This window comes from Candidatus Mycoplasma haematominutum 'Birmingham 1' (genome assembly GCF_000319365.1).
GTDB classification, from domain to species: Bacteria; Bacillota_I; Bacilli_A; order Mycoplasmatales; family Mycoplasmoidaceae; genus Eperythrozoon_A; species Eperythrozoon_A haematominutum.
In genome coordinates this window covers 461373-513880 of sequence record NC_021007.1, presented here as the reverse complement: position 1 = coordinate 513880, position 52508 = coordinate 461373, and the positions used below count along the sequence as shown (strand labels likewise).

Genomic DNA, 52508 nt, shown 5'->3' with positions numbered 1-52508 from the left:
AACCTTTACAACCTATAACGAAAATAGAATGGAACCTATTATTGATGAAGGATTTAAAAACTTTAGTAAATTTCTCATAATCTTGATTTTTTAAAAAAAAGTCAATTTTGTTATTGTTTAAAAAATTTTCATGTTCTTGATTTAATATCTTTTCTAATTTCCTATTAAATTTATCTGTATTTTTTTTGTAATTATTTTTTAACACTTTCTCTTCAAATGAACTCATTTTTGAAGTTTTAAGATTTTTTATGTGTTCTTCAATTTTGTTTAAATTCAGTTAATATAAGTAATTAAATGAAGAGGACTTATCAACCAAAAAAAAGAAAAAGAGCTAAGACGCATAGTTTTTTAATTAGAATGTCTACTAAATCAGGTAGAGAAATTATTAATTCCAGGCGTAGAAAGGGGAGGAAAAAATTGACAATTTCTGATAGATAATTAATAAATTTTTAATGTATTTTTTAGAAAAATTTAAAGTTTGCAAAAAAAATATAGATTACTAAAGAAAGGTGATTTCGATAAAGTTTTTAAGTCAAGGAATAGGATTAAGACTACTAATTTAGTCTTTTATTATCTTCCTAATTGTTTAGGAAGAGAAAATTTAAATAATGTAAAGATAGGGATTGTAATCCCTAAAAAAAAATGAAAAAAAGCTAAAGATAGAAATTATTTAAAAAGAATTTTTTGAGCAGCTAATGCTCATAATAACTTAGATAATTTACCTAAGACATTATCAGTATTTTTATATACAGATTTTTTTTACTCTCAATATAAATTCAAAAAAGTAAATTTTGAAAAATTAAACAGAGAAATTAAACAAATTTATTCAATTTTTTCTAAAAGATGTTTTTAAATTTTAGGTTTGGCTGAATTGTTCAACAACAACAAAAAAGATTTGGATTACTTTCATTTCATCCAGATGACCCATTTTATGATCCTATTAAGTTTTATTTCAAAAAGGGATTTAAAATATTCAAGATTGTTTTATATTCTTTCTGCAGTTTGATGATTGCATGATCTTTTTTTCAAAATTTCACTGTATATGCAAAGAGTAGAGCAAAACCAGGAGAAGGTTTAGAAGCAGCTTATACTCCTTCCGGAGACGGAAGAACAGGAGATTATAGGTATGATGCTTTTCCCTGAACTCCAAACCCTTGAGCATATTGACCATTAATTAGTTCAGAAAATGGTTTTGGTCCTTTTATACAGTGATTTGTATATCCATTTTCTAGATTATTTTTATATTTGATTTGAACATTTAAGGGTACAACGGGAGGTACAATTGATAACTCAGGATTTAATGTAATTTTTGCAATATGAATAATTCTTATATTTATGAAATTTGTAACTTTCTTTACCACCTTTAGGGCTCAATTTTATTCAGATAAACAGCAGAGACATAAAAAAAATATTGCCTTAATTAATGAAAAATATGAAGGAGGTACTGAAAAAACAATGGAATGAAGGCAAATGGCAGCTTTAAGGCAAAGAGAGGTTTCAGAATACAACAAACGACAGGGATTAAAGCCAATGGCACCTTTAGAGAATTTTTTCATAAATTCTCCAATTTTTTTAATAGTTTATAGGCTAATGACAATCACCAGACCCGTAAAGTATGCCAGATTATTTGGAAAAATGCCTTTTTCAGAATCCCCCTTTTATCAAATTTTTTCTTCAAATTTTTCTTCAACAGGTTGAATGTTTTTAATTTTTTGCATGATTGTAATTCCTGTTAATATTTTCAGTCAAAAATTGCCAACTTTTTTAATGAAGAAAAGATTTCCTGATTACTCTGTAGATAGCAATTTAGGTTTTAGAAATATAAATATTACAAACGGTAAGACTTTGCAAAATGTTATGACAATAATTTTTATTTGTTTCTCTCTATTTTGATCAATTAGTCTTGCTATATATTATTTTTTTAATGCTTTATTAAATATACTTTCTAACTATACAATTCATGTGATTCTTAAAAGATTTAAAGAGCAAGAAAGTGTTCTTTCAAGAAAACTTAAGACATTGGGCATTTAGGTAATTAAAAATAATAGGAAATTATCACAAGTTTTTTTAAAAAATAAAAATGTTCAAAAAAGAATTGCAAAAAAAATTAATGATTCTAATTATGGAATTATTCTAGAAATTGGACCCGGTTGTGGCCAAATAACCCAATATCTAACACTTAGTAAGAAGGAGTATATTGGAGTCGAAATTGACTCCAATCTTTGCTCCTTTCTTTCTTCTAAATTATCTTATTTAAAACCCAAAATTATTAATAAAAATTTTCTAGAGATACAGGAGCAGGAAATTTTGGAATTGATTACAACTAAAAAGCCTGCACTTTTATTTGGAAACATTCCATACCATATTAGTACTAATATATTATTTAAATTTTTAGAACTTCAATTATTTCAAGAAGCCTATTTTACAATACAAAAAGAATTTTTTGAGGTAATAATAGCTCCCTTTAATAGTAAAAAATATTCTTCAATTTCAGTTTTATTTCAAACATTTTGCGAAATTCATAAATTTTTTTGAATTGATAGATTAAATTTTTATCCTAAACCCCAAGTAGACTCTGTTTTTATTTCACTAAAAAAAACATTTTCCCCCAATAAAGAAATATTAGAGAATTATCTAAATTTTGTAAGAAAATGCTTTTTAAAGCCCAGAAAAATATTGTGAAATAACTTAATTTCTGAAAAATTTGACGTAATGAGATTGAGTTTTATTTTTGAGAAAAATAATTTACACAGGAATATAAGAGCACATCAATTAAAACCTTCTGATATTTTTAAATTATTCTCTAATTTAAGTTAATTTATTTGTTTAATTCCTCTATTATTACACCCATTCTGTTTTTATTTTGAATTTCATATTTAAGTACTTCTTTTAAGTGAGATAAAAATTGATTTGTAGTATTAATTCCATCATTCAAGATAGTTTCACTCATTTTTTTTAGATAATTTACAGGAATTTTCTTTAATAGAGAAAAAACAAAAGAGAGAATTCCATTAATTATAGATTGATCTATGTTTTTTTGGATACATTCTGTAATTCATGACTCTAGAGTTGTAGGGGCCTGCTTTTTCCTTGTAAGTTTTAGATAGAAGGAAACAGCCGAACAATTAGAGAAAAGTTTATTGAATTGTCGTTTAAGTTCTTTTTTATCTCTAGAAATATGTAATTTTTTTCAGAATTGATGATATTCTTCAATCTGGAATTCAGAAGAAACAACCTTTAATTCTTCGTTTATCAGATTTGTTAATTCAACAATTGAAAGATAATATTCACCTTTTTCATTAGTTTTCATAGAAGATCTTGAAAGTTCAATAATTCTCGAAGAGCTCAGTTTTTGATTTTCTCAGTATTTTTCTAGTATCTCAACTATTTTATGAGAGAGCTCAAACTCTTTACCAAAAGATTTATAAAGTTCGTCATAAAAAGATCAGTAAAGTTTTTTATCTTTGGAATTTAGATTTGATAAATTATTAACCTTTTGAGATAACTCTTTCGAGAAGGTCAACTCATCATATTCTTTTGTCCTTCCAATACTGTAAATTAGCTCAGTTAATTTAAATTCAGGAATTAGATTTTCTAGTATTTTTTTTTTAGAAAGAAGTTCTCGAATATTTTCTGGAGAATGTAACTTCAAAATTAAATGTTCATCTAGATTTTTCTTTCCAGAAAAAATAGATATCAATTTATGTTTTTCTAGTTCTTGTATTGACTCTCTAAATTCCTGATAAGTTAACTTTTGAGATTTCAGTAAATTTTCAAAACTATATTTTGAGGAAGGATTGAGAGAATTAACCCTATTTTGGGAGTATAGATATGGAAATAAGATTAGACTCTTTTTAGAAAGTAGGAAAGAATATACCTGAAAATAAGATATCCAGTCAAATTCAACAGGGTCAATGTCTATTTGAAGTGACTCGCTCTTTTTCTCTGAATTTAGCATCTAAAAGAAAGTAGTCAATTTAACTTCTATTGCTCTTCAATTACCTTAATTATCTTAAGAATTTTTTATAAGTTTTTTTATAAACAATTTCTTCTTACTTAAACCAAAATTTTAAGAATCAAATGAGAAGTTTATTTATTTTTTTAGGGTACTAAAAAGAGGTAAATGATTTTTAATTTTCCCTTCCAGTAATGTTTTGAAAGATACTTTATTGATTAAATTTTTTACCCAAATTGATGGAAGAGGCGGGTGAAATTCCATTAGAACCAGATCATGATGATAGATCATCTGGTCGTTTTGATAAATGAAAATCAGCTCTTTACCCTGGAGGGATCAGTCCAAGGCGAAAAAGCCGAATGCTTCGACTGATTTTCCTGGGAATTGTTATTTTACTTATTTATTTTTTATTTTTTTATGATAGAGCGATACATTTAAGTGGTTTAAATCTTTGCTCTTCTAATGGAGAATGTAACGGGAAATTAAAACTAGACGAAAGTTATGAAATAAAGGATAAATATCACGAACATTCAAAAGCTGAGAAGATCATGACTAACAGCAATGATGATGTTTTCAGGGTTTATGCAAGAACTACTAATAATCAATTAGTCTCCTTTAATGTGACAAGATCGAGAAACGGAGGAGAGAGTGGTAAAGATACTCACCATTATACGCTTAATTGTAAAAATGGAGGAACTTGCAAAATTTCTATAAATTGTGGAGAGAATGGTAAATCTTGCGGTTGTTGTTGTGGTCAAAAAGATGGATGCACTTGTACAGGAAAATGTTGTAGTGGAGAGAATGGTTGTTGTTCGGACGGAAAAAAATGTTGCTGTTGCTGTTTCGCGCAACTGGTGGAAGCAGCCATTCTTAATGCGGATGCACCAGATAGAATGACAGCGGGGAGAGTTTTTTTCTCTCTATTACCCACAATACTTTATTTACTAGTATTTATGTTTTTGGCTAGAGGGGCAGCAAAAGGGCAATTAGGACTTTATGGAGGAAAAGGAGGAATTTTTGGAATAGGAAAATCTATAAGTAAAACTAATAAAGCTAAGGTAACTTTTAAAGATGTTGCTGGAATTAAAGAGGAAAAAGAGGAGCTAGAAGAAATAGTTGATTTTCTAAAAAGACCTAAGAAATATGCATCTATGGGAGCTAGAATACCGAAAGGTGTAATTTTATATGGACCTCCAGGGACTGGTAAGACGTTGCTAGCCAAGGCAGTTTCCGGAGAATCTAATGTCCCGTTTTTGGAGGCCTCCGGGGCGAGCTTCGATGATATGTTTGTGGGGGTTGGAGCTAAAAGAGTTCGAGAGCTATTTGATAAAGCCAAGAAGCTGTCTCCCTGCATTATCTTCATTGATGAAATAGATGCTCTAGCTGGAAAGCGTGGAGGAAAGTTTAATATACAGGGAAATGAACAAACAATTAATCAATTACTTAGTGAGATGGATGGTTTTAATACTCAGGCAGGAATAATAATAATTGGAGCTACTAATAGATTGGAAAGTATTGATGAAGCAGTTCTAAGACCTGGTCGTTTCGATAGACATATTCAGATAAATTTACCCGATATTGCGGAGAGAAGGGAAATATTGAAGTTACACGCAAAAAATAAAAATCTCTCTAATAAGATAGATCTTGAAGAAGTTGCTAGAAAGACTCCAGGTTTCTCTGGCGCTCAATTGGAAAATGTACTTAATGAAGCAGCATTATTAGCTGTTCGAGGAAATAAAAAATTTATTTCAACCACAGAAATTGATGAATCTATTGATAGAGTTATGGCAGGTCCAGCCAAGAAAGGTAGAAAAATATTGTTAGCTGAAAAAAAGCAGATTGCATTCCACGAAGCTGGTCATGCAATTGCAGGATTATATACAGATGATGGTGAAATTGTAGAAAAGATCACAATTATTCCCAGAGGTAAGGCAGCCGGTTACGTTCTTTCAGTTCCTAAGATCCAAGAGAGATCTATTAGCACTAAAAAACAACTACTTTCCACAATTATTACCTTGTTGTCAGGTAGAGCATCGGAAGAATTATTTTTCGGATTGGACAATATAAGTACTGGAGCATCAAATGATCTATATAAAGCTACTCAAATTGCAAGAAATATAGTACTAAAGTTTGGAATGAGCAATTCTGCAGGAATGACCCAATTCATACCTTCTGAAGAACCAGAAAATCCCTACAAAAATAATTACTCTGAAACTTATGCAAGAATCATCGATGATGAGGTAAATAAAATACTTTATTTTCAATATTTAAAGGCAAAAAAATTAATTGAAGATAATAAGTCTGAACTTCTTTTGATTGTTGAAACTTTACTACTGTTAGAAACTATAGATAGAAATCAAATTGAATTTATTCATAAGTACAGGAGAATTCCTAAAGAGGCTGAGGCAGAGAAAGAGAGAAGGCGTTCTCAGTCTAATTTCAGTGTCAATTCATTTTCATCTAACTAGTGATTTCTAAGAAATGATTTAGAGATGATTTTGAATTTTTAAAAGAAAGAATGCAAGGTAGGGATATTGATATTTCGGTATTAGAAAAAATTAGGGATTTAGATAAGGAGATGTTGGTAATTAAATCTGAACTTGATATTGTGAGGAGTGAAAAAAATTTACTTTCTAAAAAATTTGAAAATAGTAAAGTTGAGAAAATGAAAAAAATGAAAATTCACTTACAAGAATTAGAGAATAAATATGAAACAAAGAAAAGGGAATTTGATCATTTAATTTCCATTGTTCCTGCAGTACCCGATTTGGAGACACCGCCACTAGAAGATCAGGAGATTTTAGTGTGAGGCAAAATTGATCGTTTCAAAGAATATAAGTCTTATCTTGAGTTGTCTTTAAAAATTGAGTTAATTGATTTAAAGTCATCTGTTAGAAATGCAGGTTCTGGCTTTTCTACGTATACTGACAAGGGTGAAAAAATTATTAGAGCATTAATAGCTTTCACGCTTGATTGAGCAGAAAGACATGGTTTTAAACGATACTATCTACCTGTAATAGTTAATAGAGATTCTCTCTTTTGTACTTCTCAGATTAGTAAATTTCAAGATACTATTTTTCAGATAAAAAATTCTGAAGATAAATTTTTATCACCTACTGCTGAGGTACAGTTAGTGAATTTATATAGAGGTCAAATAATTGAAAAAAAAGAGTTACCAATTAAAGTCTGTGCAAATACCAATTGCTTTCGGAATGAAAAAATGGGAGCCGGAACAGAGAGTAAGGGAATTATGAGACTCTATCAATTTATTAAGACAGAATTAGTTATGTTTGTAGAAGAAGCTGAATCAGAAAATGCACTTAATTATCTTTCAGGAATAATTGAGGGCATTCTTAAAGAATTAAATCTACCATTTAGGAAACTTTTACTCTCAAGAAAAGAATTATCTTTTTCAGCAACAAAAACTTATGATTTTGAAGTTTGAATGCCATCTGAAAAAAAATATCGAGAAATATCTTCTCTTTCTAATACCAGGGATTTTCAATCCAATAGAGGTAAAATACGCTATAAACAAGAAATACTAGATCCAAAGGAGAAGAGTAAAAATGTTCATATATTAAATGGATCATGCTTAGCTATTGATAGACTATTTGCAGCCATTTTGGAAAATTATCAGTTACCTAATGGGGACATTCAAGTCCCCACTTGTTTAATTAATTATTTACATATGGAAAAAATTTCTAAATAAACTATGTCTATTAAGTACTATTCTTTAGGGGGTCAAGACGAGAGATTTAGATATAGTGGAGTATTAGAGTTACATGGAGATGTTTTTTTACTAAATGCAGGGGCTAGTTGCGTTAATGCAAATCTATATGATATTGAGGAGATTATTCCAGATTACAAAATATTATTACCCTTAAAGTCTCGACTTAAGGGAGTATTTATAGGAGTTCCTAGAGAGTTAAATATTTCTTCAATCCCCTATTTACTCCAGATGTTTCCTAATTTACCTATTTATACAAACTCTTTCGGTGCGGAAATCATTAATTCTTTTCTCGCGAGATTTGAAAGTGTTAAGGGAAAAAGAATTTCACCAAAAATTATTACTTTAGATTTAGTTAGTGAGCACTCTGTAACTACAGATGTAAAGGTAGTTCCTATAAAAGTGGCCGCAACTTTACCGAACTCTCTAGCCTGAGCTTTTAAATTTTCTCAGTCAGAGTATGTAGTATTTATTGATGAATTTGTAGTCGCTTCAGAAAATTTACCATGTAGGGATAATCAGTTAAATGTCTTATTTCAGAATTTAAAAAGTAAAGTTTCACTTTTAATTATTGGGACACAATCTTGCGCTACAGTTTCGACTTTCGCCTTAAAACCTTCAGATAATTTTGTATATCTCAAAAAATTAGTTTCCAGAATTAATACAAGATTGATTGTTGCAATCTACCTAGATGATTGATATACAATTTTTAACTTGAGCAAAATAGCATACATTTATAGATACAATTTCTCCATTTTTCCTGACGAGCTTTCAGTACAATTCAATAGTTTTTTAGAAAAAAATAAGTTAAAGGAATATATGTCTTCAGTAAATGAATTAAATTCAGATGGAAAAAAGGTACAAATTGTGGTTGTTGCAGGAACTCACAACACACTTTACAGTTACTTGAGAAAAATTCTGGAAGGAGTAGAACCTAGATTGAAGCTTATCCCAAAGGATGTGATAATTTTTATGACAAATACATTTATCGAAAAGGAATTAGAGGAAATTTCTACAATTAATGAGCTTGCTAGAAATGGAGGAGAAGTGTTAAAAGCGCCCTCTTCTTTAGTTCCATATATGGCTGGAGCTGAGGATATTATGCTACTTGTGAATTGCCTCTCTCCATACAATGTAGTTCCAGTGAATGGTTTTTACAAAGATTATGTAGAATTCAACAAATCATTGTCAAATGTAATGAATCCTAGAAAGATTCACTTTTTAGAAAATGGGAATTATATTACTTTAGATAGAAAAAATGTAACAGTAATTGAAAATGAAATTTCTGAAGTTTATGTTTCCGGTCAGGAGATGTTAGATATAAATAGAAATACTTTATTTGAGAGAAAATTATTAGCTCAAAGTGGAGTAATAATTATTGCGATTAGATGCAATAATAAAAAGAATGTAATTAGTAAACCTATAGTCAAGATGATGAGCGTGTTTGCAAAAGATTTTCAAAAACAAGATGAAGCACTAACTCAGGTAAAAAATTATCTGAGACAGGATTTATCTAAGTATCTTCAATTCAATTCAGAAATTGATAATAGATCTTTGAAGCAAACAATTAGAAAATCTGTATATCATGCGTTAGATCCTTTCTTATTTAGAAAACCATCAATATTAGCTGTGATCTCTCATTTACATTAATTTATGAGTGACTTAATGTTTGTAGAGTCTCCCACGAAAGTAAAAAGCATTGGAAAATACTTAAATGATAAAGATATGAAAATATTAGCGACTAAGGGTCATATTAGAGATTTAGCCAAAGGGTGAATAGGTTTTGGACCGGGAAAATTAGATATTAAATGAGAAGACAAAAATAGTTCAATAATTAGAGAAATTAAGAAAGCTGCCGATAAGGCAAATAAGATTTATCTCTCTACAGACCCAGATAGAGAGGGAGAAGCTATCTCCTGACATATTTTCGAGGTAATTGGAAAGGATAATCAAAAAAAATGTCTACGAGCTGTCTTTAATGAAATTTCTGAAAAAGCAGTTAAAAAAGCAATAGACAATCCAAGGGAATTAGATCAAGCTCAGGTGGATTCTTATTTAGCTAGAAGATTATTAGATCGTTGAATAGGCTTTAAATTATCTCAATATACTGGCAAGAAAATGGGAGGAGAGTCTGCGGGTCGGGTACAATCGATTGCATTGAAATTTTTAGCAGATAGAGAGGAGGAAATTAAGTCTTTTAAAAAAGAAGAATGATTTATACTGGATGTTCTACTTGAGAATGATTTAAAAATTTCTCTCTTTCAACTGTCTGGGGAATTGAAAGATCAAATAAGGATTATTGAAACCGAAGATAAAAGTAGGATTAGATTTGAGACGAGTGTTGATGCAGAAAATTTAATTCATAAGCTAGATACCTCTTATAGATTAGAAGAAATCTCTGAACCTAAATTATTTTTCGATAACCCTCCATTACCCCTTAAAACTTCAACACTTTATGAAAAGTCAATTAATATATTTGGGATGAAATCTGATATGGTGAGAGAGGTTTCTCAAAAATTATATGAGGGAATAAATTTAGGAGGAGAAATTGTTGCACTTATAACCTATCCCAGAACTGATAAAACCGAACTTTCTAGTGATTTTGTACAAGAGTTGAAGAAATATATTCTTTCTAGATACTCCACTAGTTATTGACAAGGGGATAATTTAAAACTTTCTGAAAGTTCTATGAAAAAACATGCACCGTTAGTGCAGGGAGCCCATGAAGGAATTAGACCGATTGATTTGAGCTGAACACCTTCTCGAGTGTCTAAATTTATTACAACAAATTCTCCAGAGTATAAAGTCTACAGCTTGATTTGAGCTTATACCTTAGCCGCATTTTCCAAGTCTACGAAAATTAGAACCACTAGATATTTTTTTAATAATCAGGAAAATTTATTCGTTGTTTCTGACATTGTAGAAATTTTTGATGGTTTTAAAAAGTTTTTAAGAGAACAGGGATTATTAACATTTCCAGAGTCGCCTAATACAGTATTCAAAGAATTAAGAAAAGGAGAAACTTATGAGCAAAAAAGTTTTAGTATTGAATCGCGACAGAATAAACCTCCCAGAAAGTATAGTGAAGCTAGCTTAATCAAGGCATTAGAGAAAAAAGGCATTGGGAGACCTTCTACATATCCTACGATTTCTAAGACAGTTTTGAAGAGAAATTATGCAACTATTAAAAATAAATATTTCGAAATTACTGAATTAGGTATAAAAATTTCTAAAGATTTGGATAAGAATTTCTCTAATTTCATTTCCTATGATTACACAAGAATCATGGAAGAAGAGTTGGATAATATTTCTCAGTCTAAGACAGATTGAAGAAAATTTCTCGAGAATCTTTTTGTAGAGTGGGGAGATGCTTTTAATAAGGCTGAAAAGATAGAGATAGTAGAGGGAAGGGTTTGTCCCGAATGTGGGGCCGAACTGGCTAAAAAATTTGCTAAAAAATGAAAGAATTACACCTCTAGTAGTTTAGGTCAATTTATTGGATGTACTAAATATCCTCAGTGTAAATATTTAGAAAGATCAGAAATTTCTAAAAAGGAAGCAGAGTTTGTAGACAAAAATTGTCCTGAATGTTCTTCGCAGTTAGTTAGGAGAAAAAATAGGTGAAACAGATATTTTACTGCATGTTCAGCCTATCCTAAATGTAAATATTTAGAAAAAGAAGTAGTTCAATTCGAGTTAGTAGAGAATGAATTTTGTCAGGGTTGTTCAGCACAGTTAATTTATAGAGAATCTGCTAAAAGGCCAGGAAAAAAATTTAAAGCTTGTCCAAATTTTCCCTCTTGTAGGTATATTTCTACAGGAAAAAGTTCACAATTATTAGACACAAAATGCAAGTTATGCGATAATTTTTTAAAAAAAATAGTTTCTAGATGAGGTAATCAATTTATAGCGTGTTCTTCTTACCCTAAATGTAAATATAGGGAAAATATAGTACAAGATAAAAAAAGTTAAGAAAATTTAAGTAAATTTTTAGTTTTCTCTCCCCCCCCTCTAGGGGGAGAAGGAGGGTTATTTAATTAATAATTTGTTTGAATAGTGCTTTTGAGGTTATTGTACAGCAATTTTAAGTCAAAAACAGTGTTTAAACTTTCCCTTAATCTTATTAATTTATTAACTCCTTTAATTTCTTCTATCTCTTCAATCAGGTAATCAATTAATTTTTGTAATTCTACCTTGGAGAGAGAGCTAAATTTTTTGAAATATTTATCATTTGTTACATTTTTACTTCTTCATATATCCACTAATTTTGTACTAAATGCAAATAATTCATTATCTGAAAGAAACTCTTTTTTATCAGTCACTAACTAATCTGTATTAAAGAGCCTGTTTCCAGCATCTCCAAGACCAGGAACTATATATCCATGAGAGTTAATTTGAGGATCTATAGCAGCAGCATAAATATTAATTTCAGGATATTTTCCTGTAATTAAGTCTATCGCTTGCTGCGAGAAAATAATACCCATAATAATTATCTCTTTGAAGTTGTATTTAGACAGAATATCTAGAGATTTCAAAATGGTAGAGCCGGTTGCTATTAGTGGATCGCAGAGTATTAATTTACTGTTATCTAAATTTTCTGGAAATTTTTCGTAATATTTAATGGCTCTTAAGTTTTCGTCTCTATATATTCCTAGATGAACTACTGAACAATTTTCAAAAAAAAATTGCAAAGCATCAGACATGACCAATCCAGAACGTAATATAGGGACTACAACCACCTTACCAGATAATTCTTTTATATTACAAGAACTAATGGGAGTTTGAATTTCTTTATTTTTAAAAACAAACTCCTTATGAGCTTCAAAAGCAAGAGCCCATGTTATTTTTTTGAGATTTTCTCGCAAAAGAGTTGAGCCATTTTGTTGATTTCTAGCTCGACCAATAAAATGATCTACAAAATTATTTTTTACTACAAAAACAGAAATATTGAAAAAGAATTAAAGTAGGCGAAAAGCCATCTTTTAGATTTTAGGTTATTGATTGATAAATAATTTGTATTCACTACCCATATGCAGGGAAATAACTTTTGCATCAGAAAAGGAAAGATGATCCTTGATTAACATTTTGGCATTCAAAATTTTTTTGTAGTTATTCAACTCATCCAAAACTACCGCACCCAAAAGCAAGGGATATTTATTGTACATCGAAATTGGTTTAGGATTTTTAATACCAAATGTAAAAAAATTGTCTTCATATCAGTGAGCACCCCAGATTAAATTATTAAAAGTTTTTTGTTTATTTTGTTTGAGCATTGCAGAAAGAGCAATTACAACACTTACTCTAAAAAAGTCTAATTCCTCAAATGATTGATTAGAGATATTTAAAACCTCCAACAAAATGCGATTAGCAATATCAGAGTTTATTTTTCTTAAATGTATAACTGCAGCATTAAATCTAGCTTGTAATTGTCTTTGCTTTACAGTCATTTTTCTTCTCTTTTGTTCATCTGTAATTCTTTGTCTTATTTCAACAGGATCATCACCCACATCTTCTAGTATTCAGTATTTTGAATTAATGACGTAATATAAGAGGATTAATCCCAAGGGAGAAACAAAAATCAGATTTAATCAACTTCATTTAGTAAATGCAATTCTTCCAAATTTTTGACTATTTCGCAAAAATCTCGCTCCGATTAAAAGATGACATATAGCACTAATTAATAATAGGAAACCTCCTATAGGTGGTTGTATTCAATTTAGATGCCAACAATAAAAAAAAGTAGCACCCACAATATTTGAAATGGAGTAAATGGCTGCCAATATTCTCAGTTCACCAGGGGAATAAATATTCGGAAATATTCTTTCCTGCCATTTATACAAATATTCCCTTATAAAAATCCATAAAGTACCTAATTTTAGAAGTGCTGGCATGATTCAGTAGTTACACGGTTACTATAGAAGAAAATTGTTGTTTTAGGAAGTAATCTCCAGATCTTAAGTTAAATACTTTTTTATCATTGATTCACTTACCTCTCGCTAGAAAGTTATTAATCGCTTTCATTTGTAATGCTTTATTTTGTGCCTGTTTAACTACATCTTGAATTAAAGATTCAGGAGTTAGGTGTTCTTGAACAAATTTGAAGAAAGAATCATTATTTTTTAAATCATCAGTGGTAATTTGAATTAAATATGCAATTGAAGAATTTTCATGTTTTTCGAAAACGTAGCTATTTTTAACCTCACTTTTTTCTTTTTCAAAAAAAAGTCCTCTGAATCGGGGTTGAGTTGATGGATTAGTTTTTAGAAGATTATCTTGAATGAATTTGACTAGCGATTCTTTCCTCTTCTTAAGATCAAACCAATCCATATTATCTACTACCTTAGCTTCATCAGTAGTTTCGGGTTTTTTAGTAATATCACTAAATTCAAAAGTTTTACCAATTGAAGCATTGATATGATTGATTTTTTTTACATATTCAATTAACTGATGGTTTGTTTTAAAGTTGTTGATTTGAGTTTCAATGTCATTTCAATTAATGTGTCCTTCCTTGTATAGGAAAGAAAAAATTTTGTAATAAAACTCTTCCGGTAATTTTTTGATATCTTCGGCAGAAATTAAACCCTTGAAACCCATTAGAGTTTCATTTTTTAAATTTCTATCAGTACTTATACCCTCCAACACAGAGATAACAAAATTTATCAGTAGACTGGCTGGATTGGATCCAGCATGTCTACGTTTTAAAGAGGAGACAGCAAGCCTGTCTGAAGTTTTTATGCATTGTCTTGGGTCAGTAACATGTTTATTTCATTCTTTACCATTCACTTCTGAGGTCTGATTAAAAGGAGTTCAGAAACTATCCATTTCAACTTTTCGAATAGGATCAAGTAGAAAATCATCGACTGTACAAAATTTATTTCAACTTAAGGTGAATGCATAGACTCCAAAACCTTCTTCCTTGATTGTTTTTCTAATGTTTTCAATATATTCTTCAAAAGAGTTTTCCATTAGGTATAAGGAGGTAATAAATATTCTTAATTGCTCACTTAATTGATTATTTGAATCATTTAAGTTGGTTAAATTGATAAAACTTTCTATATTATTTCAACTGTTTAATTTAGCATTTGTAGATGTAGAGGTATTTGGGGTAGTTAAATAGTGAATAGTTGTATCTGAAATATCCGAAATTTTAGATAGAATAGCTGCTTTTTTAATTTTTTCGATCAAAAAAGTTGTTACTTTAGATTGTTCTGAACTATCTTTAAGGTAGTTTCTTCATTTTTCTTCTAGTCATTTTTCTTCTCAAGAATTATTTCCCTGAGAGTGATTAGTAGAAGAAGTTTGTTGATTTTTAAATAAATCATGTGAAGATTCAAAGATAAGAGGAATTTTTAAATATCTATTAATTAATGACTGAGTAAAAATACTTTCCAATACGAATTGCAAAACTTCCCTCTTCATACATGTTTTACCTTGTGTTCGGGCATCTGCGCTAGCTGGAGAAATAGTTCAATAATTTTTTCCCTCTGTATCAGATTTTTTTTCAAATTTAAAAGACTCTTGGCGGTCTTTATTCTTTTCGCTGGAACCATTTAAGTATTGTGAAGTTTTTGAAATGTATTCTTGAATAGTTTTTTCTAGTTCTGACAGTTTAGGTAAATCTTTTTGTATTCTTAGTTTTAAAAATTCAGGAGGATTTAGGTCAGCTGTACCCATCTTGTTCAAAAAGTTATTTTTCCCAGTGGTAGATGCAGTTAATACTGTATTATTTCTCTGCCGAATATCATAGAATTTTCATATTTCATTTCAATCCTTTAGTTTTTGACTTAATTCCATTAACTCTATAAGTTTGTTAATAATTTCATGGCAGGAGCATTGTTCATTTTTATTGCCATTTTTTATGAATTTGTGATATTTTAGTAGCAGAAAAGAGAAATTATCTTCAATATATTTCTTAAATTCCGAGACTAAACCACTATTTTTGACGAGATTTTCAACTTCTCCCGGATCTTTTTTTTCCTCTCCATTTTTTTTCTTTGATTCAGCGTTATCTATGATTTGTTTATTTATTGGATATAACAAGTTAAATCCTTTATCATCTCTATAAAAAATAATTTTGGAGGAAATGATATCTTCAACTTTGTAATCATCGGGGCCGGGAGAAAACATCATGAAATCAGGTTGAGTCTTTCCTTCAGAATTTATGCAAAACATGTTTAAAGGGTTGTGAGTGATATCTCCTCATAAGGTTGAAAAGAATTGCATTGAATTACTAGGAGCAGTCGTAGTTGTAGATGAAGTTGTAGCTTGGGAATCACAATCATGTCGTTTCTTGAATCTCAAAAAAATAGGAGAAATAGCTTTTCAAAGAGATGAAAGATATTTTCTCCCCCCATTGTTAACATCCTTAGATTTTTCTGTATTTGTATCAGAACGTTCAGTTAAATATCTCAGCGCAATATTTTTGTGTGTATTATTTGAAGGAGAAATTCATTCAATTTTTGCAGCTTGTTTAATTTCTTCACTTCTATCCTTAGCCGTCAAAGAGTATCAATGTTCATAGTAACTCTTACCTTTTAATCATTCATCAATATATTCTTTGAATAGGTTTTCCGGTTTATCAGGTGTTTTTCTTTCATAATCAGGGAAGAAGTAATCCGGTTTATCAGGCAATTTGATGTCTTTATATTTTTTTTGATAAAAACTCTTAGTATCCTTAGAGAATGTTTGCGCATATGGAATCAATTTATGTACATAGTAACCAGCTTTACGACTTTCTATTCAAGTGCCCATTAAAAAACCCAATAAAGGTGCAATAGAATCGGAAGAATTATTTTGAGCAGCTGTTGGAGATGATATGTGAGTTATTTTTTTCCCTTTAAATAAGTAGCTATCTGGATCTGTCTTGAAATAATCTTGAATATTTTTTTCATCAATTCTTGACAATACATAGTCTTTTAATCCATCTAGATATCTCCTTTCGTCGTGAGTTCAACTTTTTTTAATTCTCTTTTTACTTTTGGATAAAGTTTTGATTTGATGTTCAATCATCCTTTTTTTCGCCGCTAATACTTTTGGATAAAGTTTTCCAATACCAGCTTCATATTTAGTACTTTTGTACAATTCTCCAGTAAAGATTTGTTTAGCTATCTGTGTAGATAAAGCTTTGGTTAAAGTGGGAATTGTTGTAGAAAAATTACCAGCCTGTTTGAGTAAGTCTGTTGGCTGAAATGTAGAGGTATTGACCCCCACAGATTGCAAAAAAGAGTTAATATCTTCCTTAGTTTTTCAGGTTAGAGAACCGTATTTCTGATTAGAGTTGGTGAAAAATAGAGAGCTAGTCCCCCCACCCGTAATAGATGGAATTAAAAACAATATTTCTCTTTTTCACTTCAGGAAGTTCACTAAGAGTCTATTTTTTCAGCATTAAATAAAGTTTGTAATTTAGTGAATAATTTTTCTTCCTGAGAGGATAAAGGCTTTTCTGTGAATTTTTGAAGCTTCTTTTTTTCTAGAAATGATGGAAGTTCATTTAGAGAAATACTATAAAAATTAATTGGTTTTGAAAATATGGTATATATCGTTTCCTGAATATTTCAATTTTTAAGTTTTAGATTAAAGTATTGACTATCTTTTGTAGCTGTAAAAATAACTAAACAATCTGTAACTGAGCAAATAAATTTATATTTCGGATGAATATTCTTGAAGAGTTCATGAATTAAGGGGATGGAGGCGTCCGACTCTAAATATTGTTGTAGCTGTTGATAGTATTTTTCCCCTGACGATTTCTGACATTCTTGAAGTATTTGTATAATTTTTTTCTCTTTATGTAGTATTTCCTGAAATTCAAATTGAGGTAAATCAAAGGAGGAAAATTGTAGTATTGAGTTAGAAAAAATCTCTTTGGGTTCTGGTAGGGCAGAATCATGCTCTCGATCTGAAATAGTTTCACTTAATACAGCCTTTAGGGGAACCCTACCGAATTTTTCATTTATTATTTTTTTAGCGTCTTGAGATTTAGGTTTTATGGAAATATCTCCTAACCAAAAGGTGTCAGATTGTTGGGTATCTATACTATCTTTTCCAGAAATTACAAGTAAATTTAAAAGTAAAAATTTAGAGTAAGAGAGAGAAAAATTAATATTGGGAGAATATATATTTGTAGCTAAAAAATTGATCATCGATGTTATATTTTTTTTTTTACTAACAAGTACTTTTGCTTGTTGTTTAGTTCAATAGTGCAAAAAATCTTCAGCTTCATTTCCCAATATATAGAAAGAAAGTTCCAGGAGGTGATTTAAGATGGATTCGAAAATGGGAGCAAAATTGGTTTCTATTTTTCTGAGTTTTTTTAGAGCATTTGAAGTTTGAGAGTCGAAGATAAGTTGTAGAAGTTGCACTGCATCGTCGTTGTGGCTATAAGGGTCAGTTGTTAAATTTTCTGTCTTATTGTCTAGGAAATGTTTTTCTAACATGACTAGAGCCTCTCGCACAGATCCTCCAGAGTTTTTAATAATATCCTCTAGAACATCTTCTTTAATGGATTTTTGTTCCTTTTGGGAAATAGCGGTTAAAAGAGGTAATATTTTTTCAAAATTTAAGGCAGGGAAATTTAATTTTTGGCATCGACTTAGGATTGTAGGAATAATTTTTTGTATTTCTGTTGTGATTAGAATGACTATTAGATGATCGGGTGGCTCTTCAATTAGTTTGAGGAGAGCATTCCAGGATTGAGTACTCAAACAATGAGCTTCGTCAATGATATAAAGTTTTTTAGGTAGCTTGATCGGGGGATATAGAGCATTTTTATTAATTTCTCGAACAAATTCAACACCGTTATGTGTGGCACCGTCTATCTCCACAATGTCTATACAATCTTCTTTTTCTGCAATTTGGCAGTAAGTACACATTCCACATATTTCTTCTAGTTTCTGAAATTGTTCACAATTAACTGCTCGAGCAAAAAGTCTAGCAGAAGTGGTTTTTCCTGTACCGTTAGGCCCATAAAATATAAACGAATGTACTTTTGTTTGATTTTTCAATATATTGATTAGTAAGTTTTTGGATAACTCCTGTCCTACTAATTCACTGAAATTTTTCGGTCTGTATCTGTTGTAGAGTATGAGGGTTTAAATTATTATTCCGAAGATGCTCCGGAAAAAGATTAAATAAAGAATTTTAACATTAAAATTGATTATTTTTTAGTGAAGTTAAGTCTTATAGATAATTTAGTTAAATATGTCTGCAATTCTTGTGGTACAGAATACAAGTTATTAAGTGGAGATAAATCTACCAAAACTGTGCAATTAGATATTTGTGCTTCCTGCCATCCCTTTTATCTAGGGAAATTGGCTTCAGAATCTAATTTGGGTCCTGCCGAAAAATTAAAAGACAAGTTCTCTTCAGGGAGACAAAATATTAAATAACTCCCCCAGGAGGGGCTTCGGCCCTCCGATATAGGAGGATGCTGTTAATTCTTAATTTTTAGGTGATTTACAACTCTAAATTATTTTCTTTTCTAAGTATGATTTCTGAAAAGCAAAAAATTTTAGAGGAAAAATTAAATGCAAATTTATCAAATGTAAAAGATATTGAATTACAGCGAGAAATATCTAGAAATAGGGATTTAATTGCTAAATTTGAGATTTATAAAAAATGTATCTCAGATTATGAACATTGCAAATCCTCCCTTTCTAAAGATGCAGATAGTGAATTAAAAGCCTTGTTTGAGGAAGAATGCACGTTGTTATCTCAAAAGATAGAAGAATTAGAACTTAACTTTAAAACTGAGCTTTTACCTAGTAATAAATATGATGGAAAAAACATTGTTATAGAAATGCATGCAGCAGCCGGAGGTGAAGAGTCTGCTATTTTTGTAGCCAATTTATTTGACTCTTATAAAAAATATGCACAATCTAATAAATGAAAACTAAATATAGTAGAGCTTAGAGAAAGTGAAAAAGGTTTTGCATTCATTACATTTACCTTATTTGGGGAGAAAGTTTATTCAAAAATGAAGTATGAATCTGGAGTACATAGAGTGCAGAGAGTTCCAGAAACAGAATCTAAGGGGAGGGTACATACATCTACTATTACTGTTAGCGTGTTACCAGAACCTGATGAAATTGAAATCCAATTAGATCCCAGTGAGCTGAGAATAGATGTTTATAGGGCAAGCGGAGCGGGAGGCCAACATGTAAATAAAACAGAATCTGCAGTTAGAATAGTGCACCTTCCCACAAATATTATGGTCGCATGCCAGCAAGAGAGATCTCAGATGTTGAATAAGGAAATAGCTTTTAAAATACTGAAAGCAAAATTATGAGAGAGAGAGCGTAAATTACAGAAAGATGAATTATTCTCTACCCTTAAACAGCAAATAGGAAAAGGCGAAAGATCAGAAAAAATTCGCACTTACAACTATCCCCAAAATAGAATGACCGATCATAGAATACTACTAACTATTAATAATTTGTCTTCTATTATGGAGGGAAATCTTGCAGTTATACATCAACAGCTCTCCCTGCGTGAGCAGGAAGATTGGCTGAATAGTTTAGTAGAAAATAACTAAATTGAAGGAATTGAATATTTCTTTTAGAGAATTTATTGCTCATTTTCCCAGCAATTATATGCCCAGAGCATTTGATACTTTATTTTCAATGTCTAATAGAGTTAAAAATTTCAATGATTATGTAATTTTGAAGGATAATACAATTGACTTTCTTTTCAAACCTAATAGCAAGTTCCGGTCGAAAATTATAGAGGAAAATTACCCAATTCCCAGATTAACTAAAAAAGTATTTTTCAATAATAATGAACTGCTAGTAAATCCTGGAGTTTTTATACCAAGGACTGAAACAGAATGTTTAGTGAAAATAACTCAAGAATGAATTAGCAGAATAAATTTATCCGATTTTTCATATATAGACCTTTGCTCCGGTACTGGAAATATTTTGATCTCATTACTAGATAAATATCGCGACAACATTTATAGATATTCAGCAGTTGATGCCTCTTACACAAGTTGTAAAAATGTTTTAGAAAATATTCAATTAAAAAAATATACGTCCAAAGGAGATGTTTATTGCACTAATTGAACCCAATTTTTAAAAGAGAATTCACATTGAGAACTTATCACTATGAATCCACCTTATATTGGAAAAAATGAATTTACAGCATTAAACAAATCAACTAATTTGTACAAATATGATCCCAAATGAGCTTTACAATCGGAAGAGACAGGATTTTCTCATTATAGTAAGATTATTGAATTTGCTGTAAATAATTCATATTGAAAGCTGATCATTTTAGAATGCAGTGAATTTCATGAATCAAACTGAAAAAATTTAGATTTAACCTCTAAAAATATTCAAATTAATAGATATTATGATCATCTAAATAAATTTAGGGTAGTTGTTTTAAACCGAATGTAACTTATAGTCATCAAAAAAATAACCTTCTCTCAAAATAATGGGTTTAATTTTGACAGGAGAATAATTTTCTCTGTTAAAAGAAATTAAAACAGAGCAGAATTGAGCAGCCCCTTCCTGAGGTTGAAGCATAAATTTCAGTTCAGGGTAAAAAAATTTTTGAATAATACTTGTCCTCTCGCCACCTATTATGCCGCAAGAAGGTCCAGTCATACCTACATCAGAAATATATGCAGTTTTTTCTTCCGTAATTACAGCGTCATTAGTAGGTACATGAGTATGAGTTCCTAAAACAGCAGATACCCTACCATTAAAAGCTCATAAGAATGCATTTTTTTCACTAGTAGTTTCAGAATGTAAATCGACTAGGTGAATTTCCTCCATTTTTTTCTCTCTGGACAAATTATCTAATAGCGAACTAAAGCAAAGAAAACAATTACTTTGTCGTTGTCTGAAATGAACACTATTTCCCAATAGATTAGTGACCCTGATATTAATATCTTTTACTTTTAGAGCTTTGGTGCCTACGCCCAAATTGTGGTATTTAAAATCTTCACTTAAATTAAGAGGCCTTACTATATTACTGTAATTATGGAATATGCTATCTAGGAATTCATGTTTATGCCAAGAGTGATTTCCCAGAGTGAAAAAATCTACCCCAGCCTGCATTAATTGATTAAGAATTTTAGGAGTCACTCCCTTTCCATGTGCAGCATTTTCTACATTTGCAATTACTAAATCTACTGAATATTTGGATTTAATTCTATTAAGGTATTTGTTAATCATAGCTCGTCCAGGTTTACCAAATACATCACCAATGAAGAGAATGTTAAAAGTCTGAACTATGCAGGAATAGTAATTTCTGAAAATAATTTAGATAAAACCACTCTAGCTTTCAGCTTTACTAATTGTCCAGGAGCAACCACCTGACTTAATTGAGTTTTCAACATCGTAGGAAGTTTTCAACGATTATGTATTTTCAGAGTTAATACACATCCTCATATAGGAACTAACAAATTTACAAAAGTTGAGGCAATATAGCTAAATTTTCGCGCTTTAAAAGAACAGAAAAGACAAATTCAAAATAGGAAAAGGTTTAAGGAGGAGGTAATGATCGAAAGTATAAAAATAGGTTGGATCAGAGTTCAATATGTAACAGTATTTCCTAATGCTTTTAGTATTTCAGAAAAGAAAGCACCATATCCATTTTCAGCAATATAAGCTGAGGCAAAATAGGTGGTTGGTTGAACCGAAGAAACCGGAGTTCGTTGTTTTAAGTTTTCAAATACATTCAGAATAAAACTAGATCTTGGTAATTTAGAGTAGTATTCTTCAGAACCCGGGAGGTTAAGAATATAGAAGTGATAGTAACCCATCACAAAAATTAATGAAATTCATCCAACTGAACTGAATAAATTTAGGCCCCCAGAAAAAAGATTTAACTTCTTAGAGAAGTAGAGGTAATTCACCTCGACCTAAGCTAGAATACTGTGTTCTTCATTAATAAAAAGATACTATTTTTTTCTTTACTAACAGCCTCTTCCCCATCTTTTACTTTTGTAGGAACCTCTTCCCCTCGAAATAAATACAAAATAATGGTGAACTATAACGGACAGGCAGACTTATTCTTGAGTCTACAGATTACTCCCGACTATTATCCCTATCAATTTAAACAGAAAAGCTTATATGATTATCTAACTAAGATAGATAAATATTTAGTAGTGAATGAAAATACCTCTGCAAATAAAAAAAAATTAGGCTCCAAACTTCAAACTAGAATTACCCAGCTAATAGATAAGGTAAAGACTTTTGGACCTAGTCTTTGAAATGAAGATTTATACGAGGGAGGACTAGTACACAGAAATGATCAATTCTGAACTTCTCAAGAAACAGATTATTTATTTTTAGAGCAATTTATTTTAGATGACTATGCAGATCCACTATTTTTAATTAATAAATTACCGAAACACAAACATTTAATGATTACTAATTTTAGAGCTTCCAGGGATCCATATACCCTGTTCAGTAGAGAGATTTATGAATTTTTTAAACCCCATAGTCAAACCGAAGAAAGTAGTCAAAACTCCACCACTCAGAAATTAGCACAATTATTAAAAAACTATTATCAGAGCTATTCTAAGCTATTTCCAAACAATCTTTATAGATCTATAAACTATATGAAGTTTTGAAACTCTTTTATGGAACTGTTGAAAGGAACAGCATCTAATGGTCAGTCAGAAAATAATCAATCAGCAGAAACTAAGTTTTTTACTATCCCCTCCAATGGAGAGAAACTTTTTGCGCCTTTCTCCACCAATGGAATTGACAAAACGATAGCAACTTTATTTGAAACCTTAATTTACAGTAAGGAAGAGGTATCTCAATTACAACAGTGAACCTCATCAGAGTCTTCTGAAACGGCTAAAAGTGCTTCTAAGATCCCTTTAATTAATTATTTAAAAAGTAATACAACTGCGCAAGATACCACTTCAGAAAATACCTGTAGCACTCAATCCACAGTATCAGGAATTCAGCAAGTTCACCATCCTGCTTTAGAGCACCAAACTATCAAGGGAAGCAGTCCTACTTCAGAAGGGACTCAAAAAGACTTAATGGTTTATCTAGCGCAGTCGGCAATATTATTTCAAAAGATTTCAAAAATGAATAATTTTTCCTCCGATTTTAGTCAAGATAGTAGAAAAGAATTTATCGAAAAAGCTTGGGACAATGCTCAATTAATTGCAACTAACTATAAAAATAGGATCAAAAAAATTAGAGAATATTTTCAAGCCGCACAAATAGTAGATTCTCAATTTAATCCTGAAAAAAAATGCTTTTCAAGAAGTAATTCCAAAACTCTTGCAGTGATTTCCTACCCACCCTCTCAATTAGGTGCAGGAAATTCAGCAATTCAGACAATTTCCAAGTATCCATTTCTTTACACGGAGATAGGATTCAAAGAAGCACTACCAAAAAACGGCCCTAGTCACACAATTTCTCTAAATAGTCACTCCCACGAGGGAATTAGTGAAGATATTTTTGGGTTAGATGACAATGGTTGATGATGGCGTTTAGGGGATTCTAGTTTTTCTAAGAACGGATTTTCCAGCTTTAAAGAATCGGTAGATTCTGTCATTTTTCTCGCCACTACTGATGATTGAAATATCTTGAATTCTTCTGATAATCCAAAAATGTCTGCTCTCCAGAAATTGATAAAGAGTGATAATGGAGAAAAGCACTCTAAATTAAGCCACAGCAGTTATCACCTGTGAAATGAAGGACTAAGATCCCCCCTTGCTTTGAATTTACTTTTAGATAGCTTGGTGGATAATTTAACAAGACAATTTAATGTACAGCTATCACAGAGTGTGACAGCTTTAAGCGATAATTCTGCTGGAAATAATTTGAGTCAAAAGTATAAAGATGCTATGGACTGAGGCAATTATTGAGAATCACAATTCATTGAAGGTAAATCTTCTTCAGATACAGTTTCATCTAGCGTTTCTTAATATTGGGATTTAATCTTAAGTATTCATATACATATTCATAATCCCCCAGCTTTAAGTGAGATCATAAGTCACAAAATACTTCCGGAGGAAAATTTTTTTCCTTCAATGGTTCTAATTTGTCAGCTATGACTACAAGCTTTCCTATAATTCCTAATTTTTTAGGAGGGATAGTATGGCATTCAATTGCTTTTAAAATAGATGGATTTTTTACTAAGTTCCTAATTTTTAAATAAAAGGCAGCTACTGGGCCATGCAGGGCCCATATAGGAAGATCTTTCATACGTGGATGTTTTTTTATGAAAGAAGACTTGAGATTTTCAATATTTCAATTTTTTGCAAAATCATGATAAGCACAGGCAATTAATACTCTCATTTTCATCCTCTCCTTGAGCGCAGTAAGAGGAAGCATAATGTCTCAAGCTGTACTTACCACTCTAATAGTATGTTCGAATCGTTCAGGAGTTTCTTCTGTTTGACTATTTCGCAGCGCCTCTTCCAATTGTCCAAAATATAGATTTTGATGATTCATTGAAAGTTCAGATCATTTTAATAGCTGCGGGGAATAAGCTCAAATCAGATTTTTAGGTTTTGAAAACACCATCATGAGTACATTAAATTCTTGTAGTAAATCTTTATATCTGAAGTGAGTATGAAACATTTTGAGGCTTCGAGCCTCTACCAAAATAAGTATTCCTCGCCTTTCGCAAGAATTTAAAAGAGATTGAAATGAAGGCTTAAACAGTTTTGCGTCTTTTCAATTGAGCGTATTAATAAACACAGGACAATTATTACCTAGTAAATATTTTTGAAGATTTAAAATTTTTTCTTCTATTTTTTTGGTAGGTGAGTTTAAGTAGAAAGTTATATTCAATATCTTTTGGGTTTTGTATAGAAATTCTAGAACTCTTAGAGAAGTATGAGAATTGTCTGTAATGTAAATACAATTCCTTTCCAAAACATTTGTTGACAACAGTTTAGGAATTAGAAGCCATAGCAGCCTTGGATAATTTAGTATTTATTTCTTCCGCTTTGGGACCTACTATTAGCTGTACGTGATTATCCCCTACTCACTTGATAGCGATAACTCCTGCTTTTTTGAGATCAGACTCTATGACTCTGTTTTTATCTTTGATATCGTAACGCAATCTGGATGCACAGTTTTTGTAATTGGTTACATTGTTTCAACCACCTAATCCACTTTTTCACAGTTCCATTTCTGATAGAGCCGGTTTTTGCTCTCCACCTGCAAGATTAGGTTCGGTAGCTGTAGGTTGTTGTGTGTGAAATTTTAAGAAAGAGTAGTAAAAGACAGTGAAATAAATAATAGCCAATCCTGATCCTATAGCTGCTCAATAGTAAAACTGAGTACCTTTTTGAACTGGAATAACTCCATTGATTATCAATTCAATGATTCCTCCAGAAAAAGAAGTTGGAATATGGCTACCCGACAATCTCATCAGCAGGAATGAAAGACCACACATTGTCGAGTGGAATCAGTAGAAGAGTTTCGGAATTGTATACATAAAGCTGAATTCTATAGGCTCTGTTATTCCTAAAATAAGGGAATTCCAGACTCCAGGTACTAAGGTTTTTTTAGCTTCAGCCCTTTTTTGAGGATGATGTGAATAGTATATCCCCAAAGCCGCAGCAGGAAGAGCAAATTGCATAATTGGAAATTTCCCTTGCGCTAAACGTCCTGCAAAAATTTTCTTCTCTTGGAAGTGTTCAAAAATTTTCTTTGAAGTTATGTCATTGGTAGGAAAGGATAGACTATAAAGCCCTATTAGAGCATCTCCCTGCAAAGAAGGGGAATTAAGAGAGATGTTATTTTTGCAACACAGTAATTCACAACATTTACCGCCATTATCATCTTTTAAGGCTAATTGAACATCTCCTCCTAAGGGGCTGTATCAGAAAAGAGAGGCAAAAATGTGGTGAAATCCTGTAGGTATTAATAATTTTTCTAATAAGCCAAAGAAGAATGTATCAACTCCTTCAGATTTTGCAATTCAATTACCTAAATAAGATAGGGCTGTTCAAATTCAAGGCCAAAAAAGTAAGGTTAATAGCGCTAATGGTAGTACAGAAAGGGAACAGATTAATGGTAAGAGTCTCTTTCCTGAGAAGTATGCTAGATATGTAGGTAATTTAATTTCTGAATATCTTTTTAAGAGAAAGGGAATCATTACTCCTCCAATAAATATAGGACCGAAAATAGAAGTATTTAACGTGTTAACTCCAAACATTCTAGTAACTATACTTGGCACCAGATTACGTCCCGCATTGGAGATGTGCAAAATTTTTAGTTCTTCTGTTTTTTTCGTACAGCATAGAAGAGAGCAACAACAGCAATTCTTACCATTAGCGCATGAGCATCCATCTGTGCAACAGTTCGTACAGCACCCATCTTTACAAGCTCCTAACTCAATAAAGGGGGCTTGAAAATAGATGAATGTAAAAAAAGATAAAATAGAACATCACACGGCAGTTCCTGCGTCTTGTTTAGTAAAGGCGATTGAAAAAGATATACACAATAATAGCGGGAACGCTTGAAGAATAGGTAAGGCGATTGATTGCAAAGATTGTCCGATTGATTTGATTGAGTCAGAACTGGCTGCAAGAGTGCCACCAACACTTAAAAAAAACTTGTAACAGCCATGGAAGCTATGGGTAACATAAAGGCACCGGAAATGCCTGAAAGTTTAAGCTTGGCATTACTGGAAAGCTCAGGGATTTTAAAAGTATTTGGGAATTTCATTAAACTTATTTTCACGAAAGATTAAGTCAGTTTTTTTCTATAAATTTATGACTTTTTTGAGAGTGATCGACATTAATATGATGAGCAGGTTTAGTGAATTGGAGAAAAGCTTTGTTTAAATAGTGAGAAGAAATTTATGTCCAAAAAAGGAAAATGAAAAAGATGCTACAAAATTATCCAGGAAAGAGCAGCAAAGACGAAATAAGGCAATAATAGAAATGGCAGAAAGGGCTATTTATAAATTGTGTGTTTTAAATATGAGAAACAATTATACTGAATTATTTGTAGATCAATTGTTACAATACTGAGACGTTTACGCTAAAGAAGTAAGATTTGCCTTAAATAGTTTACTGGAACATGAAAAAAAATTTTTAGAAGATTGTTTTATGCGTAAATTGACTTATGATAAGATGTTTATTTCTCGATCCACTTACTATAGATCTTTAGTTAAGTACTCTAAGAAATTTCTCTCTTTATTTGATTATGAGCTGTATCATAAGTATTTATCTACCATTTATAATTCCATTTTTGATTCAGACGAAATGCCTCCTACAAGCTCTACTTAAAAAGTAGTAGTTGTTAATTAATACAGGCGTTTCGCCTGTATTTAATCTAGGGGATTATGCGTTATCTTTAGTTCCTCATGAAGGCTATTTCAAGATTGATGGAGAATATTTTATTTCTAGCAATTGAAATATTCCAGATAATTTAATAGAAATTAAACATAAATTACCTTCACAATTAATAGATAAAGTATTTCTGAAAAATACTGGAAGGAGTTGCAACTCCTCCTTTTCTAATTTAAAGTGTCTAGTTTATAGAAGCTCTTCTTTTATTGATATTCAAAATGATCCAGTTACAAGAGAAATGAGTACAGGTAACTCTAAATTTCTGTTAGATACCATTTTTTCTATAAATAGAGAAATATCTCACAATCTGGCCAAGCATAATTATCGATGGCCAGTTGCACTGGATTCACTGCAGAATCAAATTATTAAATATAACCTCAGGAATAACCTTACTTTAAAAAATTACCACTTTGTAGGACCAGATGATTTCCATAAAAATTCCAGGTCGGTTACACTAGAGCTAATTAAGAAGGTAAAATTGGGGGTCCCGAGGGCTGCAGAAACAGAAATCCAAAAAGTTGGACTTTACCTAGCCAATCAAGAAGAAATTGTATCTGGCAAGCCTGTACTCAGTATATGAGAAATATCGGAGCAGCCATCAGAAAAAATTTCTCTAAGAATCAGAACTTTAAGTGGAAAGATTGAGGCAAGAGTGGAAAGCGATAGTAAATGACAGGATATTGACTTAAAAAATTATATGTGGAAGGAGGAAAAGAATGGTGTTTGACACTTAGAATTCCCTGAAGGTAGACAACAAGACTCACCATTTGGCTGACTCTCTCGGAAAGTAGGTAAAGTTGATGTTGTTATCGCAATATCTCAGGATGATTGAACTAATATTATTCAGATTCGTTCTGACTTACAATCCCACCAACACAATCAGCCAGTTGCAGATCCATTAGTAACCATTAATCCTTATGATCCACTATTAAAAAATTTGAGATTAGATCATACTTGAATAGTCGAAAAAATGTAACTCTCTTTGAAGAGATATTTATTAGCAGGTGATTTTATTTGGATGAAGGAAGAGGATTGCTCTCTCAATGTGCCTATTTCTTTTTTTAGGCTCCGTTAGTTACTTAACAGGAGTTGTTAATTTATCTGAAACGGAAAAATTTAACAGACTCGATTCTCCGAAGTATTTAAATTTTTTTTCTAACGCCTCCCTTTTAAGGGTTTTTAACAGACTTTCTCAGGCTTCCATAGCCTGAGAAATGCAAGATAAAGTTAGAAATTTTACACATAGTCACAATCACTTATGAAATCGAAGAGTATTTCTAGATCATTTAAAAAAATATGTTAAGTCTAGAATCATGAGTAAATTGAAATCTTTGAATTCCAAACATTATATTTCAGAAAATGATGTTTTAGCTTATTTTTTGTATAAGTGAATTGATGTAAATACTCTATTAGTAACAATAAAATTCAAGTTGCTCTCCCATAATAAGTTGAGCTGATACTACGATTATTTTTCAGTCTCTGTAAATAGTTAAGCTATTTTTCTAAGCAGACCTAAAAATTTCAGAAAATTTAGGTTTTTAAGTAAGTAAAATCTAGTTTTAATTTATTTTTTTAGCTACTTTTTCGATTAGTAGTTTTTTCAAAATTCTCTGCTTTTTTTAGATTTGAATGGACAGCCATCTGGTTTTGATATAGCAGCATGCGTGCTAGCTTTTTTGGGAGCTACCACAATTACTTTATCTTTTTGACCTCAGTTTATCGCTACCTTTCGGAGTAAAAATTCTGCCGTTGTACCATTTAAGATTTTTGCGTTCCATTTAGCAACTTCTTGCGCTTTATTTGTAGGAGCCCTTTTTGGTCTGCCTGGATTAATTTCATGCACTCCTGGCTGTACAGTGAAATTGGTACGTTTGATGGCTTTTGTATATATAAATACATTTTTGCTGTTCACTTGCGGCTATATCTTTTATCTAAAGATGACTAATTCTAAGAAGGCGCAAAATCTAGGAATTAGTGAAGAAAATTATTGTAAATATTATTTGAATCCTCTAGTGAGGGGCAAAAGAGCCTATTAACTTATTAATGATACAATGGCTGACCACGATACCGTTTTTTGAAGACAATAACGGCACAGCTTGGCATGGTTGAATTTCAGCAGCATTTACAATGCTGGGAGCAGTATTTTTATCAATTGCTACATTTTATCACTGTAAGACTGTGTGAGTTACTAAAGATACTTCAGGATTAGAAACTAAATTTATGGTGTTTTCCTGCGGAACAGCCACCTTAATGAGTATCAGCTCTCTTTGTTCTCTGTTGGGAAAGCCTCCTGTAGAATGAGTTGCAATTGATACTTGTTTTATATTTGTAAATCTTTGTTCTCTGGGAGCTAATGCATACACCTACAAGAAAAAGAAAGAAAATATTGCAGCAGCGCAGCGTTCGGGCATGACTGAGCAGGAATACTATAACAGAGTGGTTCTCCCTACTTTAGATTTAGAGGTTTAAACTCTAAATATTTACTCTCCCTTTTCGGGAGAGAGTGATTTTCTGTCATAGAGAAGAATGATGGTTGATGTATTTATCATCTCAATCAAGGAGACTTACCCAAGTGGTTAAGGGGGCATCCTGCTAAGATGCTAGGCGGCCAAAAGCTGCGCGAGGGTTCGAATCCCTCAGTTTCCGCCAGTTTATTTAAATAGATTTGCCCAAAAAGGCTTTGCTTCTAAATAGTATTTAACTGATTCCACTTTTAGGTGATTATCCTCATGAAATGGTTCATCAAAAATTAAGGTTGTATGGTTAGAATGAGTTTCTATTTGAGTAATTTTCTTAATTCTCATGTCACTTCCGACATAGTATTTGAAGTTATCTCCAGCTTTTAAATTCAACTTGTTAAAGCTTTCTATTGGTAAAAACATTTTGGTTTTTTCTGTTTTAGGATCTTGCAAAATGTGATTATTCTCAAATTTGTCCACTTTGATCGCAAAGCCCGAGATAGTAAATAATCCCGCGACTAGAGAAAAAGCTGAAAGCGCTTCTTTTAAGAGCATTTTTAAGCTTCGAGAATTTGGTTGAGATTTATTTGATGTTTGAAGAATTCACTAAATTCAGTATTATGATCTGAGCAAATGACAAAATTTCTCGTTTTTAGAATAGGAAAAATCGTTTTAAATACCTCTTGTTTTATTTCGTGGTTTATATGAGAAGTAACCTCATCTAAGAGCAAAATTTTTTGAGAAAATTTAAGTAAATTTAGAAGATTAATAAATTGTCTTTGCCCATCACTTAATTTATATGTGGCAGGATTTTGACCATAAGAAATTCCTATTTTGTCAATTAGTACATGAATTTTTTCTATTTGATCACTATTGACATATTGAACTAATTCAGCTCAATTGAATTCTTTCGATTCAGTTTGAGAATTTTGATAGATAATTAATTGGTTAAAGCATTTTTCAGAAATGTCTGAGATAGCTATCTTATTAAAGAAGACAGAATTTAATGCATTTGGCAGCTTTGATGAGATTAATTTGTAGAGAGTACTTTTTCCTATTCCTGAGGAACCCATAAGGAAAGTGTCAGGATAAATTTCTAGATTTAAATTATGGAATATTGTTTTAACACCATTGTGGTAATTTAACTCCTTTAACGCAATGACGGCAGGGAGAGAAATATTCATCTTATTCTTTTCAGTAATGTTGTCATTAAATAAGAAGTGTTTAAATTGCTTGAGAGATTCCATGCATTTTTCTCAGTGAATTCCTGTGGAAATAATTTTGTCTAGATGTATATTTAATTGAGAATAAATCATTCCCGCAAGGACCATATTGGAAAGGCTGATATCATTTCGAAAATATAGATAACAACTGATAATGTATATTGCAATATTTATTGCATGTGTAATAAAAAAATTGAGTTTTGAAAACAAAATCTTTTTGTAATTACACTCTTTTTCTGTAAGTTGATATGCAGTAATTTCATTTTTGATTGACTTATTTAAAAATAGGAATTTATGTAGATTTCACTCTTTCTTCAAAAAATTATTGAGTGCAAATAGTATTTTTTGAACATTTATGCTATTTTGAAGAGTTTGGCTAAATTGAATGGAATCTCACTTTTTTATGAATTGGTAATTTGCAAATTTAAGAGCAAACATAACTAGAATTATTACTAAAAATCAAGGTTGCAAATAGACTAAGTAGAGAGTTAATGTGGCTGAAATTAATATTCCCGAAATGAAAGAACTTAGAAGTTCTCCATAAAACAAGGAAATATTTTGAATATGTTGATGAAGTAAAAGAAGTTGATTTTTACCTATCTTAGAGAAAAAATAATTCTTTTTGTTTTCTAATTTTTCAAAAAATAGTGAATAGAGGTTTTTTAAGTATCATTGTTTATCTTGTAGGTAAAAAATATCTTTAATATACTCACCCAGAGACCAGATACAAATTAAGAAAAGTGAGAGGAAAATAAAAGCAGAAATATTGCCTCAGTGATGGCTTTGAATTACGTCTTCAAAAATTAATTTGTGAATAGCAAAGCTGAGAATTATAAATACAAAAATTAAGAGAGAAATCCCTGTAGTTTTTCATAATTTATGAATTTGTAATATTGAAATTTCCGACTCTGAATAGTTAATGAGAGGCGCAGGACTATTTGTGTCGATTTTTTGAATTAATAGGATTTTTTCTGCAAAAATTGGAGCCAATTGTTGGAAATTCATATGAATTTTTCCCATGGTTGAGTCATAAAGTATGAGAGCTTTGCCCCTTTTTTTAGCTATTGCAAAATGTTCTGAATGGTTTCGGTAGAGTAAAATCACAAAAAATTCTTGAATATCGGATTTTTGTAATTCTTGTAAAGAGACTCTATAGGATTCTAGATGAATTCCATATTTTTTATTAATTTCCTCCAATTCAAAAATTGAAAGTCCTTGAGCAGAAATATTTAACTGATCAAAAATTTCAGTTCTGCTAATATTTTTTCCTAAAAAATGGTTTATCAAGGATCTGGTCACTGACACTCCACAATCGTATTCACTCTCTTGGTAATAGATTCTCATATGAAACGAATATTCCCTCATTTTGTTAATGAGGGAAAAAGGTAATTTTGTAATATAAAAAGCCAGTTATGTTAAAATAAACTTGTATTTTTTCTTTAGACTAATTTAGGTTATTATGAGTTGTTGCGATTGCAAGAAAACTTCTTCTGATTGTTCCTGTTCTACTTGTTCTTTACAGCACCATCACTGTTGCCATTGCATCCATCACTGCTGTCGTCACAACAGCTGCTGTCACGAATGTCATCATTCCTGCTCTAACTTAAAAGAAGAGTAACTCTTCTTTAAATTTTCCAGGGACTTAGTCCCTGGTTTTCTTTTGTATCTATATCATTTTTTGGTTTACAATTTAGCCAGAATGACTAAGTATTTTATTGATGACCCTAGTTTTGCGAAGATGAAACCTTTTAAAAATCCTAACTGTGAGGATGAGATGAAGATAATCGTTAAAAGTAATTCCATGAGGGTAGAAGGCATTAAAGTCCAATGTAAAGGATGTGCACTTATGAAGGCATCAATTAATGCAGTTTGTCTAGAGATTGAAGATAAGCCACTTCGTCAGGCGATTTCTATTATCAACAATTATTTGGATATGCTGAATGGATTACAGTATCATGAAATCTTATTAAGTGAAAATTTAAGGATTATGAATCTTTTTCAGGATTCAGCGCATAGAATGGAGTGCATCTTGTTGGGGGCGGAAAGTATGAAAAAAGTATTAACCCATGGAGGTTCTTAAGTATTAGACTAACTCCTTTCTAGGGAATTTCAAAGAGGAGCCTTTTATTAGGCTCCCACATTTCTCTTAGAAAGGAAAGGAAGTATCTAGTAGGAGTAGTACAAGAAACGATTGATAATGGAGCTAACATCTTTATGATTTTTACAGGCCCACCACAAAATTTGAAGCGAATTCCAATTCCTGAAATGTTTTTGTCAGAAGCTCTGTCATTAGCCAGAGATAATAAAGTTGACTTTGAAAAATCAGTAGTCCACGCACCCTATATTTTCAACTTAGCTCAGGAGGATCGTGATGGATTTATCCAAAATTTACTAGTTAATGAAATTACAAGAATGCATAAGATGGGAATCAAAAATTTTGTGGTTCATCCCGGCTATTATACTGGAAGGACTTTAGAGGAGGGATTGCATTGTGCAGCAAACAATATTAGGTCTGTGTTGAATGAAACTAAATCAATAAACTATTGGTTTTGCATTGAAACTATGGCTGGCAAATCAAATCAATTGGGAAAAAATATAGGAGAGATACAAAAAATATTCGAGCTTTGCGATTGAGATTCCAAATTGGGAGTATGTTTAGATACCTGCCATTTGCACGATAGTGGTTATGATTTGTCCAAAATTGAGGAGTTTAAGGGAGAAATAGATAAAAGTCTAGGGTTAAATAGGGTGAGGGTAATTCATCTAGGGGATTCTATGAACCCACAAGGTAGCAAAAAGGATAGGCATGCAAACTATGGATACGGAAATATTGGATGAGATACAATTTGCTCTTGAGCATATGACCCACACTTTTCCAATCTATCTATAATTGTTGAAACACCATTCTGAAGAAAAAAAGTTACTAATTCCAGGGGAGAGGAAAAGATTCAGTTAGTGTCTCCCTATAAGCATGAAATCAAATTATTGAGACAACGCAAATGAGAGGCCATTCCTCACTCGGAATGCATTCCAATATTTAATATCAGAGATGGAAAAGAAAAGGTGTCTTAGCCAAGATGGTAAGGCATGGAGCTGCAACCTCCACATACATCAGTTCGAATCTGATAGACACCTCCAAATTTCTCCTAATAGCTCAATGGATAGAGCACTAGCTTGCGGTGCTAGAGGTTATAAGTTCGACTCTTATTTAGGAGGCCATTTTCGGGACATAGCTCAGTTTGATCAGAGTGCCTGGTTTGGGACCAGGAGGTCGCAGGTTTAAATCCTGTTGTCCCGACCATTGTTTTAGGCAGGATATCTCAGTTGGTTAGAGGGATCGGTTCATATCCGATAGGTCGTGGGTTCGAGCCCCACTCCTGCTACCAAAGGGAAGCTTACCCAAGTGGTTGAAGGGATCAGTCTTGAAAACTGAGAGGCGTCGAAGAGTCGCGCAGGGGTTCGAATCCCTTAGCTTCCGCCATTAAATTTATTAAGCTTTAAGGAAGGGGTTGTTGGTAATCCCGCATTTTGTTTAAATGAGGGATGCCGCTCCGATTTGTTGATCGCGGGATGGAGCAGTTTGGTTAGCTCGTCAGGCTCATAATCTGAAGGTCGTAGGTTCAAATCCTACTCCCGCTACCATTTGGGCTCTTGGTGTAGTGATCTAACATACCACACTGTCACTGTGGAGATCGCGGGTTTGAATCCCGTAGGGCCCGCCATATAAATTTTGGGGCTTCGTAGCTCAGTCGGTAGAGCAACGGTCTGAAGCACCGTGTGTCGGCAGTTCGATTCTGCCCGAAGCCACCAAAAAGAAAATATTTCTCGATATTTTAGTTTGCATGTGATAAATATATAATTAAACAGCAAAAAATAAAATTCTTTAGAGCTAAATAAGGGGAATAATTTGTGGCAGTTAGAGTGCCTATTTTGTTCAAGTGTATGGGGTGTAAATTTCAAAATTATTTGAGTCAACGGAAAATAGATAAAACAATCACTAACAAGAAGTTAGAGTTGAAAAAATTTTGTAAGAACTGTAGAAAACACGTTACACATATAGAACAGAAGGTAGACTAGATACTAGAAGATGATTAAGCTTTTCCTAGATTCTGCCATTTTCATTAAAGTTTTTGGAGCATCATTTACTGCATTGGCAGCCATGACAACCGGGGCTTTTTATTACGTTGGATCTAAAACTAGCAGACAATATGAAGAGGCAATGTCTGAGTTGGATAAAAAGAAGGAAATTGTTTTAGCTAAACAAAGACAAGTAGAAAAATTGAGAATGATTACGATTCCATAATTTTTAGTAAACTGAAATCTCACTAGAAGTTGCTATTTATCTTACCTCTTTTGTTCTTTTACTTCTAGGGTTACTACTCTCTTCCTCCGGTTCAACCGGAGGATTTTCAGTCCTCTCAGGTTATGATATTGAGCTATTTAAGAAAACCAAGGATTATGGCATTATTAAGATACTGAAGTTATGTATGTTTTTAGGAACTTTGATTCTTTTTTCACTGTGTATTGCACTTTTGAGAAAAAATCAACATGGCTAACCATTTTTTAGGTAATTGATTTTTGATTGGATAATAAGCCCAATTATAGACGTGTAAAGGTAAATAGATTTAGCGGTTCGGGGTTCATCCCCCGAATCAAGCTAAATATATCACCTACCAATTTAAAGGGCGCGTTGAATAATGATTTAGTATCCTTTAGGGTTTTTAAGGGAATTTCCAATTGTTCTACTGAAAAATTAGAGGGTGAGGTAGTCAAAGTTATTGAAAGATTTAAGACTAGGTTTGTTGCGGAAATTATTAAATTTTCGAGAAAAAAATTAGAGGTATTCTTTGATGATCCGCAACTATCAGGCTTGCGGGAGGTCTGAGGTTACTTTCAGGAAGTGCAAGTAGGTGATAAGGTGGTTATTCAATTGCATCAGTTTCCTCCAGCAAGAATGGAGGGGGAAGTCTTAAAAACTTTAGGACATTCCTCTTCTGGTAAAGTAGATTTTTTTTCTTTGATAGCTGATTTGCAGCTTCCTGGCCGATTTGATGATGACAAATTTCAGACAGAAATTAATAAACTACAGGAAATGAGAGAGTCTATTCTGGCTAAAAATGTTTCCCTTTATAAAAATCTGGAGGGCAAGTGTTTCTTTACTGTAGATGGAATAAATGCAAAAGATTTTGATGATGCCATTTGCGCAGAACGATCAGAAAATGCTTTTAAATTGTATGTGGCCATAGCTGATGTATGAGGATATTTAAGTTTATGTCCTTTTATTTTCGAAGAAGCAAAAAGGAGAGGTACTTCCATTTATTTAGTAGATAAGGTAATTCCCATGTTACCACCCATCCTATCAGAAGATTTATGTTCACTGAAGGAGGGAGAGAAGAGGCATACAATTTGTCTTTTTATAGAAGTAGATTTAACGGGAAAAATTAAGGAGGAAACTCTGCAAATTTTTCCAGCAACTATTATTTCTCAAAAACGTTTTAACTATCAAGAGGTAAATGAATTTTTAAATAAATATGGCACAGAAGGAGTAAATAATATTTATGGAGCTGAAATAGAAAAATCAGTAATTTCCGCCTATCATGTTATGAAATTAATACAAAAACAGAGAAGAAACGAAGGATATCAATCATTAAAAATTTTTCAAGACAAATTCGAGTTAGAGTTGAATGAAAAAGGAGAATTAACTTCGCTGTGCAAAAATGAATTGGGAGGCACAGAGGCACAACAATTGGTAGAAACTTGCATGATTTTAGCTAATCAATTGGTAGCGAGATTTTTAGCAAGAGAAGATATTGAAACTTTATATAGAACTCATAGAAAACCAGAAATAGATAGATTGAAAAATTTTGTGGAAGAAGTTAGGGAGTTAGGGTGCGACTTTACTGTACCACAGAGGGACAATATTGGAGTGGAAGTAAATATATTGAATGGATGACTTTTCGAGGCGAAAAACTCTATCCACTACAAGATTATTCAACATAACTTATTGCAAGCGCTTCCAAAAGCAGAATATAGATCAGATAACATAGGACATTTTGGAATTAATACAGACTATTACGTTCATTTCACTTCTCCAATTCGGAGATTACCCGACCTATTAATTCATAAATCTCTATGATTGTGTGTTTTTCTGAGAGAAACAACTCTCCATCATGAAATAATTAATAGTGCTCTAGAACTCAGGGAAATGGCTTATTTAGCTAATATAACTGAACAGAGAAGCGTACTAGCAGAAAAGCGGTTTGTGTCTAGAAAAATATATAAGTATCTTGTTGCAGAAAAAATAAAAAAAGAAATTGATGGGGTGGTTATGTCCCGCTTTCCCTGGGGCTATATGGTATTAATTGATCAGATATATGATGGATTTGTGAGAACTAAAGAATGACGAGCCTTAGGTCAAGTGGTTAAACTGCGTAAAGTGGACTATTCTTGAGATGAATTTGTCGAATGTTAGAGTGCCAGAATGATTTATCCAGGGGAATAAACGAAAACTCTATAAATATTCGATTCATCATAGTTATGTAGCAGGACTTGCACTTCCACCTTTAGCGGCGGGAAAAATATTGAAAAAATCTTTGAGCCTAAATAATGGCTATGTAAATAGTACAGATCAAGAGCTGTTTTTAAATAATTTTTTAGATAAGAAATTGAAATTACTTTTAAATAGGAGAGAAATTAATCAAATTATTGAGTTATCTAAAAGAGAAAAATATGTGATTTTGCCAGGAAATGTATTTTTAAAAAATAGGAGAATTAAGGTAGAAATTCATCTGTGTAAATATAACAAGAATTCAGACAAAGAGAAGCAAAAATATAGGAGAAGTAAGGAAAAGCGAAAAGCTTGCAATGAAGACTTTTCATAAATTAACTTATTTAGATAATGCCGCAACTTCACTAAAAACGAATGGATATATTGAAGCATTATGTAAAAGTTATGCAGTTGGAGAGTGATTATCCACTCGCGAGGAAATTCTTAATACCCTTTTAAAGGAATTAAGTGAATTTTTATCTGTACCACCGAAGAATATATCACTAGTCCCTTCTGCCACTTATGGAATTAATGAAATATGAGAGTATATATTTAAAAAACATAAAAAATCTAACTTACGGGTGCAGCTTTGCGAAGAGGAGCACATTTCCAATTGTTCAAGTCTGAAATTTCTACAAACAGAATTTATTAATCATTTTGTAGAAATCAACTATTATTCTGCTCGGAATATTCATACCTTTAAATTTCAAGACAATGACGTTCTTTTAATTTCCTTGATAGATAACCTAGGCATTCACAGCGCTTTACAATCAGAGATTAGTGCTTTAAGGATTAAATATCCTCAGTTGACCATTATTGGAGACTTAACTCAATATCTGCCCCTCTGAGAGCAAAAAGATCGGGTGATATCGATGTTTGATTTTTGTTATTTTTCGGCGCATAAATGTTATGGACCTTTCGGTTTAGGGGTAGTTCTATCTAAAGACAGAGATTTCACCCAAAACATTTGCAATAGAACAGGGCATTCCTTAGATTGAAGATCTCTTTATCTGTATATTTACGTTCTACTAGAACAAAAACATTGAAATCTAAGAACTAAGAAAGACAGAGAAAATGAATTGAGAGCTTATTGAATAAAAAATTTTCCAAAGCATCCAAAATTAAGCTACTCTCATTCTCCTAAATCACTCATTTTTTTAGTAGGATTTGATTCAGAATATTTACATGATTTTCTATACTTTCTTGAAAGCCGAAATATTGTTTTTAGAGCATATGATTTATGTAATGTAAGTTCAACAATTTTGAAGAGACAGATTAGATTTTCATTTTCCTTTTTGAATGATGTAGCAGATATGGAGCATCTTTTTAATACCTTTCAACAATTTTTTGAGTTAAAATTAGACTAGCGTTATGGAGTTTTACAGAGTTGCTATTAATGGATTTGGAAGAATAGGTAGGTTATTATTTAGAAATTTGTTATCCTCACCTAGCGTTAATGTAGTAGCAGTTAATGATATTGTTGATGCATCGGTTTTAGCTCATTTATTAAAGTATGACAGCTCTCAAGGAGTGTTGAAAGATTGAGAGGTTAAAAGTGATGCAGAAAACATTTACTTAACTCACATTGATAGCGGAAAACAAAAAACAGTGAAGGTCTTTAATTTCTTGAAAGAAAAGAGCTACCACTGGGGAGAGTTAGAAGTTGATTGCGTGGTGGAATGTTCGGGACGTTTATTAACTAAAGATGCAGTGCAATGCCACTTGGATGCAGGAGCTGAGAAAGTATTAATCTCAGCTCCTGCAAAAGATGATGCTATAAAAACTATTGTTTTTAACGTAAATCATAATTCGATTAGCACTTCTGATACGGTAATTTCTGGAGCTTCTTGCACTACCAATGCATTGGCTCCTGTTGTTAAAGTGTTGCATAGAAAATTTGGAGTGCAGTCTGGATTTATGACTACCATTCACGCCTTTACTTCAGACCAGAGACTACAAGATGCGCCTCATGCAGATTTAAGAAGAACTCGAGCAGCTGCCAATTCGATTATTCCAACTACCACCGGAGCAGCTGCCGCTATAGGTAAAGTGATTCCTGACTTGAAAGGTAAGCTAGATGGAATTGCTCATAGAGTTCCAGTTTTGACAGGCTCATTAGTAGACTTGGTGGTACGTTTAGGTAAAAATGTTACAGCAGAGGAGGTCAACGCTGCTCTAGAATCGGCTCAGAATGAAACCATGTTATATTTGAAAGATCCAATAGTGTCTTCAGATATTGTCGGAAGCACTTATGGGTCTATTTTTGACTCCCTCTTAACTAAAGTGTTACCTACCGGAGAAGTGAAATTATATGCATGATATGATAATGAGTCTTCTTATGTTAGCCAATTGTCTAGAACACTCCACTACTACATCTCTTTGTAGTTTTTATCTAATCTCCTCGTGAGGTACAATAAGGTCACTTTACGTGATCTTGAGCCTTCAGGAAAGACAGTTGTACTTAGATTGGACCTAAATGTGCCTGTTAAAGATGGTCAGGTGATGAACAAAACTAGAATATTGGGATCTATCGAGACTATTCAATATTTACTGGATAGAGAATGTAAGGTAGTGATATTGAGTCATTTTGATCGAATTAAGAATTATGATGAAATTGCTGACGGCTCTAAAAGTTTATTGCCTGTTGCCCAAGAAATTCAAAAAATATTTTTCAATAAGAAGGTACTTTTTATCAACACCACTTCCTTTGAAAATGTGAAAGGAACTATTAAAAATAACCCTAAAGTGGATATTTTTGTATTGGAAAATACAAGATACTATGATATAGATCCTCAAAGCAAGCAAAATGTCAAGTGAGAGAGTGGAAATAATCCAGCTCTAGCACAATTTTATTCTGAAATTGGAGATATTTTTGTGAATGACGCTTTCGGCACTTCTCACAGAGCTCATGCTTCAAATGTGGGGGTAGCAGAGAGAAGCCAGCAAAGCGCTGTAGGTTTTCTTATTGAAAAGGAATTAAAAGCCCTTAATTTTGTATTAGATGCTCCCCCAGACGGTAAAGTGATGATTTTGGGAGGTAGTAAGGTTTCAGATAAATTAAAGCTCATTAAAGAGATTGTTAATCATGTTAGTACATTAATAATTGGGGGAGGAATGGCTTACACATTTTTAAAAGCTCAGGGAAAATCTATAGGTAAATCTTTAGTCGAAGATGATTATTTAGATGAATGTTCTAAGTTATTAAAAAATTACTCTGGTAAAATAGTTCTTCCCATTGATCATGTAGTGTCTGACTCTTTTGCAGATATTCCTGGACGTATTATTGAAGACAATTCCGATCATTGGGGAGTTGGGATGGCATTAGATATAGGTCCTAAAACTATTGAAAAGTTTTCCAAGATACTTGAAGGCGCTAAGATTGTGATCTGGAACGGACCTCTAGGGGTATTTGAAATGTCCAATTATTCAAAAGGCACTTTTGAAATTCTTAAAAAGTTATCTGATTTAACTGCTAGTAAAGGGGTTTATTCTCTTATCGGTGGAGGAGATTCTGTGGCAGCTGCAGAAAAAAAGGGAATAGCGGATAAATTTAGTTTTGTGTCAACGGGTGGTGGAGCTACTTTAACATTTCTAGAACGAAGTAGTATGCCGGGAATAGAGGCCATTCAAAACAAATAGTAGATTTAGTAGTTACTCCACCCTAGGTGGAGTAACTTTTTATCGCATGTGAAAGAAGTTAAAGTCACAGTCTTTTCCATTTTTAAAAGATTTGGAGGAAAATTTGTAAACAAGTCTCCAGAAACTTGTAGTAGAGTAATTAAGGAGTCTGCTTTAAGCAGACTAGGAATGGAGTTAAGTGGCGCCTTTCCAAATCAAAGCATTAATTCTGCAGTCGTTTGGGGCGAGCGAGAGTGTCAATTCTTTCACTTTTTAGATGAAAAAAAAAAACGGACTTCTATAAAAAACATTGTCCTCAAAAACCCGCCATTATTCTTATTAAGTAAAAACTTTACTGAAACAGATTTATTAATTAGTTTGAACAAAGAATTTAATAACAATCAATCAGCCATTATTCAATTTGACTATTCTACTCAAGATATCTTTTCCTCCGTAGGAGCGTGACTTTCTAAAACATTAGCCTCTTGAACTACCATTCATGGTTCTGTGGTCAGCATTTTTGGAGAGGGAGTGCTTCTTATTGGCGAACCAGGAATAGGTAAAACTGAGGTTATTTTAGATTTATTAAGTTTGAATCATCTGTTTTTGGGAGATGATGCTATCAACATTACTAGACTGGGTAATGCAGTTATAGCTAGAGCCAACACACATACAAGCGAGTTTATTCAAATTCGAGGAATAGGAATTATAAATATTAAGGAAGCAATTGGAAGATCCAAAATAATTGACGAGACAAAAATTCACATAATAATTGAATTGAAACATCATAAAAACTTTAAGCCAGAAGAGCCTTTAGAAAATTGAGGAGAAGATATTAGATATAAAGAATTATTGAGTATACAAATACCCTATTACATTTTGCCTGTTCAGGCGGGTCGAAATATTAGCGAATTAATACAAGCTTGCGTGAATGACCATAAGTTAAAAAAAGCAGGTTACAATTCAGCAGTAGCTTTTGATAAAAAAGTTAAAGCAAGTCTACAAAAACCCTCCTAAAGGTTCGTTAATCTATCTCTAAACCCCCATAACGGGGGTTTAGAGAATTGCAGCGCTTAAGAGCTAAATTTTTAGTAAGTCGTCGGAAAAAATATTATTTACTAATTGAGTTGTTATGTCAGAAATATTAAAAGGCTCTATTTCTTGGATTTTCTCACCAAAAGAAATAAATTTGATTGGCATTGGAAATTTAGGCTTTAGATTATAGATCGCCCCTCCTCGTGTAGTACTATCCATTTTTGTTAAGACTAGGCTTGTAATAGGAATAGCATCTAGCATTTTCTCCATTTCTGCGTGAGAGTAAATACCTAATGTAGAGTCGACAATTAAGAATATTTCCTCAGGAGAACGACCTAAAAATTTGAGCATTACATTAAATTGTTTTTTAATTTCGGCCAGTAGATTTTGATTATTATATTGTCTACCAGCACTGTCAAAAATGATTAAATCATAATCATTCTGCTCCCTCAAAGTTCTATAAATTAAGGATCCCGCAGTTTCAGCTGCTCGAGGGAGAATTATTTCAACATTAAGTTGTTGAGCCAATTCCTCTAATTGCTTGACAGCTCCCGCCCTAAAGGTGTCACTAGCTACCAAGAGTATTTTTTTGTTATGACATTGATTCATCTTTAGGTAGTATGTTAACTTGGCAATAAAACTAGTCTTTCCTACTCCATTGGAGCCTACCACAAAAAAAACATTTTTGATTCCTGGCAGCCAATTAATTAAATCTATCAATTTATCAGAATTATTTTTTTTATAAGGGGTATGTTCTAAATAGTGTTTTTTCAAGGTATCAGATAATTTTTCCTTCACTAAAGAGGCAGTTAAGGAGGAGAAGTCTGCGAGAGATTTAACAGTTGACTCGGAGATAGATTTAGCCAATTCTAGATTAAAGTCAATTTGCACCAACAAGTCTTTTATATTGTTTTTTAAAGTTTCAGGATTTCATTGTTTAGCGGAAGAGGTAAGTAATTGAGCTAAATAGTGAAATGCACTCGTAGATTTGACTTTTTTGGCCAAATTTCGAAACAACGACATACTCCAAATTTATTTTCATAAATTAAGAATATTTTTCAAATAAGTTAGTAATTGGGGGTAAAGAAATATTGGAAAAATTTTGGATGGAATTCCAATAATCTAGATTAATTACACTATCTATACTATTTTTGATTGACAGAGATTGTTTTAATATTTGTCATTTAGCATTGCCAAAAATAGGAGACAAAAGATATGCTGATAAAGCTAATTGCCTGTAAAGATAAACATTTAATTCTTTATAATCTCCAGATTCTACAGATAATTTTCAAGGCTCTATTTTTTCAACCATTTTATTGGCTTTTTCCAAAAGATTCACTATTTCGTGAATAATGGAAGTAATCTTTAATTCAGTGACCCAAGTTTCTAAATTATTAAGTAATATAGTACCTTTTTGTCACTCTTCTTTAATTTCTACATGTTTTATTTCACCATTTATAAAACTTGTAGAATTTTCATTTTTAGCTAAAATTCCCTTCAAACGATTTATTAAATTACCTAATAAATTCACTACATACTTATTAAATAATTGCTTTACCAACTTAATATCAAAAGGATGGTCGTCAGTTCAATTTAAAAAGCTGAAAAATCATTTAATGCTTTCTAAATGAAGAGTGTTCAAAATTTCTGTTAAGGGCATTATTGGATTAGTTTTCATTTCAGATTTAGAGATTTTACGATCATGATTCAAGAGTCATCCATGCACTAGCAATTTTTCCGGAAGCTTTAAATTTTGACTTTTTAATATCACAGGAAGGTAAATAGAGTGAAATCTGACTATCTCTTTTCCCAAAACTTGAATAATCTTAGTTTTAGAATTTACTTCCCACATCTTCCGAATTGCTGAATTGCTGAAATAGCAAATTAACGCTTCAAATCAAACATATATAGTGAAAGCTTCATCTTTAAGTTTTATTCCCCATTGTAGGTTTTTTCTGGTGATGGATAAATCTTCCAATTTGTTTAAAAAATTTTGAGTTAAATTTTTTAGGTAATATTCAGGGATAATGATTTCAGCAGAGTTGTAGTGTTTAGTTAATCATGTTGTCGCATCTTGTAACTTTAGAAAATAAGCGCTTTCAGTTCGACTTTGAAGCTTATGCCCCATTTCACAAACCTGGCTATGGGAGTAATATTGTTCAGAATAGTTAGTTTCACAAGAGACGCAATTATATCCCTTTCAATTAGATAAATATATTTTTCCAGCATCCATTAAAGACTCAAATACAGATAATACTAGTTGCTGATGCTCAGAGTCAGTGGTTCTTACAAATGCATCTGGACTAATATCCAATCGCTCTCATAGTTTTCTAAATTTTGCACTTGTTTTAGAAACAAATTCATCAGGACTCATATGTAATTCATCAGCCCTTTTTGAGATTTTTTCACCATGTTCATCTACTCCGCAGAGTAGATAAGCTTTTTTACCTATTAAGGCATAGTATTTTTTAATTAAATCACCAATTATTAAAGTGTAGGCATGCCCTATATGCGGATCACCAGAGGAATAAAAAAGGGGTGTAGTGACTAAAACATCGTAGAGCAAACAGCTCTACTTAGTAGAATTCAACACCTTGGTTTGAATTTCTTCCATATCCTCTTTGCATTCTTCACTTAATAGTTTCTCCTTAACATTCATAAGGCCTTGCCCTAAATTTTTATTTTTGTAGTAAAATCACACGCCTCGCTTTTCAATTAATTTTTCCTCTATAGCTGCATTAATTAATTCACAAATTTTGTCGAACCCAGACTCAAAATAAAGCCTCAAAGAAACTTGAGTCATAGGATTATTAAATTTATTTTTTATGATTGTAATTTTTGTAAGGAAGCCGATAATTTTATCATTCTGTTTGATGGATTCTTGCCTTTTGACTTCAACTCTAATGCTTGCAGCATATTTTAGAGCTCTACCTCCAGAAGTGGTGGTTGTAGGTACATAAGTTTGTCGAATTTGTTCACGAACTTGATTTATAAAAATTATTGCAGTATTAGATTTAATTAAGTGAGATTGCAAAATTCTCAATCCCTTACTCATCATGCGCGCTTGCATTCCCATTCCCTGATCGTGAATCGAAGCATCTAATTCAGCTTCAGGCACCATGGCGGCCACAGAGTCAACTACAATCAAGTCTGTTTCATGACTCTGTATTAGGGAATTAATTATCTCAAAGGTTTCCTCGCCACTGGAGGGAGTACTAATATATAGTTGATCAGTTTTTACACCTATTTTTTCAGCTCAAGGTATATTTAAAGTATTTTCTAAATCAATATAGACGCAAGTTTTCCCCTGCATTTGAGCTTCTGCGATCGCATGTAAAGCTAGTGTCGATTTACCCGATGAGTCAGTTCCGAAAATTTCAATAATCTTCCCAGAAGGTCATCCTCCAGTACCTAAAGATTTATCTAATGCATAAGATCCTGTTGGAATATGAAAAGCATTGCTCCCCCTTGCAGTTTCTATTCGTTGCAGTTGGGTTTTATCTGTCCAGAGTTGCACCCCCATAGAAGTTAGTTTTTCCAAAAAGTTTTTAGTTTTACCATTGTTCGCTGTTTCTTTCATCGTTTAGTTAGTTCATTATGTTAATGTCATGCTTTAGTTAAAAAGTATGAAAAATTTATCCACAGGGTGTTTTATAGTTATTGAAGGAATGGATAACTCTGGAAAAACAACTCTCATAGAACTTATTAAACAGCAACTCTCCAATACAGAAAATCCAGCGATTAGAAATTACTTTCAGGAGAGAATTCTTTTCACATCAGAGCCTTATGGACCCAGACCCACCACTAAAAAGTATCAACAAATCTCTGAAATAATTTTTTCCGACCACTATGATTTAGACCCAGAAACAGAAGCATTATTATTTTTAGCAGCAAGAAAGGAACATGTATCTACATTTTTAGAACCAGCATTGACTAAAAATTCCCTAGTTATCTGTGATCGTTTTTATTTATCTTCGTTAGTCTACCAATCTTATTTGAGAAAAGTAGATTTCCAGTGGTTAATGAATAATATTTTTTTCATTGTTGGAAAAATTAAGCCCACACTTACCTTCTTTTTAGAATCGGACCCCAACAGGTACAGCTTAGCGCTTTTTAAGAAAAAATCGCAAAAGAAATTTAATAAGTACGACTTAAGTAAATTTTCATTCAAGGAATTACAAGATGGGTATCTAGAAGCTATCAGATGTTTACAACAAAGAGGGGAAAAATTTATAGTAATTCCCCCTAATATTTCACAAGAAGAAAAAGCTAGTTTTGTGATTAAAAATATTGAAAATTTAATTAAATAAACATAGTTATGGATCTAAAACAATACGAATGAAATCTAGAGATGTTACTAGAGGGAAAATCATTAGATTCTTGAATTGAAAAAATCTTTAAATATCAACAAGAGATATTAGAAAAATATAAGGGCAATCCCTTTTCCTCTATGGAAAAATTAATGGAATTTCACCACCTAAAAAGAGAATTTCGAATTCTTAGTAGTAGGGTAAAGTCTTATATTAGCAATAAACAAAATGTAGAACAATTTGAACACAAGTGATTACTGTTAGAGCAAGAATTAATTCAAAAATCAATACCTTTTGCGCAGCAATTAGCTAATTTTTCTGACCAAGCTATTAAAAATAGAAAATTAATAGAAAAATACTTAGAACATCCAGATTTTTCTCACTTTAAGAGGTATTATGAAGTGTTATTTAGATATAAAAGGCATAAGCTTTCACCCACATTAGCTAAATTTGAACTTACATTTGCACCACTATCGTCTTCATATTATGAAATTTTCAATACTATTAGTGAAAAAGAATTTAAATTGACTGGAGTGATAAATAGTTCAGGTGAGGAATTGACCATTTGTACTTATCCAGAATATTTAAAAAATATGAAATCAGAAGATGGAATATTGCGAAAGAATCTTTACTTAAAATATGTCGATTTTGTTAACAGTAAAAAAGAAAGTTTATATAGAGTGCTGTTTTACCACTTTCTTTCTTTAAATATTGAATCTAAAAATATTGCATTTAAAGGAGGTTATTTTGAAGCAGCACTTTACGGCGATGAAGTTAACCAAAAATTTATATTTGATCTCTATAAAAATATGAAGAGCTTGAAAGATTTAATTAAGCAATTTAGGGAATTTAGAAAAAAATTAATTGCGAAACTTTACAACTTAGAGCAATTTCACGATTGAGATGGTTACCTGGAATTAAAAATAGGAGAAAAAATGAAAACCTATTCTATTGAAGAAGCGAAAGAAATAATATTAGGCGCCCTCAGCGTGTTAGGAGACAAGTATATTTCAGAGGTTAAGACTATTTTTAACAACCCTTGAATAGATTGACTACCTAGAAAGGGAAAAATGAGCGGAGCTTATTATTCCGGAGGGGCATATAAGTTACCAGGAAAGTATATTCTGCTGAATTACAATAGTTATTTTGATGACGTCTTAACTATTGCTCACGAATTGGGACATGCTGTGCATGAATTAAAAATAGATGGCATAGATACTTATTATTCATCTCCTACCATTTTTACTACAGAAATCCCTTCAATTTTTAATGAGATTTTGTTGAATTACTACTTTTTAAAGAAATTTAGGAACAAGGATAATAAACTGCAGCAACTCTATATTTATGATCATTTACTTACTACATTTGTGAATACAGCAACAGTTCAATTAATTTATAGTGAGTGAGAATATATTTTTAGTAACAAGATATTAAATACTTCGGCACTAAATCCTGATATAGCTGCAGAAGATTACGCTAATTTACTCTCAGATTATTTGGGAAAGGAAGTTAAAAAGAATAGACAAGATTATACCTGACACTCTTTATACAAAATCCTCACAATTCCCCATTTTTATAGCGGAGAATTTTATCTTTATAAATATGCTGTAGGGTTAATTACATCACTACTATTAGCTGAGAGAATTCTTAATTTAGAGGATAAAAATTCCCAGATAGAAGCATTTAATAAATTTTTACAATCCGGAAGCTCCCACTCCAATTTAGATACTTTAGAAATGTTGTCTATTTCACTAAAAGAAAAATCTAATTGAAAAAAAATTAAGGGTATTTTCCAATCTTGACTTTCGGAGTATATAAAAATTGCGGAAGAAATTTATTGCATCTCTAAAAATTAGTGAATTATAAAAAGGAAGATGAGGTGAAGAATAGTCCAACTTTAGATCAGGATCATAGAAAGCTTGGGTTAGATAAAGGATTATTTCGATTCCCCCAGGAGGGGGGATCGGGTCTACCCTTTTGACTTCCTAGGGGTTATGTACTAATAGAAGTGATTAAAGAGTATGTGAATAATTTTCAAGAGTCTTGCGGAATTCAATTAGTGAGGACGCCTCTGTTAGGAAAAAAACAACTTTATCTTAAAACAGGGCACTTATCACTTTATGCTGATAATATTTTTGAACCAGTAAAAGAAGATGAAGAAGAGTTCGTGTTACGACCTATGACGTGCCCTCATCACATTTTGTTAGCTAAAGAAGTAATTCAGGGATATCGTCAATTACCTTACGCAATAGGAGAAAATTCTGTATTACATAGGCATGAATATTCAGGAGGATTAATAGGTCTCAAGAGAGTACGTTCCATGGAGTTAATAGACACGCACATTTTTTGTTTAGAAAATCAGTGCGAGGAATCCATAGAGAAAGCCTTATCCTGAATTTGAAAATTATTACAACAATTTCAAGTAGAAATCGCTGAGATAGTTTTAGCAACTAGATCGGAAAAATCTAAGTATCTTATTGAGCACGAAGAGTGAAAAAAGGCGGAAGAAATTTTGTTTGGTGCTGCTCGTAAATGAGCTTTCGCAAGAGAACTTTATCCTAAATTAAGTGTCAAAATGGGGGAAGCAGCCTTTTATGGTCCAAAAATTGACTTTAATGTAATAGACCCAATGGGTCAAACCTTTACCATTTCTACATTGCAATTAGATACATTAATGTGCGAAAAATTAGATTTTCAAATTTATGATCCTCAGCAAAATTTAGTGTCACCCTGAACAATTCATTTAGGACTTATAGGAACTTTAGAGAGATTTACGGCATATCTCCTAGAACGATGAGGGGGAAATTTACCTTTTTGATTAGCTCCAGTACAGGTAGTAATAATTCCAGTAGAAGCAGACAAATACTTAAAGGAATGTAGAGAATTGATGAATAATCTAAAAAGGTATGATGTGAGAGTAGAAATTGATTCAGGAAAAGATAGATTTCAGAAAAAATTATTTAATGCCGCTCGGGAGAAAATAGCTATTCAAATCTTGTTTGGAGAAAGAGAAGCTAGCAGACCTTCTATAGTTTCATTCAGACAATTAGGAGCACCTAATCCTCGAGAATTGCCATTTCCTGAGTTTGTAGACTATATTCGACAATTAATTGAGGAAAGCAAGAAATATTAAATGACTAGTAAAAATGAAAAGATTATTGCGCTGGATTTAGATCTTTTTAAATCCAGCCAGGAGTACACACAAAAAGAAATTAAAGAAATTGGAAATTTACTGCATGAAATGAGTGTTTACAATAATTTGTTTCTATTCACCGATAATTCATTCTCACTCGCCAGAGAGATAGTCGGGGAATGAAATTTATCTCTGGGTTATCTAGTCATTAATTCTGGAGCCTGTGTATATGATATCGCAGCTAAGAAAAAGTTATATGAAAATTTTTTAGATATTTATATTGCGAAATTCATTCTTAGACTAAGTTTTGTGAGAAATTACAGTTTTGTAGTGCATACAGCTAGTGACATCTCCTTCACCTACGGAATTAACTTTATTACCTCTTCTAAATATAGAGGCATGAATTATCAGTTTCAATTAATTTCTCCAGATTATAAGAAATTGCAAGATTGGTTTGACATCGAAACCCTCTTTCAGCAACACTTTATATATAGTATTGAGGTATTTTTTGATGAGTTTGATGTAGATTTACGCAGAGACAAGATGTCAGAATTATTATCTAATTTGGCTGAATTTGGGATTAAATTTTCCTCGTTTACCACTGAATACACAATTTATTTTTTTTCAAAAAACAATTTAAAAGTCAAGGCTATGCAAAAGGTGTTAAAAGTATCCCCAGATTACATTTATAAAAATTCAATGTATTATTCTCTGACATTTCCAGATTGGACTATTGCCCCCAAAGCTTTTTTTTGGTTAACTGATGAGCGCTGAACTGAAATGATTCAAGATGAAATAGAAGAGCCTCAGGTGATTTTTTTGAGCTCCTCTCCCAAACTATGAGTCAAATGGTGGAAACAGCATAAATATGTTTGGCAGGATGATTTTTTAGGATTTGAACAATTGAATAAGAGGATCAAGAAAATTGATTTTTCCAAAACTAAGAATAGAGGCAATAATTATAGAAACAATTGCTTTGAATTCAATTTAGAAACAGGAGTGCTTTCATCAAGGGAGATTAATGAAGAAAAAAGAAGATGAAAGTGAGATAAAGGTTCAACTACTGATAAGTCACTTATTAAGTTATTTTTTTTATGACCAGAACAGTTGAAGTATTGTCAATTAAATAAATAAAGATATGGGAATTTCTGGTAGCATGATTGATAAGAGAGTATTTAATTTGAGTGCCAAAGTTGGAGAAAATCACTTAAAGAGTGAGTGTGATTATTCTAAAGCCCAAGCGGTGTTATTTATAGATTTAGATAAACTAGAGCCCGGAGAGTTTATTACCAGCTTAAAACAGTGTTTATCTTATGCAATCCACTGAGAAGTAGATTTTCCTTCGTTCTCAAAAGCTTGCGCCCCAACCTTTAGTGAATTTGATTTAGAACTTTATCTGAGGAGCGCTATTGAAACTTTCAATAGAAAACCCATTTCCTTTAGAACTGACAAAGAAAAAGATGAGGCTACAGGTCATATCAAGTTAACTGGTTTGAAAAAAGAAAATGAGGAAATCTCCCATATCGTTTCAGCTGAAACCCAAGCTAAAAATTGGGCAGAGATGCCGCCAAACATTTTGAGTGCAGAAAAATTTGTCTCTGAATTAAAAGATGAAGCAAAAAAATTAAAAGTTGTTTGCGAAGTTTTTAATTGAGAGTCACTAAAGAAGAAGGGCTTTAATCTCACTTGCGCAGTTGGACAAAATAAGAAAAATTCCTATCTAGTAATACTTAAAAAAGGAACAGGTAAATCAGCCCAAAAAATATCACTAGTGGGAAAGGGGATTTGCTTTGATACCGGAGGATTAAGTCTTAAAACAGGAAATTATATGGTTGATATGAAATTTGATATGAGTGGAGCAGCACTGGTAGGGGCCACATTTTTCGCTTTAGCAAAAACTAAATTTACACCCAAACATGATCTTTTTGCACTACTTACCATTTCAGAGAATTTAATAGGTTCAGAGTCTATAAAAGTAGATAGTGTACTCACCTCCTTTGGAGGTCAAACTGTAGAAATTTCTAATACAGATGCTGAAGGGAGACTTTTGTTGGCAGAGGGAATTTCCTATGCAGCGAAGGAGCTTAAATCTTCAGAAATCATTAGTATTGCCACTCTGACTGGTGCAGTTAAATATGCACTTGGAACTAAATATGCAGGAGCTTGAACAACTTCAGATTTAATTTGGGAGAAACTATATAGGACTTCAAGATATAC

Annotated in this window: 51 protein-coding genes and 9 tRNA genes (1 of these 60 only partly in view); 43 read left to right on the top strand and 17 right to left on the bottom strand. The window is 32.0% G+C overall.

Annotated elements, in window-relative coordinates; all coding sequences use genetic code 4:
• Positions 1 to 226: hypothetical protein (locus MHM_RS03035; protein ID WP_043902171.1), on the bottom strand; the 226-nt coding region annotated here is incomplete at its 3' end.
• Between the two features lie 68 nt (positions 227 to 294).
• On the opposite strand from MHM_RS03035, the gene rpmH reads away from it, so the two are divergent.
• From rpmH to rsmA, 4 genes are read left to right on the top strand one after another with little or no spacing between them, the layout of a single operon-like run.
• On the top strand, positions 295 to 438 hold the full coding sequence (rpmH, locus tag MHM_RS02810) for a 50S ribosomal protein L34 (RefSeq protein ID WP_015511930.1): 144 nt from the start codon (positions 295 to 297) through the stop codon (positions 436 to 438).
• A gap of 40 nt (positions 439 to 478) precedes the next feature.
• The gene (rnpA, locus tag MHM_RS02805; RefSeq protein ID WP_015511929.1) at positions 479 to 853 is read left to right on the top strand and encodes a ribonuclease P protein component; all 375 of its coding nucleotides are present in this window, start codon (positions 479 to 481) and stop codon (positions 851 to 853) included.
• The gene (locus MHM_RS02800) at positions 844 to 2031 is read left to right on the top strand and encodes a YidC/Oxa1 family membrane protein insertase (RefSeq protein WP_015511928.1); all 1188 of its coding nucleotides are present in this window, start codon (positions 844 to 846) and stop codon (positions 2029 to 2031) included. Before rnpA ends, MHM_RS02800 begins: the two co-directional genes overlap by 10 nt.
• 3 nt (positions 2032 to 2034) lie before the next feature.
• On the top strand, positions 2035 to 2817 hold the full coding sequence (rsmA, locus tag MHM_RS02795; protein ID WP_015511927.1) for a 16S rRNA (adenine(1518)-N(6)/adenine(1519)-N(6))-dimethyltransferase RsmA: 783 nt from the start codon (positions 2035 to 2037) through the stop codon (positions 2815 to 2817).
• Position 2818: 1 nt separating this feature from the next.
• Here rsmA and MHM_RS02790 read toward each other — a convergent pair whose 3' ends face one another.
• A complete protein-coding gene (locus MHM_RS02790; RefSeq protein WP_015511926.1) occupies positions 2819 to 3958 on the bottom strand; it encodes a hypothetical protein in 1140 nt (379 codons plus the stop codon).
• A 191-nt stretch (positions 3959 to 4149) separates the two neighbouring features.
• Here MHM_RS02790 and ftsH point away from each other — a divergent pair, with 191 nt between their 5' ends.
• Genes ftsH through topA form a run of 4 tightly spaced genes read left to right on the top strand, consistent with a single transcriptional unit; the run spans position 4150 to position 11654 of the window.
• Positions 4150 to 6423 (top strand): ATP-dependent zinc metalloprotease FtsH, encoded by a 2274-nt coding sequence (ftsH, locus tag MHM_RS02785; protein ID WP_015511925.1) that lies wholly within the window; start codon positions 4150 to 4152, stop codon positions 6421 to 6423.
• Positions 6423 to 7664 (top strand): serine--tRNA ligase, encoded by a 1242-nt coding sequence (gene serS / locus MHM_RS02780; RefSeq protein ID WP_015511924.1) that lies wholly within the window; start codon positions 6423 to 6425, stop codon positions 7662 to 7664. Before ftsH ends, serS begins: the two co-directional genes overlap by 1 nt.
• A gap of 3 nt (positions 7665 to 7667) precedes the next feature.
• On the top strand, positions 7668 to 9332 hold the full coding sequence (locus tag MHM_RS02775; protein WP_015511923.1) for a ribonuclease J: 1665 nt from the start codon (positions 7668 to 7670) through the stop codon (positions 9330 to 9332).
• 15 nt (positions 9333 to 9347) lie between these two features.
• Positions 9348 to 11654, top strand: a complete 2307-nt coding sequence (topA, locus tag MHM_RS02770; RefSeq protein ID WP_245529202.1) for a type I DNA topoisomerase — start codon at positions 9348 to 9350, stop codon at positions 11652 to 11654.
• A 65-nt stretch (positions 11655 to 11719) separates the two neighbouring features.
• On the opposite strand, the gene MHM_RS02765 is transcribed toward topA, so the two are convergent.
• Genes MHM_RS02765 through dnaX form a run of 5 tightly spaced genes read right to left on the bottom strand, consistent with a single transcriptional unit; the run spans position 11720 to position 18763 of the window.
• Positions 11720 to 12004, bottom strand: a complete 285-nt coding sequence (locus MHM_RS02765; protein ID WP_015511921.1) for a hypothetical protein — start codon at positions 12002 to 12004, stop codon at positions 11720 to 11722.
• 3 nt (positions 12005 to 12007) lie between these two features.
• The gene (gene upp / locus MHM_RS02760) at positions 12008 to 12628 is read right to left on the bottom strand and encodes a uracil phosphoribosyltransferase (RefSeq protein WP_015511920.1); all 621 of its coding nucleotides are present in this window, start codon (positions 12626 to 12628) and stop codon (positions 12008 to 12010) included.
• A 48-nt stretch (positions 12629 to 12676) separates the two neighbouring features.
• The gene (locus tag MHM_RS02755) at positions 12677 to 13573 is read right to left on the bottom strand and encodes a hypothetical protein (protein ID WP_015511919.1); all 897 of its coding nucleotides are present in this window, start codon (positions 13571 to 13573) and stop codon (positions 12677 to 12679) included.
• 10 nt (positions 13574 to 13583) lie between these two features.
• A complete protein-coding gene (locus MHM_RS02750) occupies positions 13584 to 17045 on the bottom strand; it encodes a DUF3713 domain-containing protein (protein WP_015511918.1) in 3462 nt (1153 codons plus the stop codon).
• Positions 17045 to 18763, bottom strand: coding sequence for a DNA polymerase III subunit gamma/tau (gene dnaX, locus MHM_RS02855; RefSeq protein WP_083859414.1), 1719 nt, complete (start codon positions 18761 to 18763; stop codon positions 17045 to 17047). Before dnaX ends, MHM_RS02750 begins: the two co-directional genes overlap by 1 nt.
• Positions 18764 to 18844: 81 nt before the next feature.
• Between dnaX and rpmE the strand changes: the two genes are divergently transcribed.
• The 3 genes from rpmE to MHM_RS02730 all read left to right on the top strand — a co-directional run bounded on the left by rpmE (position 18845) and on the right by MHM_RS02730 (position 21073).
• Positions 18845 to 19066, top strand: coding sequence for a 50S ribosomal protein L31 (rpmE, locus tag MHM_RS02740; protein ID WP_245529201.1), 222 nt, complete (start codon positions 18845 to 18847; stop codon positions 19064 to 19066).
• A 98-nt stretch (positions 19067 to 19164) separates the two neighbouring features.
• Positions 19165 to 20211 (top strand): peptide chain release factor 1, encoded by a 1047-nt coding sequence (gene prfA / locus MHM_RS02735; protein WP_043902168.1) that lies wholly within the window; start codon positions 19165 to 19167, stop codon positions 20209 to 20211.
• Between the two features lie 58 nt (positions 20212 to 20269).
• Positions 20270 to 21073, top strand: a complete 804-nt coding sequence (locus tag MHM_RS02730; RefSeq protein ID WP_015511914.1) for a methyltransferase — start codon at positions 20270 to 20272, stop codon at positions 21071 to 21073.
• On the opposite strand, the gene MHM_RS02725 is transcribed toward MHM_RS02730, so the two are convergent.
• Together MHM_RS02725 and MHM_RS02720 are read right to left on the bottom strand one after the other, a co-directional pair.
• On the bottom strand, positions 21059 to 21889 hold the full coding sequence (locus MHM_RS02725) for a TIGR00282 family metallophosphoesterase (protein ID WP_281086576.1): 831 nt from the start codon (positions 21887 to 21889) through the stop codon (positions 21059 to 21061). The genes MHM_RS02730 and MHM_RS02725 overlap by 15 nt on opposite strands.
• 23 nt (positions 21890 to 21912) lie before the next feature.
• Positions 21913 to 22539, bottom strand: coding sequence for a hypothetical protein (locus MHM_RS02720; RefSeq protein ID WP_015511912.1), 627 nt, complete (start codon positions 22537 to 22539; stop codon positions 21913 to 21915).
• Between the two features lie 159 nt (positions 22540 to 22698).
• Between MHM_RS02720 and MHM_RS02715 the strand changes: the two genes are divergently transcribed.
• A complete protein-coding gene (locus tag MHM_RS02715; RefSeq protein WP_245529200.1) occupies positions 22699 to 24579 on the top strand; it encodes an ABC transporter in 1881 nt (626 codons plus the stop codon).
• Here the strand turns inward: MHM_RS02715 and yqeK are convergent.
• Both yqeK and MHM_RS02705 read right to left on the bottom strand, forming a co-directional pair.
• Positions 24566 to 25534 (bottom strand): bis(5'-nucleosyl)-tetraphosphatase (symmetrical) YqeK, encoded by a 969-nt coding sequence (gene yqeK, locus MHM_RS02710; RefSeq protein ID WP_043902167.1) that lies wholly within the window; start codon positions 25532 to 25534, stop codon positions 24566 to 24568. The two genes, MHM_RS02715 and yqeK, sit on opposite strands and share 14 nt — an antisense overlap.
• Before the next feature lie 19 nt (positions 25535 to 25553).
• A complete protein-coding gene (locus MHM_RS02705) occupies positions 25554 to 26825 on the bottom strand; it encodes a PTS transporter subunit EIIC (RefSeq protein WP_342661851.1) in 1272 nt (423 codons plus the stop codon).
• A gap of 202 nt (positions 26826 to 27027) precedes the next feature.
• On the opposite strand from MHM_RS02705, the gene MHM_RS03065 reads away from it, so the two are divergent.
• From MHM_RS03065 to MHM_RS02695, 4 genes are all read left to right on the top strand, one after another.
• Positions 27028 to 27231, top strand: coding sequence for a hypothetical protein (locus MHM_RS03065; protein ID WP_245529213.1), 204 nt, complete (start codon positions 27028 to 27030; stop codon positions 27229 to 27231).
• Positions 27232 to 27236: 5 nt separating this feature from the next.
• Entirely contained in the window at positions 27237 to 27362 is a 126-nt protein-coding gene (locus MHM_RS03095; protein WP_281086569.1) for a hypothetical protein, read from the top strand.
• 97 nt (positions 27363 to 27459) lie between these two features.
• The gene (locus MHM_RS02700) at positions 27460 to 27903 is read left to right on the top strand and encodes a hypothetical protein (RefSeq protein WP_015511908.1); all 444 of its coding nucleotides are present in this window, start codon (positions 27460 to 27462) and stop codon (positions 27901 to 27903) included.
• 10 nt (positions 27904 to 27913) lie between these two features.
• Complete coding sequence (locus MHM_RS02695) at positions 27914 to 28942, top strand: hypothetical protein (RefSeq protein ID WP_015511907.1); 1029 nt, start codon at positions 27914 to 27916, stop codon at positions 28940 to 28942.
• Between the two features lie 99 nt (positions 28943 to 29041).
• On the opposite strand, the gene MHM_RS02940 is transcribed toward MHM_RS02695, so the two are convergent.
• On the bottom strand, positions 29042 to 29281 hold the full coding sequence (locus MHM_RS02940; RefSeq protein WP_187286231.1) for a hypothetical protein: 240 nt from the start codon (positions 29279 to 29281) through the stop codon (positions 29042 to 29044).
• Between MHM_RS02940 and MHM_RS03030 the strand changes: the two genes are divergently transcribed.
• The 4 genes from MHM_RS03030 to MHM_RS02675 all read left to right on the top strand — a co-directional run bounded on the left by MHM_RS03030 (position 29280) and on the right by MHM_RS02675 (position 30615).
• Positions 29280 to 29459, top strand: a complete 180-nt coding sequence (locus MHM_RS03030) for a hypothetical protein (protein WP_187286230.1) — start codon at positions 29280 to 29282, stop codon at positions 29457 to 29459. The two genes, MHM_RS02940 and MHM_RS03030, sit on opposite strands and share 2 nt — an antisense overlap.
• A gap of 132 nt (positions 29460 to 29591) precedes the next feature.
• Positions 29592 to 30002: a hypothetical protein gene (locus tag MHM_RS02935; protein ID WP_146222396.1), complete on the top strand. Its 411-nt coding sequence runs from the start codon at positions 29592 to 29594 to the stop codon at positions 30000 to 30002.
• A 7-nt stretch (positions 30003 to 30009) separates the two neighbouring features.
• The gene (locus MHM_RS02680; RefSeq protein ID WP_015511904.1) at positions 30010 to 30435 is read left to right on the top strand and encodes a hypothetical protein; all 426 of its coding nucleotides are present in this window, start codon (positions 30010 to 30012) and stop codon (positions 30433 to 30435) included.
• A gap of 89 nt (positions 30436 to 30524) precedes the next feature.
• Positions 30525 to 30615 (top strand) — tRNA-Ser (locus tag MHM_RS02675).
• Positions 30616 to 30617: 2 nt separating this feature from the next.
• Here MHM_RS02675 and MHM_RS02670 read toward each other — a convergent pair.
• Complete coding sequence (locus MHM_RS02670) at positions 30618 to 30980, bottom strand: hypothetical protein (protein WP_015511903.1); 363 nt, start codon at positions 30978 to 30980, stop codon at positions 30618 to 30620.
• A 2-nt stretch (positions 30981 to 30982) separates the two neighbouring features.
• Positions 30983 to 32992, bottom strand: a complete 2010-nt coding sequence (locus MHM_RS02665) for a cysteine peptidase family C39 domain-containing protein (RefSeq protein WP_015511902.1) — start codon at positions 32990 to 32992, stop codon at positions 30983 to 30985.
• Between the two features lie 355 nt (positions 32993 to 33347).
• On the opposite strand from MHM_RS02665, the gene MHM_RS02660 reads away from it, so the two are divergent.
• The 18 genes from MHM_RS02660 (at position 33348) to hprK (ending at position 42830) form a co-directional block, all read left to right on the top strand.
• Positions 33348 to 33728 (top strand): iron-sulfur cluster scaffold-like protein, encoded by a 381-nt coding sequence (locus MHM_RS02660; RefSeq protein WP_043902164.1) that lies wholly within the window; start codon positions 33348 to 33350, stop codon positions 33726 to 33728.
• A gap of 26 nt (positions 33729 to 33754) precedes the next feature.
• Positions 33755 to 34720 carry a deoxyribonuclease IV gene (locus MHM_RS02875; RefSeq protein ID WP_015511900.1) on the top strand — a complete coding sequence of 322 codons (966 nt, stop codon included), beginning with the start codon at positions 33755 to 33757 and terminating at the stop codon, positions 34718 to 34720.
• Positions 34711 to 34786 (top strand) — tRNA-Cys (locus MHM_RS02655). Before MHM_RS02875 ends, MHM_RS02655 begins: the two co-directional genes overlap by 10 nt.
• Before the next feature lie 5 nt (positions 34787 to 34791).
• Positions 34792 to 34867, top strand: a tRNA-Arg gene (locus MHM_RS02650).
• Between the two features lie 4 nt (positions 34868 to 34871).
• Positions 34872 to 34949 (top strand) — tRNA-Pro (locus MHM_RS02645).
• A gap of 8 nt (positions 34950 to 34957) precedes the next feature.
• Positions 34958 to 35034, top strand: a tRNA-Met gene (locus MHM_RS02640).
• A 3-nt stretch (positions 35035 to 35037) separates the two neighbouring features.
• Positions 35038 to 35129: transfer RNA gene (locus MHM_RS02635), tRNA-Ser, on the top strand.
• Between the two features lie 83 nt (positions 35130 to 35212).
• Positions 35213 to 35290, top strand: a tRNA-Met gene (locus MHM_RS02630).
• Positions 35291 to 35293: 3 nt separating this feature from the next.
• Positions 35294 to 35370 (top strand) — tRNA-Asp (locus MHM_RS02625).
• Positions 35371 to 35382: 12 nt separating this feature from the next.
• Positions 35383 to 35458, top strand: a tRNA-Phe gene (locus MHM_RS02620).
• Between the two features lie 111 nt (positions 35459 to 35569).
• The gene (rpmG, locus tag MHM_RS02615) at positions 35570 to 35725 is read left to right on the top strand and encodes a 50S ribosomal protein L33 (RefSeq protein WP_245529197.1); all 156 of its coding nucleotides are present in this window, start codon (positions 35570 to 35572) and stop codon (positions 35723 to 35725) included.
• A gap of 10 nt (positions 35726 to 35735) precedes the next feature.
• The gene (locus MHM_RS02610) at positions 35736 to 35951 is read left to right on the top strand and encodes a hypothetical protein (RefSeq protein ID WP_015511898.1); all 216 of its coding nucleotides are present in this window, start codon (positions 35736 to 35738) and stop codon (positions 35949 to 35951) included.
• A gap of 387 nt (positions 35952 to 36338) precedes the next feature.
• On the top strand, positions 36339 to 38120 hold the full coding sequence (locus MHM_RS02605) for an RNB domain-containing ribonuclease (protein WP_052306555.1): 1782 nt from the start codon (positions 36339 to 36341) through the stop codon (positions 38118 to 38120).
• Between the two features lies 1 nt (position 38121).
• Positions 38122 to 38529 carry an SsrA-binding protein gene (locus MHM_RS02930; RefSeq protein ID WP_187286228.1) on the top strand — a complete coding sequence of 136 codons (408 nt, stop codon included), beginning with the start codon at positions 38122 to 38124 and terminating at the stop codon, positions 38527 to 38529.
• Positions 38513 to 39562 carry an aminotransferase class V-fold PLP-dependent enzyme gene (locus MHM_RS02595; RefSeq protein WP_015511894.1) on the top strand — a complete coding sequence of 350 codons (1050 nt, stop codon included), beginning with the start codon at positions 38513 to 38515 and terminating at the stop codon, positions 39560 to 39562. Before MHM_RS02930 ends, MHM_RS02595 begins: the two co-directional genes overlap by 17 nt.
• Before the next feature lie 4 nt (positions 39563 to 39566).
• Positions 39567 to 40580 (top strand): type I glyceraldehyde-3-phosphate dehydrogenase, encoded by a 1014-nt coding sequence (gene gap, locus MHM_RS02590; protein ID WP_015511893.1) that lies wholly within the window; start codon positions 39567 to 39569, stop codon positions 40578 to 40580.
• 18 nt (positions 40581 to 40598) lie between these two features.
• On the top strand, positions 40599 to 41834 hold the full coding sequence (locus MHM_RS02585) for a phosphoglycerate kinase (protein WP_015511892.1): 1236 nt from the start codon (positions 40599 to 40601) through the stop codon (positions 41832 to 41834).
• Positions 41835 to 41882: 48 nt separating this feature from the next.
• Complete coding sequence (gene hprK / locus MHM_RS02580; protein WP_015511891.1) at positions 41883 to 42830, top strand: HPr(Ser) kinase/phosphatase; 948 nt, start codon at positions 41883 to 41885, stop codon at positions 42828 to 42830.
• 63 nt (positions 42831 to 42893) lie between these two features.
• Here the strand turns inward: hprK and MHM_RS02575 are convergent, their stop codons facing one another.
• Genes MHM_RS02575 through recA form a run of 3 tightly spaced genes read right to left on the bottom strand, consistent with a single transcriptional unit; the run spans position 42894 to position 46428 of the window.
• Entirely contained in the window at positions 42894 to 43871 is a 978-nt protein-coding gene (locus MHM_RS02575; RefSeq protein WP_015511890.1) for a DNA/RNA helicase domain-containing protein, read from the bottom strand.
• A 22-nt stretch (positions 43872 to 43893) separates the two neighbouring features.
• The gene (gene metG / locus MHM_RS02570; RefSeq protein ID WP_015511889.1) at positions 43894 to 45414 is read right to left on the bottom strand and encodes a methionine--tRNA ligase; all 1521 of its coding nucleotides are present in this window, start codon (positions 45412 to 45414) and stop codon (positions 43894 to 43896) included.
• A gap of 6 nt (positions 45415 to 45420) precedes the next feature.
• On the bottom strand, positions 45421 to 46428 hold the full coding sequence (gene recA, locus MHM_RS02565) for a recombinase RecA (protein WP_015511888.1): 1008 nt from the start codon (positions 46426 to 46428) through the stop codon (positions 45421 to 45423).
• A gap of 46 nt (positions 46429 to 46474) precedes the next feature.
• Between recA and tmk the strand changes: the two genes are divergently transcribed.
• The 5 genes in view from tmk to MHM_RS02540 are tightly spaced (at most 41 nt apart) and all read left to right on the top strand, a layout consistent with a single transcriptional unit that may run on beyond the window.
• On the top strand, positions 46475 to 47158 hold the full coding sequence (gene tmk / locus MHM_RS02560; protein WP_015511887.1) for a dTMP kinase: 684 nt from the start codon (positions 46475 to 46477) through the stop codon (positions 47156 to 47158).
• Between the two features lie 41 nt (positions 47159 to 47199).
• A complete protein-coding gene (locus MHM_RS02555) occupies positions 47200 to 49014 on the top strand; it encodes a M3 family metallopeptidase (RefSeq protein ID WP_245529196.1) in 1815 nt (604 codons plus the stop codon).
• Positions 49014 to 50291, top strand: a complete 1278-nt coding sequence (thrS, locus tag MHM_RS02550; protein WP_015511885.1) for a threonine--tRNA ligase — start codon at positions 49014 to 49016, stop codon at positions 50289 to 50291. The genes MHM_RS02555 and thrS overlap by 1 nt, the downstream gene beginning before the upstream one ends.
• Positions 50292 to 51425 (top strand): HAD hydrolase family protein, encoded by a 1134-nt coding sequence (locus MHM_RS02545; protein WP_015511884.1) that lies wholly within the window; start codon positions 50292 to 50294, stop codon positions 51423 to 51425.
• 4 nt (positions 51426 to 51429) lie between these two features.
• Positions 51430 to 52508, top strand: the 5' portion of a protein-coding gene (locus MHM_RS02540; protein WP_015511883.1) for a M17 family metallopeptidase. Its footprint extends 268 nt past the window's final position; 1079 of the gene's 1347 nt are visible here — the first part of the coding sequence; it begins with the start codon at positions 51430 to 51432; the stop codon falls past the right edge of the window.